This is a genomic window from Rhodococcus koreensis (assembly GCF_900105905.1).
GTDB lineage: Bacteria > Actinomycetota > Actinomycetes > Mycobacteriales > Mycobacteriaceae > Rhodococcus_F > Rhodococcus_F koreensis.
In genome coordinates this window covers 7326047-7383717 of record NZ_FNSV01000005.1, presented here as the reverse complement: position 1 = coordinate 7383717, position 57671 = coordinate 7326047, and the positions used below count along the sequence as shown (strand labels likewise).

General features: G+C 69.0%; 44 protein-coding genes (2 of these 44 running past the window's edge). 21 read left to right on the top strand and 23 right to left on the bottom strand.

From position 1 onward, the window contains the following. The 6 genes from BLV94_RS38170 to BLV94_RS38145 all read right to left on the bottom strand — a co-directional run. A protein-coding gene (locus BLV94_RS38170) for a GMC family oxidoreductase (RefSeq protein WP_072944004.1) crosses the window boundary here: on the bottom strand, positions 1-750 show its 5' portion. It extends 873 nt beyond the left edge of the window; only the first 750 of its 1623 coding nucleotides appear in the window; the start codon lies at positions 748-750; its stop codon lies beyond the left edge, outside the window. Beyond that, complete coding sequence (locus BLV94_RS38165) at positions 747-2315, bottom strand: APC family permease (RefSeq protein ID WP_072944002.1); 1569 nt, start codon at positions 2313-2315, stop codon at positions 747-749. Before BLV94_RS38165 ends, BLV94_RS38170 begins: the two co-directional genes overlap by 4 nt. A 56-nt stretch (positions 2316-2371) precedes the next feature. Next, positions 2372-3892, bottom strand: coding sequence for an aldehyde dehydrogenase family protein (locus BLV94_RS38160; RefSeq protein WP_083395801.1), 1521 nt, complete (start codon positions 3890-3892; stop codon positions 2372-2374). After that, complete coding sequence (locus BLV94_RS38155; protein WP_083395800.1) at positions 3889-5514, bottom strand: BCCT family transporter; 1626 nt, start codon at positions 5512-5514, stop codon at positions 3889-3891. The genes BLV94_RS38160 and BLV94_RS38155 overlap by 4 nt, the downstream gene beginning before the upstream one ends. After that, on the bottom strand, positions 5511-6671 hold the full coding sequence (locus BLV94_RS38150) for an aromatic ring-hydroxylating oxygenase subunit alpha (protein WP_072944001.1): 1161 nt from the start codon (positions 6669-6671) through the stop codon (positions 5511-5513). The genes BLV94_RS38155 and BLV94_RS38150 overlap by 4 nt, the downstream gene beginning before the upstream one ends. Positions 6672-7133: 462 nt before the next feature. After that, positions 7134-7931: an IclR family transcriptional regulator gene (locus BLV94_RS38145; protein ID WP_072943999.1), complete on the bottom strand. Its 798-nt coding sequence runs from the start codon at positions 7929-7931 to the stop codon at positions 7134-7136. Between the two features lie 172 nt (positions 7932-8103). On the opposite strand from BLV94_RS38145, the gene BLV94_RS38140 reads away from it, so the two are divergent. Both BLV94_RS38140 and BLV94_RS38135 read left to right on the top strand, forming a co-directional pair. Further along, positions 8104-8466: a bifunctional 3-phenylpropionate/cinnamic acid dioxygenase ferredoxin subunit gene (locus BLV94_RS38140; protein ID WP_072943997.1), complete on the top strand. Its 363-nt coding sequence runs from the start codon at positions 8104-8106 to the stop codon at positions 8464-8466. Next, positions 8466-9644 (top strand): NAD(P)/FAD-dependent oxidoreductase, encoded by a 1179-nt coding sequence (locus BLV94_RS38135; RefSeq protein ID WP_072943995.1) that lies wholly within the window; start codon positions 8466-8468, stop codon positions 9642-9644. Before BLV94_RS38140 ends, BLV94_RS38135 begins: the two co-directional genes overlap by 1 nt. Positions 9645-9676: 32 nt before the next feature. On the opposite strand, the gene BLV94_RS38130 is transcribed toward BLV94_RS38135, so the two are convergent. Beyond that, entirely contained in the window at positions 9677-10477 is an 801-nt protein-coding gene (locus tag BLV94_RS38130) for an IclR family transcriptional regulator (protein ID WP_072943993.1), read from the bottom strand. A 198-nt stretch (positions 10478-10675) separates the two neighbouring features. On the opposite strand from BLV94_RS38130, the gene BLV94_RS38125 reads away from it, so the two are divergent. Both BLV94_RS38125 and purU read left to right on the top strand, forming a co-directional pair. Then, positions 10676-13138: a GcvT family protein gene (locus BLV94_RS38125; protein WP_074933914.1), complete on the top strand. Its 2463-nt coding sequence runs from the start codon at positions 10676-10678 to the stop codon at positions 13136-13138. 144 nt (positions 13139-13282) lie between these two features. Then, positions 13283-14131 carry a formyltetrahydrofolate deformylase gene (purU, locus tag BLV94_RS38120; RefSeq protein WP_072951716.1) on the top strand — a complete coding sequence of 283 codons (849 nt, stop codon included), beginning with the start codon at positions 13283-13285 and terminating at the stop codon, positions 14129-14131. A gap of 14 nt (positions 14132-14145) precedes the next feature. Here the strand turns inward: purU and BLV94_RS38115 are convergent, their stop codons facing one another. Beyond that, positions 14146-14817: a GntR family transcriptional regulator gene (locus tag BLV94_RS38115; RefSeq protein WP_072951717.1), complete on the bottom strand. Its 672-nt coding sequence runs from the start codon at positions 14815-14817 to the stop codon at positions 14146-14148. A 113-nt stretch (positions 14818-14930) separates the two neighbouring features. On the opposite strand from BLV94_RS38115, the gene glyA reads away from it, so the two are divergent. The 10 genes from glyA to BLV94_RS38065 all read left to right on the top strand — a co-directional run bounded on the left by glyA (position 14931) and on the right by BLV94_RS38065 (position 25580). Continuing rightward, positions 14931-16253, top strand: coding sequence for a serine hydroxymethyltransferase (gene glyA, locus BLV94_RS38110; protein ID WP_072951718.1), 1323 nt, complete (start codon positions 14931-14933; stop codon positions 16251-16253). Continuing rightward, the gene (locus BLV94_RS38105; protein ID WP_074933912.1) at positions 16253-17509 is read left to right on the top strand and encodes a sarcosine oxidase subunit beta family protein; all 1257 of its coding nucleotides are present in this window, start codon (positions 16253-16255) and stop codon (positions 17507-17509) included. Before glyA ends, BLV94_RS38105 begins: the two co-directional genes overlap by 1 nt. Positions 17510-17539: 30 nt before the next feature. Next, positions 17540-17818 (top strand): sarcosine oxidase subunit delta, encoded by a 279-nt coding sequence (locus tag BLV94_RS38100; RefSeq protein ID WP_074933911.1) that lies wholly within the window; start codon positions 17540-17542, stop codon positions 17816-17818. Next, complete coding sequence (locus BLV94_RS38095) at positions 17815-20706, top strand: 2Fe-2S iron-sulfur cluster-binding protein (RefSeq protein WP_074933908.1); 2892 nt, start codon at positions 17815-17817, stop codon at positions 20704-20706. The genes BLV94_RS38100 and BLV94_RS38095 overlap by 4 nt, the downstream gene beginning before the upstream one ends. Next, positions 20699-21292, top strand: coding sequence for a sarcosine oxidase subunit gamma (locus tag BLV94_RS38090; RefSeq protein WP_072940378.1), 594 nt, complete (start codon positions 20699-20701; stop codon positions 21290-21292). Before BLV94_RS38095 ends, BLV94_RS38090 begins: the two co-directional genes overlap by 8 nt. An 89-nt stretch (positions 21293-21381) precedes the next feature. Beyond that, positions 21382-22278: a dihydropteroate synthase gene (gene folP / locus BLV94_RS38085; protein ID WP_083395799.1), complete on the top strand. Its 897-nt coding sequence runs from the start codon at positions 21382-21384 to the stop codon at positions 22276-22278. Continuing rightward, positions 22275-22934: an aminotransferase class IV gene (locus tag BLV94_RS38080; RefSeq protein ID WP_072940375.1), complete on the top strand. Its 660-nt coding sequence runs from the start codon at positions 22275-22277 to the stop codon at positions 22932-22934. The genes folP and BLV94_RS38080 overlap by 4 nt, the downstream gene beginning before the upstream one ends. 153 nt (positions 22935-23087) lie before the next feature. Then, positions 23088-23507, top strand: coding sequence for a glycine cleavage system protein H (locus tag BLV94_RS38075; RefSeq protein ID WP_072940372.1), 420 nt, complete (start codon positions 23088-23090; stop codon positions 23505-23507). Further along, positions 23504-24886, top strand: coding sequence for an L-serine ammonia-lyase (locus BLV94_RS38070; RefSeq protein ID WP_072940369.1), 1383 nt, complete (start codon positions 23504-23506; stop codon positions 24884-24886). Before BLV94_RS38075 ends, BLV94_RS38070 begins: the two co-directional genes overlap by 4 nt. Before the next feature lies 1 nt (position 24887). Next, positions 24888-25580, top strand: a complete 693-nt coding sequence (locus tag BLV94_RS38065) for a hypothetical protein (RefSeq protein ID WP_072940365.1) — start codon at positions 24888-24890, stop codon at positions 25578-25580. On the opposite strand, the gene BLV94_RS38060 is transcribed toward BLV94_RS38065, so the two are convergent. The 5 genes from BLV94_RS38060 to BLV94_RS38040 form a co-directional block, all read right to left on the bottom strand. Beyond that, complete coding sequence (locus BLV94_RS38060) at positions 25549-28974, bottom strand: serine/threonine-protein kinase (RefSeq protein ID WP_072940363.1); 3426 nt, start codon at positions 28972-28974, stop codon at positions 25549-25551. The two genes, BLV94_RS38065 and BLV94_RS38060, sit on opposite strands and share 32 nt — an antisense overlap. Before the next feature lie 66 nt (positions 28975-29040). Continuing rightward, positions 29041-29853: an IclR family transcriptional regulator gene (locus tag BLV94_RS38055; RefSeq protein WP_072940360.1), complete on the bottom strand. Its 813-nt coding sequence runs from the start codon at positions 29851-29853 to the stop codon at positions 29041-29043. A gap of 74 nt (positions 29854-29927) precedes the next feature. Further along, positions 29928-31148 (bottom strand): M24 family metallopeptidase, encoded by a 1221-nt coding sequence (locus BLV94_RS38050; protein WP_072940359.1) that lies wholly within the window; start codon positions 31146-31148, stop codon positions 29928-29930. A 64-nt stretch (positions 31149-31212) separates the two neighbouring features. After that, the gene (locus BLV94_RS38045) at positions 31213-32547 is read right to left on the bottom strand and encodes an MFS transporter (protein ID WP_072940358.1); all 1335 of its coding nucleotides are present in this window, start codon (positions 32545-32547) and stop codon (positions 31213-31215) included. A gap of 296 nt (positions 32548-32843) precedes the next feature. After that, positions 32844-34349, bottom strand: a complete 1506-nt coding sequence (locus BLV94_RS38040) for a PucR family transcriptional regulator (protein WP_072940357.1) — start codon at positions 34347-34349, stop codon at positions 32844-32846. Positions 34350-34457: 108 nt separating this feature from the next. Between BLV94_RS38040 and BLV94_RS38035 the strand changes: the two genes are divergently transcribed. The 5 genes from BLV94_RS38035 (at position 34458) to BLV94_RS38015 (ending at position 38777) form a co-directional block, all read left to right on the top strand. Further along, positions 34458-35951, top strand: a complete 1494-nt coding sequence (locus BLV94_RS38035; protein WP_072940356.1) for a purine-cytosine permease family protein — start codon at positions 34458-34460, stop codon at positions 35949-35951. A 22-nt stretch (positions 35952-35973) separates the two neighbouring features. After that, complete coding sequence (locus BLV94_RS38030; protein WP_072940355.1) at positions 35974-36900, top strand: polysaccharide deacetylase family protein; 927 nt, start codon at positions 35974-35976, stop codon at positions 36898-36900. A 217-nt stretch (positions 36901-37117) separates the two neighbouring features. Next, on the top strand, positions 37118-37606 hold the full coding sequence (locus BLV94_RS38025) for a pentapeptide repeat-containing protein (RefSeq protein ID WP_072940353.1): 489 nt from the start codon (positions 37118-37120) through the stop codon (positions 37604-37606). Between the two features lie 130 nt (positions 37607-37736). Continuing rightward, a complete protein-coding gene (locus BLV94_RS38020; protein ID WP_072940352.1) occupies positions 37737-38228 on the top strand; it encodes a DUF4188 domain-containing protein in 492 nt (163 codons plus the stop codon). Positions 38229-38246: 18 nt separating this feature from the next. Then, positions 38247-38777 (top strand): DoxX family protein, encoded by a 531-nt coding sequence (locus BLV94_RS38015; protein WP_072940351.1) that lies wholly within the window; start codon positions 38247-38249, stop codon positions 38775-38777. On the opposite strand, the gene recD is transcribed toward BLV94_RS38015, so the two are convergent. The 4 genes from recD to BLV94_RS37995 all read right to left on the bottom strand — a co-directional run bounded on the left by recD (position 38695) and on the right by BLV94_RS37995 (position 48340). After that, positions 38695-40563: an exodeoxyribonuclease V subunit alpha gene (gene recD / locus BLV94_RS38010; protein WP_072940349.1), complete on the bottom strand. Its 1869-nt coding sequence runs from the start codon at positions 40561-40563 to the stop codon at positions 38695-38697. The two genes, BLV94_RS38015 and recD, sit on opposite strands and share 83 nt — an antisense overlap. Further along, a complete protein-coding gene (locus BLV94_RS38005; protein ID WP_072940347.1) occupies positions 40560-43901 on the bottom strand; it encodes a UvrD-helicase domain-containing protein in 3342 nt (1113 codons plus the stop codon). The genes recD and BLV94_RS38005 overlap by 4 nt, the downstream gene beginning before the upstream one ends. Next, positions 43859-47125, bottom strand: coding sequence for an exodeoxyribonuclease V subunit gamma (gene recC / locus BLV94_RS38000; protein WP_072940345.1), 3267 nt, complete (start codon positions 47123-47125; stop codon positions 43859-43861). The genes BLV94_RS38005 and recC overlap by 43 nt, the downstream gene beginning before the upstream one ends. Positions 47126-47242: 117 nt before the next feature. Further along, positions 47243-48340: a GIY-YIG nuclease family protein gene (locus BLV94_RS37995; RefSeq protein ID WP_072940342.1), complete on the bottom strand. Its 1098-nt coding sequence runs from the start codon at positions 48338-48340 to the stop codon at positions 47243-47245. A gap of 135 nt (positions 48341-48475) precedes the next feature. Between BLV94_RS37995 and BLV94_RS37990 the strand changes: the two genes are divergently transcribed. Both BLV94_RS37990 and BLV94_RS37985 read left to right on the top strand, forming a co-directional pair. Beyond that, positions 48476-48745 (top strand): ANTAR domain-containing protein, encoded by a 270-nt coding sequence (locus BLV94_RS37990; RefSeq protein WP_072940340.1) that lies wholly within the window; start codon positions 48476-48478, stop codon positions 48743-48745. A gap of 113 nt (positions 48746-48858) precedes the next feature. Continuing rightward, the gene (locus BLV94_RS37985) at positions 48859-49365 is read left to right on the top strand and encodes a WKL family lipoprotein (RefSeq protein ID WP_072940337.1); all 507 of its coding nucleotides are present in this window, start codon (positions 48859-48861) and stop codon (positions 49363-49365) included. Positions 49366-49378: 13 nt separating this feature from the next. On the opposite strand, the gene BLV94_RS37980 is transcribed toward BLV94_RS37985, so the two are convergent. The 6 genes from BLV94_RS37980 to BLV94_RS37955 form a co-directional block, all read right to left on the bottom strand. Next, positions 49379-49651, bottom strand: a complete 273-nt coding sequence (locus BLV94_RS37980; protein ID WP_072940334.1) for a hypothetical protein — start codon at positions 49649-49651, stop codon at positions 49379-49381. Between the two features lie 32 nt (positions 49652-49683). Beyond that, entirely contained in the window at positions 49684-54195 is a 4512-nt protein-coding gene (locus tag BLV94_RS37975) for a cation-translocating P-type ATPase (protein WP_072940331.1), read from the bottom strand. A gap of 5 nt (positions 54196-54200) precedes the next feature. Next, a complete protein-coding gene (locus tag BLV94_RS37970; protein ID WP_072940329.1) occupies positions 54201-54524 on the bottom strand; it encodes a hypothetical protein in 324 nt (107 codons plus the stop codon). 121 nt (positions 54525-54645) lie between these two features. Next, positions 54646-55443 carry a hypothetical protein gene (locus tag BLV94_RS37965; RefSeq protein ID WP_072940327.1) on the bottom strand — a complete coding sequence of 266 codons (798 nt, stop codon included), beginning with the start codon at positions 55441-55443 and terminating at the stop codon, positions 54646-54648. Between the two features lie 125 nt (positions 55444-55568). Next, positions 55569-57302 (bottom strand): dihydroxyacetone kinase subunit DhaL, encoded by a 1734-nt coding sequence (gene dhaL / locus BLV94_RS37960; protein ID WP_072940324.1) that lies wholly within the window; start codon positions 57300-57302, stop codon positions 55569-55571. Between the two features lie 9 nt (positions 57303-57311). Continuing rightward, positions 57312-57671 carry the end of an FAD-dependent monooxygenase gene (locus tag BLV94_RS37955; protein WP_072940322.1) on the bottom strand. 1587 nt of this gene lie beyond the right edge of the window, so 360 of the gene's 1947 nt are visible here — the last part of the coding sequence; its start codon lies off the right edge, out of view — the gene reads right to left on this strand; it ends in the stop codon at positions 57312-57314.

Sequence of the window (57671 nt, the reverse complement as noted above, 5' to 3'; positions counted from 1 at the left end):
GGTGAGGTCGGGGCGCTGGTAACGCACGCCCGTCGCCGTCTGCTGTTCGTCGAACAGGATCTCGCTGACCCAGCAGCCGGTCCGGACCTCGAGGTTGGGGCGGGTGCCGAGGATCGGGTGCAGGTAGGCGTGCGACGACGACATCCGGGTGCCGTCCTCGGACGCGTTGATCTGGAACCAGCCGGCCCCGTTCAGCACCGTTCCGCCGCGGTTGAACGCGACGGTCGGCAGACCGACCGCGGCGGCAGCGTCGAGAACCGCGTGGCCGCACGGATCGTTCGGTGGGACGTCACGCAACCGCACCGGACCGCTGCGGCCGTGGCCATCACCGGGGGCGTCGTTGTTCTCCAGCCGGCCGACGTACGGCAGGATGTCGCGTGCACCCCACCCCGACGCACCCATCGCCTCCCAGTCGTCGAGCACCTCGGCCGGTGGCCAGAACGCGATACACGAATTGTGCGACGAGCACCCGCCGAGGACCTTGGCCCTGGCGTGCCGCATGAAACTGTTGCCCCGCTCCTGCGGCTCGACCGGGTAGTCCCAGTCGTACCCGGAGTCGAGCAGGTGCATCCACTGCGACAGCTCGAGGATGGCCCGGTCCCCGACGTCCGACGGTCCCGCCTCCAGCAGGCACACCGTCACCGACGGGTCCTCGCTCAGGCGGGCCGCGAGGACGCACCCCGCACTGCCGCCACCCGCGATCACGTAGTCGAATTCCAGTGCAGTGCTCCGCAGTTCACTTTCGGTCATCGAGCAAGCTCCTTGTCGATCGGTTCGGATTGCGGTGCGGCCGGTGCGGCGGCCGCGGAGTGTGACGTCAAGGTACCGATGTGGTGCCGGCCGGTGGTGAGGTACCACAGCAGTCCGAGCCCGAGGATGACGCCGATGTAGACGAAGGCGCCCCACGTGTTGTACCAAGGCTCCCCGTAGACGGCTTCACGCGGCCAGGCGAGATTGACGGCCATGCCGATTCCCCACACCACGGCGACGATGTTGACGGGCAGACCCCATCTGCCCATCGTGAAGTAGCCGCCCTCCTTCAGGTCCCGCGGCGGCCACTGGCCGCGCAGCCTCCGCTTCAGCATCGGGCCGGTCACCATCAGGTAGGCGAGGTAGATCATGATGATCGCGATCGAGGTCAACACGGTGAAGATGTGCGGTTGACCGATGTTGACCACCAGGATCAGCGCGGCCACCACTCCGATCGTCACCGCGGGCACGACGGGTGTCCGCGTCTTCGGGTGAACGCGGGCGAGCCGCTCCCCGAACGGAAGTGCGTTGTCGCGGGCCATGGCGAAGGTCAGCCGGATGGCGGCGGTGTGCACCGCCAGCGAGCACACCGTCACGGCGATCACGATGCAGATCAGGAAGATGGTTCCCAGCGGGCCCCACATCACCTGCTCCACGATGTACTGCAGGCTGCCGTCGGACGCGCCGATCTTCGGATCGTCCAGGTCGGGCGCCGCCATCACGGCGAAGACGAGGATCGCGCCGCCGATCACGAACGAGGCGAGGATCGCACGGAGGATCGCCTTGGGGGCGGTGCGGCGGGGTTCCACCGTCTCCTCGCCCAGCGAGCTCGCGGTATCGAAGCCGTACATCACGTATCCCGACGCGAGAGTGGCCACCAGGAACGCACCGAGATAGCCTCCACTTTCACCGGCGCCGTAGCCGTGGGTGGAGAAGAACACCTGCGGGCCGCGGGTCGCGTTGGCGGCGAGGATGATCGCGATCAGCACCGCGGCAATGAGTTCGATGAACACCCCGGCGCTGTTGATCATCGCCATCAGACGGACACCGAGCGCGTTGACGACGGTGGTGAAGCCGATCATCACGGTCCCGAGAATGACGGCGTTGGTGGCGAAGTCGTGTTCCCCCGTACCGTCGCCGACGATCTGGAAGCCGCTCCACAGCCGAGGCAGATTGAGCTGCAGCGCCAGCACAACGGCCGACAGAGTGACGATCGACGCGGTGAGCATCAGCCAGCCGGCCGACCACCCCACCACTCTGCTGCCGAGCGTTTTCGCCCAGTTGTACACGGAACCGGCGATCGGATACTTGGCGGCCAGCTCCATGAAGCACAGTGCCACCGAGAGCTGGCCGAGGAACACCAGCGGCCACGACCACAAATATGCGGGGCCTGCAGTGCCGAAACCGAAGTAGAACAATTGGAAAGTGCCGGTCAGGATGGAAATGTAGCTGACGCCCGCGGCAAAGCTCGCGAACTTGCCGATACTGCGATCCAGGGACTCCTTGTATCCGAAATCTTCGAGTCCACTGTCCTGATCGCCGGTCGTGTTGTCGGGTCTGGTCATTCGATCACTTCCTGAGAAGTCGATGGGGTCTGCTCGCGGGCCCTGCCGAGTGCACGTCAGGTCGCGGTAAACCACCCCGCGTGAGGTGAGGTCGTGTTGTTCCAGATGTGTTTGACTTCCTGGTATTCGGAGAGCCCGGCGGGCCCGAGTTCGCGTCCGTTGCCGGACTTCTTGAATCCGCCCCACTCCGCCGCCGCCGTGTAGTAGCCGAAGTCGTTGAGCCACACCGTTCCGTGGCGCAGACGGCGCACCACCCGCTCGCCGCGGGCGGCGTCCGACGTCCGGACCCCAGCGGCGAGGCCGTACTCGGTGTCGTTGCCGAGTCGGACCGCGTCCTCCTCGGTGGTGAATCGCTCGACGGTGAGGATGGGCCCGAACGTTTCCTCCTGCACGATCCGCATCGTGCGGTCGCAGTGGTCGAAGATGGTGGGCAGGTAATAGCTGCCGCCGTCCAGCGCGGGATCGGCGGGCCGGGAGCCGCCCGTCCGGAGCGTCGCTCCCTCGGCGATACCCAGTGCCACATAGGCTTCGATCTTGTCGCGCTGCGCCGCCGACACGAGCGGTCCGGTCTCGCTGGCCGGGTCGAGTCCCGGGCCGACGCGGATGGCCTCGGCGCGCGAGACGAGCGCGGCGACGAACTCGTCGGCGATCGACTCCTCGACGATCAGGCGCGTCCCGGCCGAGCACACCTGACCCGAATGCAGGAAGACTCCGGTGAGCACCTGGTCTACCGACGACTCCCAGTCGGCGTCCGCGAAGACGAGGTGCGGATTCTTCCCGCCGAGTTCCACGGCGACCTTCGTGACGTGCTTCGCGGCCGTCTCCAGGATGGTGGTACCGGTGGCGAGTCCGCCCGTGAACGAGATGAAGTCCACGTCGCCGGTGTCGGTGAGGGCGGGGCCGAGGTCGGCGCCGCTGCCCTGCACGAGGTTGACCACCCCGGCGGGCACACCGGCCTCCTCGATCAGCCGAGTGAACGCGATCGTGCTCAGCGGCGTGACTTCGCTGGGTTTGAGCACCATCGTGCAGCCGGCCGCCAACGCCGGTGCCACCTTCCAGGAGATCTGCAGCAGCGGGTAGTTCCACGGTGCGATGAGGACGCACACCCCGATCGGTTCGCGGACGACGCGGGAGACGACGGCGGGGTCACCCACGTCGACGACGCGGTCGCTCGAGACGAGGGCCAGCCTGGCGTAGTACCGGAACACGGAGACGACGTCGTCGATGTCGATTCGGCTCTCCACCAACGTCTTACCGGTGTCGACCGTCTCGATGCGCGCCAGTTCCTCCTTGTCGCGCTCGAGGAGATCGGCGATACGCGACAGCAGCGACGATCGCGTGGCGACCGGCGTCTCCGGCCAGTCCCCGGCATCGAAGGCCGCCCGGGCCGCCTGCACTGCTCGCCCGGCGTCTTCGGGCGACGCCTCGTCGACGGTGGCGATCACGTTGCCGGTTGCCGGGTCGATGCAGTCGCGGGTGCGCCCCGATGTCGCAGCCACCCACTCCCCCGCGATGAAATTCACCGTGCCGAACAATTTCTGGACGTCGAGATCAGCAGATAGTGCCGACATCTTCATAGTGTGTCCGAAACCCTTTCGTGTTCAGATTCTTTCGTTGGGCCGACGATGAGCGGATCACGGGAGACGTCCCGGTACAGCGAGACGCACAGTCCGATCATCACCAGCAGGAACGGCGCGGCCGCGATGATCGTCATCGTCTGCAGCCCCTGAAGGGCGTCCGTGCCTCCGGTCCAGAGGATGAGCGCCGCGGTGCCGCCGGTGAGCGTGCCCCAGAACACGACGATCCGTTTGCTCGGGTGCCGGGTCCCCCGCTCCGACAGGGTGCCCATCACGAGCGATGCCGCGTCGGCTCCGGAGACGAAGAACAATGCCACCAGCACCATGACCAGGACGGTGGAGACACCGGCGAGCGGCAGGTGGTCGAGCATTCCGAACAACTGTCCCTCGGTCGACGACTGGGACGCCACATCGGTGCCGTCACGTTGCACCCCGATGGCGGAACCTCCGAACACCGCGAACCACACGAGGCTGACCGAGGTGGGAATGACGATCACACCGACGACGAACTGCCGGATGGTGCGGCCGCGGCTGATCCGGGCCAGGAACATGCCGACGAACGGGGTCCACGACACCCACCACGCCCAGTAGAAGATCGTCCACGACGACAGCCACGACGCGGTGTCGTCGCCGGCACTCGCGGCGGTGCGACCCGACATCGTCGCGAGTTGCGCGCTGTAGTCGGCGATGGTGGTGGGCAGCAGATTGAGGATCAGCACCGTGGGGCCGAGGACGAACACGAAGACGGCCAGCACGATGGCCAGCACCATGTTGATGTTGGACAACCAGTGGATTCCGCGGGCCACACCGGACACCGCCGAGGCAACGAACGCGAACGTCAGCAACCCGACGAGGGCCACCAGGGCGAATGTGCCGACCTCGCCCATCCAGCCGATGATCTCGAGCCCGGACCCGATCTGGAGGGCACCGAGGCCGAGCGACGCGGCGGTGCCGAACATCGTCGCGATGATCGCGAGCACGTCGATCACCTTGCCCGCCGCCCCCTCGGCGCGACGGCCGAGGAGCGGGACGAACGCAGAGCTGATGAGTTGCTTGCGGCCCCGCCGATAGGAGCCGTAGGCGATCGACAATCCGACGACCGCGTAGATCGCCCACGGGTGCAGTCCCCAGTGATACATCGTCGTGGCCATCGCCGACCCGGCGCTGCCGTCGGTCCCGGGAGGCGGGCTCACCATGTGCGCGAGGGGTTCGGCGACGCCGTAGAACATCAGCCCGATCCCCATGCCGGCGCTGAACATCATCGCGATCCAGCTGACCGTCCGGAACTCCGGCTTCTCGCCGTCCTTGCCGAGCGGAATCCGGCCGTACCGGGAAAACGCCAGGAACAGCGAGAAGAGGACGAACCCGGTGGCCGCGGTGATGAACAACCACCCCATGTCGGCGACGAGCCACCCGAGGGCCGCGTTCGAGACGAGCGCGAGATTCTCCGGCGCCAGCAGGCCCCACAGGATGATGCCCACCCCGACTCCCGCCGCGGCGCCGAACACCACCTTGTCGACACCGCCCCGCGGCGCGGCGTGGGCGGGTGTCGCGCGCTCCGGTTCCGGCGCCTGCACTTCGGGAGGGTCGATCACCCTCGGTTGCTCGCCGGCGTACGTCATTTCGCGTCCCCACCCAGCCGGGTCAGTAACCAGTCGTGGAATTCGCCGATGTGATGCTCCGCGGGCACCAGCACACCCCCGTCGCGGTAAGCCTTCGACGACATCGTCGGCTGCGTCCGCTCGCACGCATCGAAGTCCTGCTGGTTGACCCGGTGGAACAATTCGACCGAGCGGGAGACGTCGCGTCCCGACGCCGTGACGTCCGGCGCGTACAGCCAGTCGCATTCCACGATGGTGCGGTCCGCGGACATGGGGTACATGCGGTGGAAGATGACGTGGTCGGGCACGAGGTTCACGAAGACCTGCGGCCGCACGGTGATGGCGTAGTACTTGCGGTCCTGGTCGTCGCTGATGCCGGACAACGCCTCGAATCCGCCGCTTCCGTCGATGGTGAAGCCCTCGACTTCATCGCCGAAGGCGGCACCGTGCCCCACGAAGTACTGTGCGGCAAGGCCGTCCGCGAACTCCGGAAGCACCTCGGTGAGTTCCGGGTGAATGGTGGCGCAGTGGTAGCACTCCATGAAGTTCTCGATGATCAGCTTCCAGTTGGCCGCGACGTCGTAGGTGATCCGTCGGCCGAGTTCCAGGGTTCCGATCTCGTACCGGTCGATGGCGGCCGGATCGCCGAGCCGTTCGGTGACGGAACCGATGACCTCGTCCTCGAACGACGGCGGTTCGTCCGCGAGGCACACCCAGGCGTAACCGAGCCACTCGCGCAGCGCGACCGGCACCAGCCCGTACCGCACCCGGTCGATGTCGGCTCCGGTCTCGTCGCGCAGCGCGGCCATGTTCGGCGCGGCGACCAGTTTGCCGTCGAGTCCGTACGTCCACGCGTGGTACGGGCACTGCAGGTTCCGCCGAACCTGGCCTTCGTCCTCCGTGCAGAGCATGGCGCCGCGGTGCCGGCAGATGTTGAGGAACGCCCGGAGGGCGCCGTCCCGGCCGCGGACGACGAGGACGCTCTCCCGGCCGACGGTGACCTTCTTGAAGGCGCCGGCATCGGCGAGATCAGCGGTGCGGGCGGCGCAGAACCACATCGCCTCGAAGACGTTCTCCTGCTCGCTCACGAAAATGTCGGGGTCGGTGTAGTAGCGACCCCCCAGAGTGGGGATCAGTGCCGGGGCGGGCGCGGGGGCTTGGACGTCCGGAGCGGACATAGATGTCACCGTTCTTTCGTTACGGGAAAGATGCGTTCGGTCGGGGCTGTGACCTGGAATCTGTGGGCGTGTGGGGGCGCGGATCCGCCCGGCGAAACGACGCGCATGGATCCGGTCGGCTGCGGAGACTGCTCTCCGCAGGGCCGTCGCGATCCCGGGCTTGTTGCGTCATCGGCAACGCTAAGCGATTTACACAACTTAGACTGTCGCAGATGGGAGTGTCAAACATCACATTCGGGAGTTCTTTCGTGGGCGTGACGCCCCCGAAACACGGCATTAACGAAATGCCCGAATTACCGACGGGTAGAACGTTCCGCGTTGGGAGAGAAGGCCTTCCGGAGACGGAAGGATGAGGCCGGTGCCGCGGCGCCCGAATTGTCCGATCGATTTCCGGCCGTCGACGGGCCACGAAGGCGTCCGCGACCGCCCTCGGGCACCGCCCCACAGATGGCGTCTACGCTGCTACGATGCCTCGCCGTCCGACTGCTGGGCCTCGATGCGCGCGACGGCGCCCGCGAGCTCGAGGGCGACAGCCTCGAAGCGGTCCCTGGCGAGCCGGTACTCGGGGCCCGACACGCAGATGGACGCCACGATCCGCTTCGTCACCTGACTGCGCACGGGCACCGCCACCGAGTGCAGCCCCGCTTCCAGTTCCTCCGCCGTGGACGCCCACCCGCGCGACCGCACCCGCGCGAGTTCGACGCCGAGCGCGTGGAGGTCCGTGATGGTGTTGGGGGTGAGTGCGGGAAGATCCGGTCCCAGCCGGCTCTGCAGCTGGCCGCGCGTCAGCTCGGAGACCAGCACTTTTCCGGTTGCGGTGGCGTGCGCGGGACTCACCTGACCCACCCACGATCGCAGGGCGACGCGCCGGTCGCTGCGCGATTCGAGCACGTTGATCGTGCCGGCCCCGTCGAGGACGGCCAGGTTGACGGTCTCCCCGAAGGCGTCGGCCAGCCGATCGCATTCCGGCTGCGCGATCTCGACGAGCCCGCTCTGCGCCACGGTCGCCTCGGCGAGCCGGACGACGGCGAATCCCAGCTGGTACTTGCCGCGCACGCCGGCTTCCTCCACGAAACCCCGCTGCTGCAGGGATGTGATCAGCCGGGAGACCGTCGACTTGTGCACGCCGAGGCGCAGGGCGATCTCCGAGACACCGATGCGCCTCTCGGACGCGACGATCTCGAGCACGTCGATGGCGCGTTCGACCGCGTGCACCGTCTTTCCTCGCGCTTCGGTCCCCTGGGCCTCCGAATCGGTCATGCCCCGAGGTTATGCCTCCACCGATCCGGTACGCAGTTTTTACACGCGAACGCTTGACACCACGGGGAGGCAGCCTGGAGCATTGTGTTGCACGCCTCGCAAGTCGTCGCGTATAGCGCAACAACTGCACTTCCACTCTTGTCCTTCCTCCCCAACACTTCGGAGGTATCGAGTGATTCTCGATAGCGATTCCCCAGCTGCAGTCGACACCGGCATCACGGTTCCGGTGTGCGAGTTCATCGCGCTCCCGGTCGGCGAAGTCGCCACCGTCACCCCGCCCGGCATGACCCCGATCTCCGTCTTCCACACCGAAGACGGCCTGTACGCCATCGACGACACCTGCACCCACCAGGACGCGTCGCTCGCCGACGGCTGGGTCGAGGGCTGCACCGTCGAGTGCCCGCTCCACGAGGCCTGCTTCGACCTGCGCACCGGTGTGCCGTCCGGTCCGCCCGCCAAGATCCCGGTGCGCACCCACGCAGTCTCGGTCGTCGACGGCACCGTCGTACTCCACGTGGCGAACGGAGAGCACTGATGAACACGATCCCCGAATCCGTCATCGTCCTCGGCGCGTCGCTCGCCGGTCTCTCCGTCGTGCGCGCCCTGCGTGAGAAGGGCTACGCAGGTGCCCTCACGGTGGCGGGCAGCGAGTCGAGCCTGCCCTACGACCGGCCACCGCTGTCGAAGGAGTACCTGACCGGCGCACTCTCGGACGCCGACCTGTCACTGATGACCACCGACGACGACGGCCTCGACGTCGCATGGCACCGCAACCGGACGGCGACCGGGCTCCTGCGTGCCCCCGACGGACGTCACCGGGTGATCTTCGGCGACGATTCCTACCTCGACGCCGACGCTGTCGTCGTCGCAACGGGCGCCCGTGCCCGCACCCTGCCCGGCCACACCGGCCTCGCGGGCGTCCACACGCTACGCTCCGTCGAAGACGCCCTGTCGTTACGTGAATCACTTTGTCGCACCGAGAATCTCGTAGTCGTCGGCGCCGGTTTCATCGGTGCGGAGGTCGCCTCCAGCGCTGTCGGGATGGGACTCGACGTGACCGTCGTCGAGGCGTCGCCAACACCTCTTGCCGGACCACTCGGCATCGAACTCGGCGCGATCTGCGCCGGACAGCATGCGGTGAACGGGGTGCGGCTCCTGACCGGCGCGGTCGTCGAGCGGCTTCTCGGAGACGACACCGTCACCGGCGTCCAACTCCGCGACGGCACGATCCTGCCCGCCGACACCGTGGTGGTCGGGATCGGCGCGGTGCCGAATGTCGAGTGGGCGGGCGACTCCGAACTGCTCGTCGACGACGGGTTCGTCACGGACGCCCAGTGCCGGACCAACGTTCCCGGTGTCTACGCGATCGGCGACTGCGCACAGTCGTTCGACGAGACCCACCAGTCGCATCACCGCAGCGAGCACTGGAGCAACGCCGTCGCGCAGGCGGGCGCGGTCGCCGACACGATCCTCGCGTCGACACCCGGCCCCGCGGCGATCCCCTACTTCTGGTCGCACCAGTACGGCAAGATGCTGCAGTTCGCGGGCACCCGGAACGCGACCGACGAAGTCCGGTTCGTGGACGGCGATCCCGGGACGGGCTCGTTCGTGGCCACGTACGACCGGAACGGCGACACCGTCGGGGTCTTCGCGATGAACAATCCCCGGTTGTTCACGCGGTACAAGAAGCAACTCGCGAAGTCGCGAGCCTGAGGCGGGATCCGACGGTGACGACTCGAGCGACGCTACGGCGCGGCGTAGCCCAGCCGGCTGCTGATCCGCTGGGCGGTATCGAGCGCCGCCCGGGCGACCTCGTCGAAACGCTCCGGCAACAGCCGGTATGCGGGACCGGAAACACTCAGCGCAGCAATCACTCTCGCCGTGTAGTCACGGATCGGCACGGACACGGCGTTCATGCCGACCTCGAGCTCCTCCTCGGACTGAGCCCAGCCGCGGTCGAGGATGGTGGCGATCGACTCGGACAGCGTCGCCAGGTGGGTGATCGTGCGCGGGGTCAGGGCGATGAGACTGCCCCCGACACTGTCGGCGATCTCGGCGTCGGACAGTTCGCTCAGCAACAGCTTCCCGCTCGACGTCGCGTGGGCGGGGCTGCTCTGCCCCACCCACGTGTTGGTTCCGACTCCGGACGGCCCGTCCGCTTTGACGACGCTCACGGAACGGTCACCGTCGAGAATCGAGATATTGACACTCTCACCGACCGTTTCCGCGAGTTCGGCGCACAATTCCTGACTTTGTCGCACCAGGTCACCGTCCGGGGATGCGGTGCGGGCGAGGCGGACCAGAGAATTCCCGAGCCGGAATTTTCCCCGATTCTTCAATTGCGACACATATCCGCGCGAATCGAGAACGGCGACAAGTCGCGACGCCGTCGACTTGTGAACTCCCAATTCGTCGGCGATCTCCGTGACGCCCGCGGTGCCGAGCCTGGCGAGGATTTCGAGCACTGCCAGCGCACGGTCCACCGACTGCACGGCGCCGGCAGGACGGTTCCGATCCCCATTCGAGTTATCGTCCAATTCATTCATCGCAATTCTCAGGATAGGCGACTTCGTCCCATGGCGTGGCAGGCCTCCGCGCCGGAAATTCACGTCACGTGATCGACTCTCCGACATTCCCGAGCCCAATATGTTGATATATCAATTACCGACCCCGTCGCGATATTGCGCGCCCGCAGCGTCAACCCGTCGACTTCCCGCAGCACCCACCCAATCAGGAGAACCGTCATGACTTCACCGCGCGTCGTGATCATCGGAGCCGGCATCGTCGGTGCGAACCTGGCCGACGAGCTCACCGCTCGTGGCTGGGACAAGATCACCGTCCTCGACCAGGGGCCGCTGCCACTGACCGGCGGCTCCACCTCCCACGCGCCGGGGCTGGTGTTCCAGACGAACGCCTCGAAGACGATGACCGAACTCGCCCGCTACACCGTCGAGAAGTTCCTCAGCCTCGACGTCGACGGCCAGTGGTGCTTCAACCAGCTCGGCGGCCTCGAGATCGCCACCACCGAGGAACGGTTGGCGGACCTGCACCGCAAGCAGGGCTGGGCCACCTCCTGGGGCATCGACGGCAGCGTCCTCGACCCGGCCGAGTGCGCGAAGCTGCACCCCCTCCTCGACCAGAAGCGGGTCCTCGGCGGCCTCTACGTGGAAACCGACGGCCTCGCCAAGGCCGCCCGCGTCGTCGTCGCCCTGGCCCGCCGCGCCGAGGCCCGCGGTGCCGTGTTCCAGGGTTCGACGAAGGTGATCGGCATCGAGCACGCCGGCGGCAAGGTCACCGGCGTCACCACCAACCACGGCGTGATCCCCGCCGACATCGTCGTCTCCTGCGCCGGATTCTGGGGCCCCGAACTCGGCGAACTCGTCGGCATGGACGTCCCCCTCCTGCCGCTGGCGCACCAGTACGCCACCACCGACCAGATCCCCGAACTCGTCGGCCGCAACACCACCCTCGCCGAGGCCGGCTTCCCGATCCTGCGGCACCAGGACCAGGACCTCTACTTCCGCGAGCACGTCGACCGCCTCGGCATCGGCAGCTACGCGCACCGCCCGATGCCGGTGAACACCCGCGAGTTGACCGACAGCGCCGACATCTCCGACTCCGCCATGCCCTCGATGCTGGCGTTCACCGAAGAGGACTTCGCACCGTCGTGGGAGCAGTCCAAGCTGCTGCTGCCCTGCCTCGAGACCGCGAAGATCGAGCACGGCTTCAACGGGGTGTTCTCCTTCACCCCCGACGGCGGCCCGCTGATCGGCGAATCCCCCGACATCACCGGATTCTGGATCGCCGAGGCCGTGTGGGTCACCCACTCCGCCGGCGTCGCCCGCGCCGTCGCGCAACTGCTCGTCGACGGCCGCTCCGAGGTCGAACTGCACGGCTGCGACGTGCACCGGTTCGAGGACATCCAACTCGACCCCGACTACGTCAGCGAAACCTCCCAGCAGAACTTCGTCGAAATCTACGACGTCATGCACCCCCTGCAACCGAAGCAATCCCCCCGTGGCATCCGGGTCAGCCCGTTCCACGCCCGCCAGAGCGAACTCGGCGCCGTCTTCCTCGAGGGCGCCGGCTGGGAACGCCCGCACTGGTACGAGGCCAACGCGCACCTGCTCGACCAGCTTCCTGCCCAGTGGCAGCCGCCGGCCCGCGAACCGTGGGCCGCGATGTTCCACTCCCCCATCGCCGCCGCCGAGGCCTGGAAGACCCGCACGTCGGTGGCGATGTACGACATGACCCCCCTCAAACGGCTCGAGGTCTCCGGGCCCGGCGCCCTGGCCCTGCTCGAACCGCTGACCACCGGCAAGATGGACAAAACCGTCGGCGCGGTCACCTACACCCTCGCCCTCGACACCGCCGGCGGCATCCGCAGCGACCTCACCGTCGCCCGCCTGGCCGACACCGTCTTCCAGATCGGCGCCAACAGCAACCTCGACCTCGACTACCTGCGCCGCCACGCCCCCACCGACGGCACCGTCCAGATCCGCGACATCACCGGTGGCACCTGCTGCATCGGCCTGTGGGGGCCCCGCGCCCGCGACCTGGTCCAGGCCATCAGCCGCGACGACTTCTCCAACGAGAACTTCAAATACTTCCGCTCCAAGCAGGTCCGGATCGGCGGCATCCCGGTCACCGCGATGCGCCTGTCCTACGTCGGCGAACTCGGCTGGGAGCTCTACACCACCGCCGACAACGGCCAACGCCTCTGGGACGTGCTCTGGGCGGAGGGACAGCAGTACGAGATCATCGCCGCCGGCCGGGCCGCGTTCAACAGCCTCCGGATGGAGAAGGGCTACCGCTCCTGGGGCACCGACATGACCACCGAACACAACCCCTACGAGGCCGGACTCGGGTTCGCCGTCCGCCCCCAGAAGGGCGACTTCGTCGGCCGCGACGCACTCGACGGTGTGTCCGACGACACCGTCACGCGGCGCCTCGCCTGCCTGATGATCGACGACCGCACCTCGGTGGTGCTGGGCCACGAACCCGTCTACCTCGACGGCCAACCCGCCGGCTACGTCACCAGCGCCGCCTACGGCCACACCGTCGGCGCCCCCATCGCCTACGCCTGGCTACCCGCCACCGCCGGCACCGGCAGCACCGTCGAGATCGACTACTTCGGCACCCGCATCCCCGCCACCATCGTCGCCGAACCCCTCGTCGACCCCGAAATGAAAAAAATCCGAGCATAAACCACACCGGCGCCGGGTCCGCCGCCTCGCTCAGCCAGGTGGTGGCCCCGGCCCCTTGACCCGCTTCTCCACTCTGCAATAGCATTCTTGATATATCAGTTCTATAGAACTGACACCTCAACGGTTCCGCTTCGAGGAGACCCCATGCCCCAGACCTTCACCCTGACGCTCAGCTGCGCCCAGCGTCCCGGGATCGTGCACGCCATCAGCTCCTTCCTCTTCGAGCAGAACTGCGACATCGCCGAACATCAGCAGTTCGACGACACCCGCAGCGACGCCTTCTTCCTCCGCACGTCGTTCGTGTCGGCGGGCGACGTCGACATCGAGCACCTGACCGCCCAATTCGCCGACGTGGCCGCGAAGTTCGGCATGACGTTCACATTCAACGGCAGCGATCTGCCCCGCGTCATCGTGATGGTGTCGAAGATGGGCCACTGCCTCAACGACCTCATCTTCCGTTGGCGGGCAGGCAATCTCGGCGCCGAACTCGTCGCCGTCGTCTCCAACCACGAGGTGCTGCGGCCGATGGCCGAGGCCGCCGGCCTGCCGTTCGTTCACGTTCCCGTCACCCCCACGACCAAGCCGGAGGCGGAAGCCGAACTGCTGTCGCTCGTCGACCGGTACGACGCCGACCTCGTGGTGCTGGCCCGCTACATGCAGGTGCTGTCGGACGACGCATGCCGGGCGCTCCGCGGGCGCGCGATCAACATCCACCACTCGTTCCTGCCCGGTTTCAAGGGCGCCAAGCCCTACCACCAGGCGTTCGATCGCGGCGTCAAGCAGGTGGGCGCGACGGCCCACTACGTGACACCCGACCTCGACGAAGGGCCCATCATCGAGCAGGAAGTCATCCGCATCGACCACACCTTCGACCCGGTGCGACTCGCCACCGTCGGGCAGGACGCCGAAGCCCTCGCACTCTCCCGGGCCGTGCGCTGGCACTGCGAGAACCGCGTCCTGCTTCACGGACACCGGACGGTCGTCTTCAGTTGAGGCGGCTTCGCCGCCTACAGCAGTTTGCGGATGGCCTGCTCGAAACCGGCGACATGCGCGAGGGTGAGCGCGGACGCGGTGTCCTCGTCGCCGTCGACGATGGCTTGCAGCAAGGCAGCATGCTCGCGGACGTGGCTGGCGACGTCGGGGAGTCGGTCGAGGAACAGGCACCAGATGCGGGTGGCGTGGGCGTCGAGGCTGACGAGGATGTCCTCGAGGTGCGGGTTGCCCGAGGCTCGGTAGATCTCGCGGTGCACGTGCACGTCCTTGCGCAGCACCTCGCGGGGGTCCTCGGTGTCGGAGATCTCGGCGATGTCGGCGGCGAGCGCGGCGAGTCGGGCCCGGGCGTCCTGGGTCGCGGAGCGCGCGGCGCGGGCGGCGGCGGTCGGTTCGAGTCGTTTGCGGATCTCGGAGATGTCGGCGAGGTCGGTCATGTCGACGGCGGTGGCGAAGGTGCCGCGGCGGGGGTAGGCGACGACGAGGCGTTCGCGTTCGAGGCGCTTGAGGGCCTCGCGCACCGGGGTGCGGCCGAAACCGAGTTCCTCGGCGAGGCGGTCGTCGTTGATCGGCTCACCCGGCCGGATATCGAGCATGACCAGGCGTTCGCGGATGATCTCGTACGCGCGTTCAGCGTTGGTGCCGCCGTTCGATGCCGTGTCCGCGACCGAGGAATGCGCCAGGCTCATGTTTCGTCTCCCTGATTTTCCGGAGCTATTGACCTTTATCCGATCCTGACCTTACTCTACTTTCCAGTTGATATATTAGTTCGAAGTCAACTGACCTTCTAGAAAGGCGAACCATGACTGTGGACACCGCAAACCTCACCGAGGCGGCAGCAAACCCGACGTTGACTCGGCGGTTGGTGGATCTCGATCCGGCCGTGCATGCGGCGATCGGGGCCGAGTTGGCGCGGCAGCAGGGCACCCTGGAGATGATCGCCAGTGAGAATTTCGCGCCGCTCGCGGTGATGCAGGCGCAGGGGTCGGTGCTGACCAACAAGTACGCCGAGGGCTACCCGGGCCGCCGCTATTACGGGGGGTGCGAGCACGTCGACGTCATCGAGCAGTTGGCGATCGACCGGTTGAAGTCGCTGTTCGGTGCGGGGTTCGCGAACGTGCAACCGCATTCGGGGGCGCAGGCCAACGCCGCGGCGATGGCGGCGCTGCTGACCCCCGGTGATTCCATCCTCGGGTTGGATCTCGCGCACGGCGGTCACCTCACGCACGGGATGAAGCTGAACTTCTCCGGCAAGCTCTACGACGTCGCCGCGTACCACGTCCGCGAGGACGACCACCTCGTCGACATGGACGAGGTCGAACGCCTGGCCCGCGAGCACCGCCCGAAACTGATCATGGCCGGCTGGTCCGCGTACCCCCGCCAACTCGACTTCCCCCGGTTCCGGGCCATCGCCGACGAGGTCGGCGCCTACCTGATGGTCGACATGGCGCACTTCGCCGGCCTGGTCGCCGCCGGACTGCACCCCTCCCCCGTCCCGCACGCGCACGTGGTCACCTCCACCACCCACAAGACGTTGGGCGGGCCCCGCGGCGGCGTCATCCTCACCAACGACGCGGCGCTGGCGAAGAAGTTCAACTCCTCGGTCTTCCCCGGACAGCAGGGCGGCCCGCTCGAGCACGTGATCGCCGGCAAGGCCGTCGCGTTCAAGCTCGCCGCCGAACCCGAATTCGCCGAACGCCAGCAGCGCACCCTGACCGGCGCGAAGATCCTCGCCGACCGCCTCCTGCAAACCGATTCGCGGGCCGCCGGCATCAACGTCGTCTCCGGCGGCACCGACGTGCACCTGGTGCTGGTGGACCTGCGCGAATCCGAACTCGACGGCAAGCAGGCCGAGGACCGGCTGCACCGGGTGGGGATCACCGTCAACCGCAACGCCGTCCCGTTCGACCCCCGCCCGCCGATGATCTCCTCCGGGGTGCGGATCGGCACCCCCGCCCTGGCCACCCGCGGTTTCGACGAGGCCGCGTTCACCGAGGTCGCCGACATCATCAGCCACGCCCTGCGCCCGGCCACCGACGACACCGGCCTCGACGACCTGCGCACCCGGGTCGACGCCCTCGCCGCCGCGTTCCCGCTCTACCCCGACCTCACGGAGACGAACTGATGACGACCCTGAGCTCCGGCACTGCAGCGACCCCGCCGCCCGGTGCGCACCTGCCCGACCACCCGGACTTTCTGTGGCGTAACCCGGAACCGAAGAAGTCCTACGACATCGTGATCGTCGGCGGCGGCGGCCACGGCCTCGCGACCGCCCACTACCTCGCCAAGAACCACGGCATCACCAACGTCGCCGTGCTGGAGAAGGGGTGGCTCGCGGGCGGCAACATGGCCCGCAACACCACCCTGATCCGGTCGAACTATTTGTGGGACGAGAGCACCCGCATCTACGAACACGCCCTGAAACTGTGGGAGGGCCTCGAGGAGGACCTGGACTACCCGATCCTGTTCAGCCAGCGCGGCGTCCTCAACCTCGCCCACAGCCTCCAGGATGTCCGCGACAGCGTCCGCCGGGTCGAGGCCAACAAACTCAACGGCATCGACGCCGAATGGGTCGGACCCGACGAGGTCAAAAAACTCTGCCCGCTGGTCAACATCTCCGCCGACATCCGCTACCCCGTCCTCGGCGCCACCTACCAACCCCGCGCCGGGATCGCCAAGCACGACTACGTGGCCTGGGGGTTCGCCCGCCGCGCCGACCAGGCCGGCATCGACATCATCCAGAACTGTGAGGTCACCGGCTTCGTCACCGACGGCAACAAGGTGACCGGGGTCCGCACCACCCGCGGCGACATCGCCACCGGGCAGGTCGCGCTCTGTGCGGCCGGGCACACCTCCACCCTCACCGACATGCTCGGCATCGCCACCCCCCTGCAATCGCACCCGCTGCAGGCTTTGGTGTCCGAACTCCTCGAGCCGGTGCACCCGACGATCGTGATGTCCAACGCCATCCACGTCTACGTCTCCCAGGCCCACAAGGGCGAACTGGTGATGGGCGCCGGCGTCGACTCCTACAACGGCTACGGCCAACGCGGCGCCTTCCACATCATCGAACGCCAGATGGCCGCCGCCGTCGAATTGTTCCCCGTCTTCGCCCGCGCGCATCTGCTGCGCACCTGGGGCGGCATCGTCGACACCTGCCCCGACGCCTCCCCGATCGTCGGCCGCACCCCCTACGACAACGTCTACCTCAACGGCGGGTGGGGCACCGGCGGCTTCAAGGCCACCCCCGGGCTCGGCTGGTGCCTGGCCGACACCCTCGCGAACGACGAACCGCACGACTACATCGCCCCGTTCAGCCTCGACCGGTTCGTCACCGGCGCCCTCGTCGACGAGCACGGCGCCGCCGCCGTCGCCCACTAACCCACCCCCGCACACCAACCAGGAGTCAGCATGCAGTTGATCGAATGCCCGTGGTGCGGGCCGCGTGAGGAAACCGAGTTCCACTACGGCGGCCAGGCCCACGTCGACTACCCCGAAGACCCGGCCGCGTTGACCGACGAGCAGTGGGCGCAGTTCGTGTTCTTCCGCGCCAACCCGAAAGGCCTGTTCGCCGAACGGTGGTCCCATGCCGCCGGTTGCCGGCGCTGGTTCAACGCCGTCCGCGACACCGCCACCTACCGATTCCACAGCGTCTACCGCGTGGCCGAGCAGAAGCCGACGATATCGTGAACGCACCCTTCCGCACCCGCCAGGGCGGTCGCCTCGACCGCACCACCACCCACACCTTCACCTTCGACGGCCAAGAGTTGACCGGCCACCCCGGTGACACCCTCGGCTCCGCGCTGCTCGCGAACGGCGTCCACCAGGTCACCACCAGCATCAAACTCGGCCGCCCCCGCGGCATCACCGCCGCCTGGGCCGAGGACACCGGCGGCCTCGTGCAGATCGAGGAACCCTTCCCCGAGCCGATGCTGCTCGCCACCACCATCGAGTTGTTCGACGGCCTCGTCGCCCGCGGCATCCCCGGCCAGGGCCGGCTCGCGACCATCCCGGACTCGGCGAAATACGACGCCACCCACCACCACACCGACCTGCTGATCGCCGGCGCCGGCCCGGCCGGGCTCGCCGCCGCCCTCACCGCCGCCCGCGCCGGCGCCCGGGTGGTGCTGCTCGACGAGCAGAGCGAAGCCGGCGGCGACCTCCTCGGCTCCACGGATCTGATCGACGGCGCCCCCGCCCTGGACTGGGCCACCGCCGCCGTCGCCGAACTCGCCACCTACCCGGACGTGCTGCACCTGCAGCGCACCACCGCGTTCGGCCACTACGACGACGGCTTCGTCCTCGCCCTGCAGCGCCGCACCGACCACCTCGGTGGCCAGGCCCCGGCCGCGGTCAGCCGGCAGCGGGTGTGGCGGATCCGGGCCCGGCACATCCTCGTCGCCGCCGGCGCCCACGAGCGCCCCGTCGTGTTCACCGACAACGACCGCCCCGGCATCATGCTCGCCCACGGCGCCCGCACCTTCCTGCACCGCTACGGCGTCACCGTCGGCGCCCAGGCCGTCGTGTTCACCACCAACGACAGCGCCTACCAGGCGGCGATCGACCTGCACGACGCCGGGGTCCGCATCAACGCGGTCGTCGAGGCCCGCGACACCGCCCCCACCCGCTGGCAGCATGAATGCGACACGCGGGGCATCCCGGTCCGCACCGGATCCGTCGTGTCCGGCACCCGCGGCAACGGCCGGGTCAGCCACGCCCTCGTCACCTCCCGCGACGACACCACCGGCACCCCGATCCCGCTCGCGTGTGACGCCCTGCTCGTCAGCGGCGGCTGGAACCCGGCCGTGCACCTGTTCTCCCAGGCCCGCGGCACACTGAAGTACGACGACACCCTGGGTGCGTTCGTGCCCGGCGAGACCCTCGACGGCGTCACCGTCGCCGGCTCCGCCAACGGCATTCTCGACCTCCCCGGCTGCCTGCACGACGGCGAGAACGCGGGTCAGTCGATCATGCGCGACCTCGGCTTCACCGTTCCGGATCGGACAATCGACCCCGCCCCCGGCGCGGACACCGACACCGACACCGCTGATGCCGACCATGCGGGTGGCCTGCCGCCGCTGGTCCTGTGGCGGGTCCCCGACCCCGCGGGGCAGGACACCCAGTTCGTCGACGTCCAACGCGACGCCACGGTCGCCGACCTCGCCCGCGCCGTCGGCGCCGGCATGACGTCGATGGAACACATCAAGCGCTACACCACCATCGGCACCGCCCACGACCAGGGCAAAACGTCCGGGGTGATCTCCTCCGGCATCACCGCCGAACTCCTGCACCGCCCGATCGAAACCCTCGGCACCACCACCTTCCGGCCCCCCTACACCCCGGTCCCGTTCGCCGCCCTCGCCGGCCGCGCCCGCGGCACCCTCTTCGACCCCGAACGGGTCACCGCCCTACACGACTGGCACCTCGGCCGCGGCGCGGTATTCGAGGACGTCGGCCAATGGAAACGCCCCCGCTACTACCCGCACCCCGGCGAGGACATGGACACCGCGGTGCTCCGCGAATGCGCCGCCGTCCGCGCCGGCGTCGGCATCCTCGACGGCTCCACCCTCGGCAAGATCGACGTCCAGGGACCCGACGCCGGGGTGCTGCTCGACATGCTCTACACCAACATGATGAGCACCCTCAAGGTCGGCATGGTCCGCTACGGACTCATGTGCGGCGTCGACGGCATGGTCATCGACGACGGCACCATCATGCGCCTGGCCGAGGACCGCTACCAGGTGTTCACCACCACCGGCGGCGCCGCGAAAATCCTCGACTGGATGGAGGAATGGCTCCAAACCGAATGGCCGCACCTGCAGGTCCGGCTCACCTCCGTCACCGAACACTGGGCCACCTTCCCCGTCGTCGGACCGCGCTCCCGCGACGTGATCGGGGAGGTCTTCGGCGACCTCGACGTCACCAACGACGCGTTCCCGTTCATGGCCTGGCGGGACACCACCCTCGCCGGCGTGCACGTGCGCATCGCCCGGGTCAGCTTCTCCGGCGAGCTCGCCTACGAGGTCAACGTCGGCGGCTGGCACGCCCCCGCCATCTGGGCCCGCCTCATCGCCGCCGGCGACAAACACCACATCACCCCCTACGGCACCGAAACCATGCACGTCCTGCGCGCCGAAAAGGGCTACCCGATCATCGGGCAGGACACCGACGGCACCGTCACCCCCCAGGACCTCGGCATGAGCTGGGCGGTGTCGAAGAAGAAGGCCGACTTCATCGGCAAACGCTCCTTCACCCGGCAGGAAAACCAGAACCCGCTGCGCAAACAGTTCGTCGGCCTGCTACCCCTCGACCAACACACCGTCCTCCCCGAGGGCGCGCAGATCATCGAACACCGCCCCGACGGCACCCTGCCACCGCCGCCCGTCCCGATGCTCGGGCACGTCACCTCCAGCTATATGAGCGCCGAACTCGGCCGCCCGTTCGGCCTCGCCCTCGTCAAGGGCGGCCACACCCGAATCGGCGACACCCTGCACGTCCCCGTCGACGGAAACCTCGTCGCCGTGCAGGTCACCGGCACCGTCCTCGTCGACCCCGAAGGAGCACGCCGCGATGGCTGACACCCTCACCCCGCTGAGCCCCCTGCACAGCTGGAACCACACCTTCGCGCACCTGCCCGACACGGTGCGCATCACCGAGGAACCGTTCGTCACCATGATCGACCTGTGGGTGGACCCCACCGGACCCGGTGCCGCCGCCGCCGCCGCCGTCCTCGGCGTCGACCTGCCCACCAACCCCTCGACCCGGATCGAGGGCGATGCGGCGACCGCGATCTGGCTCGGCCCGGACGAATTCCTCATCACCACCCACACCCAGTCCCCCGAAGACCTCGAAACCCAACTCCGCACCGCCGTCACCCCACACGGCGGCGCCGCCATCGACGTCTCCGCCCAACGCACCACCCTCCGGCTCACCGGAGCGCACGCCCGCGACATCCTCGCCACCGGCTGCTCGATCGACCTGCACCCCACCGTGTTCCGACCCGGAACCGCCGTGCAGACCATGCTCGGACTCGCCGGCGTCGTCCTCACCGCACTCGACGACACCGGCACCGACTACCGCATCCTGGTACGGGCCTCGTTCGCCCGCTACCTCGCGGCGTGGCTGATCGACGCCGCCGAAGAATACGGAACCCGCCCCGAATAAACGCGGCAACGAAGGCAATCCTCGGCCCCGGGGGACGACATGGCGCCGTCCCCCGGGGCCGATTTCCACCCACAAGGAGGTGCACCCCGATGCCGTCCCCCACTCTCACCGCCACCGGCCCCCACCGGCTGCTCGCCGCCCTCACCCGCCACACCCCCCTGGTCTGCGGCATCGTCAACGTCACCCCCGACTCCTTCTCCGACGGCGGCCGTTACACCGACCACCACCACGCCATCGACCACGCACTGTCACTCGTCGCCGAGGGCGCCGACCTCCTCGACATCGGAGGCGAATCCACCCGCCCCGGATCCACCCCACCACCGGTCGCCGACGAAATCGCCCGCGTCATCCCCGTCATCGAGGCACTCGCCCGGCACACCACGGTCCCCATCTCCGTCGACACCTCCCGCCCCGAGGTGATGCGCGCCGCCGTCGCCGCCGGCGCCACCCTCATCAACGACGTCCGCGCCCTCCAGCTCCCCGGCGCCCTGCACACCGCCGCCGACCTGCAGGTCCCGGTCTGCCTCATGCACATGCTCGGCGACCCCACCACCATGCAGCACGCACCCCGATACCGGAACGTCGTACACGAGGTCCGACGCTTCCTCCTCACCCGGATCGAGGCGTGTCTGACCGCCGGCATCCCGTCCGAGCACATCCTGCTCGACCCGGGCTTCGGATTCGGCAAAACCCTCACCCACAACCTTCAACTACTCAGCGAACTCCGGCAGATCACCGAGATCGGCCTCCCCGTCATGGCCGGACTCTCCCGCAAAGGCATGCTCGGCGCCATCACCGGCCGCGACGTCGACCACCGCCAGGCCGCATCCGTCGCCGCAGCCCTCATCGCCGCCCAGAACGGCGCCGCCATCCTCCGCGTCCACGACGTCGCGGAGACGGTCGACGCCGTCGCGGTGCTCCGCGCACTCGTATATCGTGGTCCCGCCACCTCCAGTCACGCGCCGAATCGAGACTCCGCCCTGTGAACACTTCCGTGTCCGCCGCAGTGGGGCTCACGACGATCGACACAGCTGAGGTTCAGCTGATGGAGACGATGTATCACGATCCCCGCACGGGCTTGCGGCATCTCGACCGTCACCTGTCGCGTCTGGCCCGTTCCGCGGCGGTCCTCGGGTACGAGTTCGAGGAACGAGAGGTCCGGCGCCACCTCGCGCACCAGCTGTCGTGCGCCGGAGCGGCCCGGGTCCGGGTGCGCCTGCACCGCGACGGCGGCGTGGACGTCGACGTCTTCGCTCCCCCGGTCGCGCCTGCCTGTGTATCCCTCGTCCTCGACGACGAGCCCGTCGATTCCCTCGACATCCTCCTCGGGCACAAGACGACGTTGCGGGAGCGGTACGACCGCAGGCGTCACCGCAATCCCGATGCCGACGACGTCGTGCTGGTCAACGAACTCGGGCATGTCACCGAGACCACGATCGCGAACCTCGCCGCCCGGATCGACGGCGTCTGGTGGACGCCGCCGTTGTCGTCGGGATGTCTGCCGGGTGTCGAGCGGTCGTGGCAGCTGGACCGCGGGTTGATGCACGAGCACATGCTGACGCCGAGCGACCTCCGGGGTGCCGATGCCCTCGTCGTGATGAGTTCTCTCAAAGGTGTGCTGCCCGCGACGCTCCGGCCGTAGCCGCCACATTTCCCAACGTTTTCCCGATCCCCTCTTGACCCATGTCGCATACTGACCTACCGTTATTGCACTGACTGATATATCAATTTCGAATCTGTTGGATCGCAGGCGAGTGGTCCGCGACCGCAAGGCCCGACTGTCAAAGGAAAAGGCATGAGAGCTCGTAAGATTCCCTCGGACCGACGGTATACGGCCACACACAGCTGGGTGGCGCTGACGCCGGGTGCGAACTTTTCCGATTTCCCCTTGCGCGCAGGCGTCACCGACCGCGCACTCGACGACATCGACGTGGTCGGAGTGGACCTGCCTGCCGTGCGAAGCACTGTCGACGCGGGTTCCCCCTGCGCTGTGATCTGGTCGTCGGCGCGGACGGCCATCACCGTGTACGCCCCGATCGGCGGTCTGATCACGATGACGAACCGCGACGCCACCGCTGATCCGGCGCTCGTCGCCGAAGATCCGTTCCACGCCGGATGGTTGTTCGCCATCCTGCCGGTGCCGTCGTCGTCCACGTACGGCCTCCTGACCCCCGCGCAGTACGCGACCGAACTCAACGAGACGGTGACCCTGTGACCATCAGCGTGTTCGACCTGTTCTCCGTCGGTGTCGGCCCCTCGAGTTCCCATACCGTCGGACCCATGCGCGCGGCCGCGCGTTTCGTGTCCGACCTTCACACGCTCGGCGCGTTCGAGGACGTCACCGGCGTCCGCGTCGACCTGTACGGCTCGCTCGCCGCGACCGGCGCCGGCCACGGGACGATGTCCGCAGTCCTGCTCGGCCTCGAGGGGTATCGGCCCGAGACGATCGAAACCGAGGAGATGGAGCAGCGACTCGAGGCGATGCGGACCACGCGGCGCATCGCGCTCGGCGGTTCGCACCACATCGCGCTGGCCGAGGACGAGATCGTGCTTCATCCGCTGACGATCCTGCCGTTCCACCCGAACGGGATGACGGTGACGGCCTATGCGGCCGGGAACGTGGAAATCCATCGGGAGACGTACTTCTCGATCGGTGGCGGGTTCGTGGTCACCGAAGCCGAGAGCACGGAACACCGGCCGACGCCGGCGAGCGGGTCGTCGTTCGGGTCCGCGAAGGAACTCCTCGACATCTGCGCGCGGCACGGATGCCGCGTCAGCCAGGTCATGCTCGAGTTCGAAAGCGAAACCCGCGCGGCCGCGGAGATCCGCGACCGGCTGCTCCACATCCGCGACGTCATGGTCGAGTGCGAGCGACGCGGCATCTCCCGCGACGGACTCCTTCCCGGTGCGCTGCGCGTCCGGCGGCGCGCCCGTGACTGGTATCTCCGGCTCGATCAGGAAGACCCCCATCGTGATCCCGCGTTCGCGGAGGACTGGGTCAACCTCGTCGCGCTCGCGGTCAACGAGGAGAACGCCTCGGGTGGGCGCATCGTCACCGCCCCCACCAACGGCGCCGCGGGCATCATCCCCGCCGTCCTGCACTACGCCGTCCACTACACGCCCGCCGGCCGGGCCGACCCCGACGAGACCGCGGTCCGGTTCCTCCTCGCGGCCGGCGCGGTCGGATCCCTGTACAAGGAGCGGGCGTCGATCTCGGGCGCCGAAGTCGGCTGCCAGGGCGAGGTGGGCTCGGCGGCGTCGATGGCCGCCGCAGGACTGGCCGAGATCCTCGGCGGCACACCGGAACAGGTGGAGAACGCCGCGGAGATCGCCATGGAACACAGCCTCGGCCTCACCTGCGACCCCATCGAAGGCCTCGTCCAGATTCCGTGCATCGAACGGAACGCGATCTCGGCAGGCAAGGCCATCAACGCCGCCCGGATGGCCCTGCGCGGCGACGGGACCCACCGCGTAAGCCTGGACCAGGTGATCGAGACGATGCGCTCGACCGGCGCTGACATGCTGTCGAAGTACAAGGAGACGTCCACCGGCGGTCTCGCCGTCAACGTCCCCGTCAGCTACGTCGAGTGCTGACATGATCACAGACGAACTTCGACTTCTCCCGGCCCGCGCCGCTCATTTCATCCGGCAGCACCCGGTTCCGGCGCGCGGCGCGTACGCGCCGGAAACCCGACTGTCGGTGCTCGACATTCTCGTGCATTGCGCGCCGGTGCGCGGCGACGCGTTCGTGGCATTCCAGTTACTGAGCCGAAGCGCCCTGCCGGACTCGTACCTTCTCCGCCTCGATGTGCTGGACGACGCGCTGTCCGCCCTCGACTCGTTAACCGTGACCGAGGACGAATGCGAACAGGCCTTCGGTCCGAACTGGGAGGACGTCGTGCGGCACGCCGTCGATGCGGCAGCACTCGTCGACGAACAGTTCGGAGCACTGACGCGGACGAGCAGCGCCGTCGACGGCCGCCGGCGGCTCGGCGCCTGGATCTGCGCACGAGACGCGGCGTCGGAAGCCGGCCGGATCAGGTCCTGGTACCGCGCCCAGGACGCCGCGTGGGAACGCCACTACATGGACGGGGTGACCCTGCGCGAGGACGAGCGGATGCGTGCCGATCTCGCGACCGCCGTGCGCGACGCGGCGGCTGCGCACGCGGTGTCGGATCTCGTCGGAACACACGATTTCACCAGGGCACACTACGAAACCCTGCTGGAACCGTGGCGCCTCTGTTCGCCGGAGGGCGCTAGTGGACTGCCGCGAGCACTGCATCGGTGAACGTCCGCGGCAGGCCCTGATGACCGCTCTCCCGCAGCGCCGACAGCGCTGCGACGACGTTCGGGCCGCCGTCGGGTAGGAATCGGATCAGTTCGTGCCGAGCGCACTCCACTGCCGCGGGAAGAAGCGTCGCCTGCGCTTCGTCACGACGTCCGGCCGCCCACAGGCACGACACCAGCAACCGGATCGCCTGCAGCCCGGCCCGGCGCCGCCCGGTGCCGTCGAGTTGCCGCACCCAGTCGTTCGCCCACTCGCACGCCCGATCCGCGGCCGCCGAATCGCCCTGCGCCTCGAGCAACATGATGGCCGCCTCTTCCTCGAGCTGCGCCGTCGCCAGGTCGAGCCCGTCCGTCGGGGTACGCCGGGTCTCGCGCGTGACGGGCACGAACCCGGGCGCCAGGGGCAGCCCGATCCGCACCCGCTCGTTGTCGACGGCGGCCCGCAGACGAGGCAGGGAGAACGTCTCGGCGGTCCGAACCCCCTCGTCGAGCTGTCGTGCCGCGGCGCCGGGATCGCCACGCAACGCCAAGATCCGCGCCCTGAGGCAGTAGTGCCGGATCATGAAATCCGCTGCGCCACCGAGCGCGGCGGGGTCGAACGTCTCATTGAGCAACTGGTCCGCTTCGTCGATCCGGCCCTGCTCGTAGTGGACTTCGGCGAGAAGCGTGCGCGTGAGCCGCGCATGCTGCGACTGCGTGTTCTCCGCCTCCCGGACCAGCCGGCACGCCTTGCGATACAGCTCCATGGCACCGCCGACGTCGAGCTGTTCGAACTTCGCGAGCCCGGCAAAACAGTACCCGTACGCGACGGAGTACGGCCCCGTGTTCTGCCGGTGGTACGGGGCCGCCCAGCTCTGCCTGCGGTACGCGTCCTCGAACCGGAATTCACACGTGTCCACGAACGTCTCGATGAGAGCGGCCATCGACACCACGAAGGGGTGATACTCCGTGGGACGGGCGAGGCACTCGGCGACGAGCTCGCGCACACCCTCGATGCGGTCGGCGGTCGCCTCGATGTCGGCCTGCAGGACATCCGCTTCCACCCGGAGCTGGGCGGCGCTCTCGGACATCTCCCCGGCGTCGATCTGCTCGAGTGCGCGGGTTCGGGCGGCCTGCGCGAGTTCGAGTCGCTGGAGTTCGCAGTTCGCCCATCCGATGGTGAGCTGCAGCCGCGGGCTGGCGGCCACCAGGTCGGCGGGCAGTTTCCCGATCAGGCCGAGCAGCGTCGACATCTGCGACCGATCGAGGAGGTAGAGGTCGTCCTCCTCGAGCAGTTCCACCGCTCGCTGCGGTTCACCGGCCGCGAGGATGTGGTCGACGGCCTCGCCCAGCAGGTGCCGCTCCCGGAACCAGTCGTACGCCCGGCGGTGCAGATCGGTGATGCGCCCGGGGTGATCCCGCTCGAGGCGCTGATGAAGGATCTGGGCGAACAGGTGATGGTAGCGATACCACTGACGGTCGTCCCCCGTCCTGCCGAGGAACAGATCGCGTGCGGCGACCTGCTCGAGTCTCGCCTGCCCGTCCCGCACACCGCCCAGCGCCGACGCCAGGTCGCCGCACACCTTGTCGGGGACCGAGGTGGTGAGCATGAAGTCGAGCATGTCCGGCTCGAGGGCGTCGAGCACGTTCTCGGCGAGATACTCACCGATGGCGTCGGTCCCCGTCCGCAGCTGTTCGATCAGGTTCTCCGGACTCCCGGCTTCGCGCAACGACAGTGAGGCCAGCTGCAGTGCCGCGATCCAGCCGTCGGTCGATTCCCGGAGTTGCTCGATCTCGGTGTCCTTCAGCGGAACCTGCACCCGGTCCGCCAGGAAGTTCTGTGATTCACCGAAGTCGAAACACAGGTCTTCGGAGGCTATTTCGTTGAGTTCGTCGAGCACCCGCATCCGGCTCAGGGGCAGCCCCGACCTGTTCCTGCTCGCGACGACGATCTTCAGGTGGTGACAGCCGTTGTCGAGCAGGAACGTCATCGCCTCGATCGGCCCGGAGTCGGAGATGCGATGCCAGTCGTCGATCACGACTACGAGCGCCTCCGCGCTGTCGTGAAGCCGGTTGATCAGCGACGTGAGGACGAACCGTTCGACCGCGTCCCCGTGCTCTTCCAGGGATTGCCCCAGGTCGGTGACGACGTCCGGGCGGACCCGCCGGATCGCCTCGACCAGATGGGAGAGGAACCACACCACGTTGTTGTCGTCCCGGTCCACGGTCAGCCACGCGACCGCGGTCCCGGCCTCGACCAGGTCGTCGCGCCACTGGGCGACGAGACTGCTCTTGCCGAACCCGGCAGGCGCGTGGACGAGTGTCAGCCTGCGGTCCCGTCCCGCGCGCAAAGCGGCGAGCAGCCGGCGGCGAGGCACGAGCTGCCGGGTAGTCGTGGGTGGGCGGAACTTCGTCACCGGCGCGGGCGGGGTCGGCGGCGTCCGCACGTTGTATGGGAGCCCGGGGCGCCGGGACGGGGTGGACTCGCCCGCATGATCGTGCGGCTGCTCGGGCGCCCGCTGAATCGGGATGTACATGTCGTCGACGGCCACACCGTTGCGACGCTCGACGGCGCGGAGCTCGTTGCCGAAGTCGGCGGCACCGCCCGGCCTGTCCTCGACCGCGCGGGCCATGGCATGTTCGACTGCGCTGCACACGTCGTCGGGGATTCCGGCGTCCCGCAGGTCGGGGACCGCCTGCGTGGAGATCCGCAGGAACTGACCGACGACCTGTTCACCGCTGCGGCGCTCGTACGCGGCATGACCGGTCAGCGCGCAGAACAGCGTGGACCCGAGGCTGTAGACGTCCGACTCGACCGTCGGCGGCCTGCCTTCGAGTACCTCGGGCGCAGTGAACGCCGGGGAGCCGGTGATGGACCCTGCCGTCGTCTCGAATCCACCCGAGACGCGGGCGATACCGAAGTCGGTCAACTGCGGTTCGTCGTATTCGGTGAGCAGGATGTTCGCCGGTTTGACGTCGCGGTGCAGCATCCCACCGCGGTGCGCGGTCTCGAGGGCGCCGGAGATCTTGATCCCGAGCCGCAGCACCTCCTGCCACCCGAGAGGGCCCGAACGACGGATCTGCGCGTCGAGGGAACCGAACGAGTGGTACGGCATGACGAGAAACGGGCGACCGCTCCGGGTGACCCCGACCTGGTAGACCGCGACGATGTTCGGGTGCCCGGACGTCCGGCCCATCGCCCGTTGCTCCCGCACGAACCTCGTCACGTTGTCGGGATCGAGGTTCGACGTCAGGACTTTGACGGCGACCGTGCGCTCGAGATCTTCCTGCAGGCAGCGATACACGACCCCGAACCCGCCGCGGCCGATTTCCACGGCATCGTCGAACCCTGCCGCTGCCAGCTCGGACGTGATCTCCGGCTGACGCTGGGTTGCCCACGGATCGTCGTTCGCCATCGGCCTGCACCACCTCCGACACGCTCCACCCAGGATAGTCCGCGGGGACACCCGGAGATCGGGTCGTCAGTCGCGCGTCGCGGCAGGTGCACCGAGCCGCGCGGACACCGTGCGGGCCGACTCGGCGACGGTGCGGCCGAGCGAGTCGAGCATGGTGTGGGGAACCCGGAACCGGGGTGCGGACAGCATCACCGCGCCGACGAGGACGCCGCGGTGGTCGTGAACCGGCGCCGAGATGCCGACCTCCTCGATCGACGTCCGGCCGTCGTTGACGGCGTACCCGCGATCACGGATCTCGCCCAGTTCGTCGAGGTACTCGCTCACCGAGTCGGCGTCGTCCGGCCCCAGCAGCAGCCGCCGTTCGAACAGCCGCTCCACCTCGGCGCGCGGCATGTCGGACAGGAAGACCTGGATCGACGAACTCGCATACGTGTCGTATCGCGTGCCGACCGCGGCCGTGTGCTTGACCTGCTTGGGACTCGGAACCTGTTCGACGACGACGGATTCGTGGCCGTTCCACACCATCAGGGCACTCGTCTCCTCGGTCCGCCGCGTCAGGCCTTCGAGTTCGGGCAGCGCCACCCGCCGAACGTCGAGGTTCGCCAGCAACGGCCCGGCCAGGCCGATCACGCCGAGACCGAGCCGGTACCGCCCGGTCCCCTCCTCCCGTTCGACGTATCCCGCTTTCTCGAGGGTCGCGAGCATCCGGGACACACTGCTCTTGTGCAGATCGACCTTCCGCGCGATCTCGGTGACGCCGAGCACCGGTTCGGTGATCGAGAACGCCTCCAGAACGCGCAGCCCGTTGAGCAGAACCGACGGCGACGGCTTCGTGTCACCGTTCTGATCGCCGAGCTGATCGACGTCGTCCACACTCATGTCCGCTGCGCTCCTTCGACTCGGCTGGTACTTCTGCCGACCCTGCCACACCTGCGGCAGGGTCGGCGTACCGGTCAGACGCCGAGGATGTTGTGTTCGGGTCCGAACGGGAACCGGGTGATGTTCTCCGCGTCGTCCTCGCCGACGACCAGGATGTCGTGTTCGCGGTAGCCACCGGCACCAGGCATTCCCTCGGGAACCATGATCATCGGTTCCATCGACACGACCATGCCAGGTTCGAGGACGGTGTCGATGTCCTCGCGCAGCTCGAGGCCCGCCTCGCGCCCGTAGTAGTGCGAGAGCACGCCGAAGGAGTGCCCGTATCCGAACGTGCGGTTCGGCAGCAGACCCTCGGCCTCGTAGATCTCGTTCAGCTCGGCCGCGATGTCCTTGCAGACCGCGCCCGGCTTGATGAGCTCGAGGCCGCGGCGATGGACCTTGACGTTGACCTCCCACAGTCGCAGATGTTCCGCCGACGGCTCACCGTAGAACAGCGTGCGCTCGAGCGCCGTGTAGTAGCCGGCGATCATCGGAAAACAGTTCAGCGACAGGATGTCTCCGCGCTCGACGCGACGGCTGGTGGCCCAGTTGTGGGCACCGTCGGTGTTGACACCCGACTGGAACCACACCCACGTGTCGCGCAGTTCGGCGTGCGGGAAGGTGGCCGCGATCTCCCGGATCATCGCGTTCGACCCGGCAATCGCCACCTCGTACTCCGGGACGCCCTCCGTGACGGCGTCGCGGATCGCCTCGCCGCCGAGGTCGCCGATCCGGGCGCCGTGTTTGATCAGTTCGATCTCCTCGGGCGACTTCACCATGCGGTGCCGCATCGTGGCCTTGGCGACATCGGTGAACGTCATTCCCGGCAGGACCGCGGCGACGCGGGACCGCAGGTCTGGGGTGAGGTGGTCGTCCTCGACACCGAGCGTGCCGCGCGAGATACCCTGGTTCGCCAGCACCTGCTGCACTGCGTACTCGAAGTTGTCGCGTCGCCAGTCGGTGTAGACGACGTTCTCGCCGAACGTGCGCCGCCACGGCATGCCGGCGTCGATGTTGGCGGACACGGTGGTCGAGCTGTCCTGGGTGACGACGAGGGCGTAGGGGCGGCCGAACGCGGTGTAGAGGAAGTCGGAGTAGTAGTTGATGTTGTGGTAGCTGGTGAACAGCACGGCGCCGACCCCGTTGTCCGCCATGTGCTTACGCAGCGCGACGAGCCTGCGGTCCATTTCCACCGGGGAGAACGTGGGAACGACCTTCTCGCCGTTCGGGATGCTCTTGATGCGCTCCAAGTTCATGATGTTCCTTTCGAATTGCCGGCGGCATCGCGTGATGCCGCATTTCTGTGGGAGGTACGGGTGGTCAGACGTCGGCCAGGGGTCTACGGGAGGTTTCGCGGGCCATAAGCATCGAGCCCATGGCGACGAGGGCTGCGGCGACGAGGTACCAGGCGGGCGCCAGTGGGCTGCCGGTGATCTCGATCAGTAGGGTGGCGACGAACGGCGCGGTGCCGCCGAACAGGGCATTGGCGGTGTTGAAGCTGAAGGCGAACCCGCTGTAGCGGACCTGGGTGGGGAAGATCTCGGACAGGAAGGTCGGGAGGGTGCCGTCGTTCATGGTGAGGAACGCGCACAGCACGATCTGGATGACGACGACACCCACGATCCCGACGGCCCCGAGCACGCTGAACAACGGGACGGTGAACACGGCGAAGCAGATCGACGCGCCTATGAGAACTCGCTTGCGGCCGAATCGATCCGAGAGCGCACCCATCCCGAAGATGAAGACGATGTAGCAGGCGAGGGCGATCGACGCGGCGACGAACGAGGCCGTGTGCCCGACGTTCAACACCTCCGACAGGTAGGTCGGCATGTAGCTGAGAATCAGGTAGAAGCCGACCGCGTTGAGGCACGTGACCCCGAACGCGATGACGATCGCACGTCGATGATGGGTGAACAGGATCGACAGCGGCGCGTTGGCCTCCACTTTCTGTTCCATTTCCTGGAACTTCGGGGTGTCCTCGAGCTTCAACCGGATGTAACGGCCGATCAGACCCATCGGTGCCGCGAGCAGGAACGGCAGCCGCCAGCCCCACCCGTTGATCTGTTCCGTCGAGAGCACCGCGGTGAGCAGTGCCGCGATCAGCGATCCGAACAGCAGTCCGGCGGCCGTGGACGCGGGCACGACACTGGTGAAGAGGCCGCGCTTGCGGTCCGGGGCGTATTCGGCGAGGAACGCCGAGGCGCCCGCGTACTCGCCGGCGGCCGAGAATCCCTGCACCATGCGGACGAGTAGCAGCAGGACCGGCGCGACGTACCCGATCTGATCGAAGCCGGGGATCAGGCCGATGCAGAACGTCGACGCCGACATGATGAGGATCGACAGCGACAGCGCGGTGCGGCGGCCGATCTTGTCCCCGAAGTGACCCCAGACCAGGCCGCCGATCGGGCGGATGACGAACGAGATAGCGAAGACGGCGAACGTGGCCAGCAGGCCCGTCGTGGGCGCGGCCTCGGGGAAGAAGACCACCGCGATAACCGTTGCGAGGTAACCGTATACGGCGTAGTCGAACCATTCGACGAAGTTGCCGACGAAGCTCGCAGCGACGACGCGCCGGAGCACTCGGGGCGAGGGGTTCACCGCGCCGGCCTCGTCCGTTTGCTGCGCAGCTGAGGGGGAATTGAGGTTTTGGGCCATGCCCACTCCTTCTCGGGGCGTCGGCGCCTGCCGACTGCGACGAATGGCATTGTTGCTGTCAGTGCAACTGCAATTCGATTAGTGACGATATTGTGCGCACCATCACATGTCAACGGATCACGTCGCCATTGCAATCGAATCGGGGTTGCCGAGGATGAATCGGACCTGAAACCGCAGTAAACACGTCAAATCGGAGATCGAGCCACCTCCGTGCGCGATTCCCGGTGAAGTTCACGAGAATGCAACCCTGTTGCAACAGGCGATCCGCTGCGTGGGTTCCGCAACCCCGCAGACTGTCAGTTCGAGTCGACCACACCACCGAGGTAGAGGCGCGTCGCGAGGTGCAGGGCAGCGAGCCGCGGCGAACCCGTCGGATCCTCGCCGAGCAGCGCGAAGATCTGCTCGAGCCGCTGGTACAGCGTCTGGCGCTGCACGTGCAGCCGGGCCGCCGCCTCGGTCTTGTTGCACCCGCACTGCAGGTAGACGTCCAACGTGTCGATCAGGCGGCGACCACGTTCCACACCCACCACGAGCAGCGGCCCGAGAACTTCCCGGACGAACGCGGCCAGCAACGCAGGATCGTCGATCCGCCGGACCAGGCGTTCGAGAACGAGGTCCGCGGCGACCACCGCGGTGTCGGCGATGCCCAGATCGCCCGCGAGGTCGAGCACGAACCGCGCCTCCGCCAGCGTCCCGGGCAATCCGGTCAGACCGGTGACCACCGGCCCCACCGCCACCCGGGCCTGCTCCGCCCGGGACGTCGTGCGCAACGACGCGACCAGCGCAGCGCACGACCCGGACCGGTCGTCGGCCCGGACAACGACGATCGCGTGCAACTCGTCGCCGGCCACGGACGACACCGTTCCGGCCGAGTACCGATGCAGCGTCGCATCGACAGCGGCGAGAGCCACCGGACCGTCGACCGAACGGCCGACGACCCCGACGTACGACACCCCGTCGGCCAGCCCCGCCGCGCGGGCCGCCGCAACGAGACGCTCGGGCGCAGGATTCGGCTGGCCGGCGATCCGCAGCAACGCCTGCGCGGCACGGACCGCGGCCGACGGCGGAAAGGATCGCAGGAGCGAGATCGCCAGCGCTGCCGGCGCTCGCTCGACGATCGCCTCCGCGGTGACGTGATCGGCCGGGTCGTCCGGAGACACCACGAGCGTCGCGACGCCGACACCTTGAACCGCCACCGGTACCGAGAACAGCCCCGAATCTGCAGCGGGAGCGGCGATCTCGTTCCCGAGGGCCGCGATCACGTCGCCGGCCGCGTCGAGCAGGGTCACGTCGCCGGGCAGGAGTCGCGCGAGCACCGCAAGCAACTCGTCGGGACCGCCACCGCGCGCCAGTTCCTCCGACAACGCGTGCGCGACGGCGTCACCACGACGCAGTCGCTGCACCGATTCGTTGACCAGCAGGCCGTTGATCGCCTCGGCCACCTCGACGAACGGCACGACCCCCCGCAACTCCACCACCGGCAACCCCGCCGCCGACGCCTCCTCGATCAGTTCTGCGGGGATCCGCGGCAGTTGCGTCCCGGTCTCGATGGCCACTCCGGCGACGCGGCGAGCCGACAATTCACGCACGTACCGCCGCAATCGGTCCGGATCGGCGGACGCGAGCGCGAACCCTGCGGTCAGCAGCAGTTCGCCGCCGCGAAGAAGGTGCGCGATGTCGATGACTTCGCTCGAATGCACCCAGCGCACCGGTTGCGTCAGCAGCTGGGCGCCGACGCGAACGACGGGGCGTCCGGCAGCCAGGCTCGGGTGTGCGAGGACGTCGGCTAACGACAGCGGCATGACATTCCGTTCGTTGACAACCCGATTTTATTGGCAAAGTGTAAATGGTGTGATGTGGGTCACGCACCGGAAGATGGGAAGCCCACATGGCCTCACAAAGGGAGTCCGATGGTCAAGAACATTCCCACCGACAGTCCTCACATCCACGACTTCGAAGAAGTACTGCAACCCATCCCCGAGGAAGCACGCACGACGCGTGTCTCCGGCCAGTTCTGGATCTGGGCGGGGGCGAATATCGCGCCCATCAACTGGGTTCTCGGCGCTCTCGGCATCGGTCTCGGACTCGGTCTCCGCGACACGCTCATCGTTCTTGTCGCCGGAAACATCGTCGGCATGGCACTTTTCGGCGTTTTCGTTCTCATCGGCCAGCGTACCGGCGTCACCGGCATGGTGTTGTCGCGGGCGGCGTTCGGCCGGCGCGGCGCGTATCTGCCGGCCGCAATCCAGGCCTGCCTGGCCGTCGGGTGGTGCGCCGTGAACACCTGGATCGTCCTCGACCTGGTCATGGCACTGCTCGGCAAGTTGGATCTCGTCGACCCGCACGAGCGGAACCTGGCAGCGAAGGTCCTCGTCGGAGCGGTCATCATGACGATCCAGGTGACCATCGCATGGTTCGGGTACCGCGTCATCGCCGCATTCGAGCGCTGGACCGTTCCCCCGACGCTGGCGGTACTGGTTCTGATGTCCGTCGTCGCCTGGTTCCACCTCGACATCGACTGGTCGTATGCCGGGCCCACCGGTGAAGTCCTGCACGGCGGCACCCGGATCGCGGCCATGTCGACGGTGATGACCGTGATCGGAATCGGCTGGGGAATCACATGGTTCACCTACGCCTGCGACTACTCACGGTTCGTGAGCCGGACGGTGTCGCGGCGCAAGCTGTACCTGACCAGCACCCTCGGTCAGTTCGTTCCCGTAGTGTGGCTCGGAGTGCTCGGCGCGAGCCTCGCCACGACCAACGGTTCCGTGGATCCGGGTGACCTGATCGTGTCGAACTTCGGCGCGCTGGCGCTGCCGGTGCTGTTCCTCGTCATTCACGGGCCGATCGCCACCAACATCCTCAACATCTACACGTTCTCGGTCGCCGCGCAGGCCCTCGACATCAAGGTGCACCGCCGGAAGCTGAACCTGCTGGTCGGCATGTTCGCCCTGGTCGTGGTCGTCTTCTTCATCTTCCAATCGAGCCTGGCCACCGTGCTGGAGACGTGGCTGGCGGCGATCGTGGCCTGGATCGCGAGCTGGGCAGGCATCATGCTCGTCCACTACTTCCGGGTCGAGAAACGACAGATCGACGCACGCCGGCTCTTCGACCCGATCGGATCTCGCCGACTGCCCGACGTCAACTGGACCACGATGGGATGCTTCGTCGCCGGAATCGCCGCGACGTGGCTGTTCATGTACGGCGCCACGAGCCTCACACAGGGCTTCGTGGCACGCGCCCTCGGCGGGCTCGACCTGTCCTGGCTGGCAGGTGGCGGAGTCGCCGCCGCCCTCTACGCAGTCCTCGGCCCCCGCGCGCACCGCCCTTACCGCATCACCGGTCAATCCCCGACACGATCGGCCGCGACCACCGACTCCCTCGACGTCCTCACCGGCAACTGACCCCCTAACACCAGGAGCACTCGTGAACAACGACTTCACATGGCCGCAGGGCCACACCGCAGCCGCCGCCTTCACTTTCGACGTCGATGCCGAATCCTGCGTCCTCGCCCACGATCCCACCTCGGCGAACCGAATGTCGCTGATGAGCCACCAGTCCTACGGGCCCCGCGTCGGCGTCCCCCGCATTCTGCGACTGCTCGAGCGCCAGGGCGTGCATGCGACGTTCTTCGTGCCGGGATTCACCGCCGAGTGTTATCCCGACACGGTTCGCGCCATCATCGACGGCGGCCACGAGGTCGGACACCACGGGTATCTGCACGAACCCATGAAGGGCCTCGACGCGGCCACCGAGGCACGCTACCTCGACCGGGGACTCGACGCGCTCGAAGAGGTCGCGGGCATCCGCCCCGTCGGCTATCGCGCACCCTGGTGGGAAATGAACTGGCACACACCCGAACTCCTCGCCGAACGAGGTTTCGTCTACGACTCCAGCCTGCTCGACGGCGACGAACCCTACCTGATGGCGACCAGCCCGGAATCGGGACGGACCCTGATCGAAATTCCCGTCGACTGGGCACTCGACGACTGGGAACAATACGCGTTCTACCCGGGTGTCACCGGCAGCGGCGTCATCGAAAGTCCCGCCAAGGTCCTCGAGATGTGGACCCTGGAAGCGGAGGCCCAGCACGCCGAAGGCGGGTGCTTCGTCCTCACGAACCACCCGTTCATCTCCGGACGGCCCTCCAAAGCAGCAGCACTGGAACGGCTCGTCGAGAACGTCAAGGCAATGGACGGAATGTGGGTGACCACCCTCGGCGAGATCGCGGCACACGCCCAGCGCGTCTGCACCGAACCCTTCACCCACACCCGATTCGAGATCCCCACCTTCCCCGACGTGCAAATCCGACGGACGCCCCCGGCCCGCGCCACACTCCGGTCCAAATCGTGAGGGATCCTCAATCGTCGACTTCTGCACCCGCAGGCGCACCCCTTCTGCGCAGACGCACCCCTTTTCGAGCCCCAGAACGGGTGCGGCTACCGAGAATGGGTGCGTCTGCGTCGCACGAGGCACGACGTGCAGGTGTCACCGTTCCCAAGCGGCGCAGGGCGGACGGCACTAAGTTCGGCGATGACGGTTGAGGTTCTACGCGAGGGGGCGGTCCGGCATGGGCAGGACATATTTCAGGGCACTGGGCGCGGTCGCGCTGGCCGGAGGTGCCACACTTTCTGCGGGCGCAGGCACGGCCGGGGCGGACGTTCTCACCGAGATCAACGGCTGCAGGATCGTGGCGAATCCGAGCCCCGAGGACCGCACGACCTGCCCGGGCGCCGATCTGAGTTCCGCGAACCTGGCGGGCCTGAACCTGAGCTTCGCCGACCTGGCGGGCGCGAACTTGAAGCGGGCGAATCTCACCGGCACCAACTTCGCGGCCGCGGATCTGTCGCACGCCGACCTGAGTGACGCGAACATCACCGGCACGAACTTCACGGACTCGCAGCGCAACGCGGTGATCCTGTACAGCACGGACATCGACCTCTTCGGCACGATCGTCGGGGACCTGAACATCACGACCGAACCCGAATGGTCCACCGACGCCCACGAGCGCGCGCTCGCCGCGGTCGTGCCGGTGACACCGCAGGTCCCGTTGCCGTAATCCACTCCGCACCATCCACCCGGGTCGCGCTCTGCGCGGTCCGGGTTTTCGTGTGCCCGCACCCTTGACATTGGATACTGACACTATCCATTATTAGATAGTTCCAATATCCAACCTTGGGAGGCGCCAGATGACGACGATCGAACCCACCCGTTCGACGCACCACTACGACGGCGAACTGGTGGTCTTCCTGATCGGGATGACCATCAACCGGCCGTGGCGGCCCGACCTGTGGTTGCCCACTCTCGTCGCGATGCCGAAGATGCTGCGCGAACTCTCGGAGGACCCCGATTCGGGTCTGCTGGGTTACCGTCTGACATTCGAGGGGCGCGGACCGACGGTGATTCAGTACTGGAACTCCGTCGACAAGTTGTACGCCTACGCCAGTGACAGTGAGGCGAAGCACCGCCCGGCCTGGGCCGCGTTCAACCGGCGGGCCCGCAAGGCGCCCGGTGCCGTCGGCGTCTGGCACGAGACCTATCCGGTGGACCGCGCCGAGTCGATCTACGTCGGCACACCGGTGATGGGCCTGGCCCGGGCCACCACCCGTGTGCCCGTCGCACGGAAGTTCAGCGCCGCCCGCGACCGCCTGTTGCGCAGCGGTCACACCCACGAACACTGATCGACTCAGGAGACTGGCATGGAACCCTTGATCGCCCTCGTCGCCGTCACTCTGGCACTGCTCGCCGCGGGCGCGGCCGGTGTGCGCCGGTTCCGGCCGTGGCCTGTCGCCCTGCGGGGTGGGCTCGCGGCCATGTTCACACTGACCGGGATGGCCCACTTCTTCGGACTGCGTGCGGAACTCGTCGCCATGGTTCCGCCGTCCCTGCCGAACCCGGGCCTGCTGGTGACCCTGACCGGTCTGCTCGAACTGGCCGGCGCCGCGGGACTGCTGATCCGGCGCACCGCGCCGTGGGCAGCCGGGTGCCTCACCGCCCTGCTGATCCTGATGTTCCCGGCGAACGTGTACGCCGCCGCGGAAGGACTGTCGACGGGACCGTTGGAAGCGCTGATCCCCCGCACACTTCTGCAGGTCGTGTTCCTGTCGGCGACCGTCGCCGTCGTGATCCCGTCCGTGCGGGGCCGGGCTACGGAATCGCCCTCCGCAGCCCACTCGCTCGCAGCACCCGGCGCTGCACTCCCGCCCGCACCGCATCCTCGGTCCCGATGATCCGCACGTGCTTTCGCGCACGGGTGATCGCGGTGTACAGCAATTCGCGGGTCAGCAGCGACGACGCCGCGCCGGGCAGCACCACGGTCACGGTGTCGTACTGGCTGCCCTGGCTGCGGTGAATCGTCATCGCGTACACCGTCAGCACCGCGGACAGATGCGTCGGATGCAACAGGAACGGTTCGCTGCCCCGAACGAATGCGGCGAACAGCTCATCGTCGTCCCGACGCACGATCACCCCGGTGTCGCCGTTGTAGATCTTCGTTTCGTGATCATTGGCGGTCACCATCAGCGGCTGGCCCGGATACCAGCGATCCGGGTCCAGTCGCTGCCCCGTCGACTCCCCGATCCACTCCATCGCCTGCCGCGCCCACCGCTGCACGCCGTACGGACCTTCCCGGTGTGCGCACAACAGCCGGTGTTTCTCCGAATGCTGCAGTGCAGCAATGACATCGCCGGATTCCGCGGACCCCGTGACCGCGGCAGCCGTCGCCACCACGTCCGTCCGCAGTGCGTCCAGATCTTCGGGACCATGGAACGACACCTCCGGGGCACCGCGCGACAGGATCTCCACGACCTCGTCCGGCTCGCCATCCCGCACCGCGACGGCAAGCTGGGCAATAGCGCCGCCGAAGCGCCGCCCGCGGCTGAGCCGGACCACTCCGCCCCGCAACCTGTCCCGTTCGCCCGCACTCAGGGCGGCTTCGAGTGGATCGTCGGCGGCGTCGAGGTCGTCGCCGACGATCCTGGCGAGCACCGGATTCTCGGTGCCCGACACCGGCCGGGCGACGAGATCGGCCAGGACCGCGCCCGCGTCGACGGACGTCAGCTGATCCGGGTCCCCGACGAGCACCAACTGTGTGTCCGGGCGGACGGCCTCGAGGAGCCGGCACATCATCGTCAGCGACACCATCGACGTCTCGTCGACCACGATCACGTCGTAGGGCAGGTGGTTGTTCGCGTTGTAACGGAAGCGGCTGCCGCGTCCACGCTGCCAGCCCAGCAGCCGATGCAGCGTCATCGCTTTCAGTTCGCGCGGCAATCCGAGTGCGTCGGCCTGCTCGCGCACCGATTCCTGCAACCGCGCCGCGGCCTTCCCGGTGGGTGCGGCGAGCGCGATACGCCGTCCCGGCCCGGGCTGCCTGGTCAGCAACGCCAGCACCCGGGCGACGGTGTGGGTCTTGCCCGTTCCGGGTCCGCCGACCACCACCGACGTCCACTGCGTGGCCGCGACCGCGGCCGCGATCCGTTGCCGATCCGGCGACGGAGCCGGCGCCGTGTCGTCGTGCTGGTCGCGGAACAACGCGTCCAGCCCGTCCCGCAGCGACTGCTCGTCGACGACGGGATACCCAACGGCGCGCTGGTCGAGAACCCGCCGGATGGTCGCCTCCTGCCGGAAGTACCGGTCGAGGTAGAGCAGCCCGCCCTCGGCCGTGTCGACGAGCCGCAGCGGTCGGAGCGGTCCCGCGGGACCACCCGTGACCAGCGGGCTCCGGCGCAGTGCCGCGACGACGGTGTCGTCGTCCGGCCAGGGCAGGGCGTCGAGATCGACCTCGGATACCTCGTCGACGGTGACTTCCCGGAACCGCGTCAGGTCCAGGCACACCGAACCGGACCGGACCGCACGCACCGCCAGCGCCGTCGCCAGCACGACGTCTTCCGAGGATTCGCCGCCGAGCGCCGACAACCGCAGCGCGACGTGCACGTCCGCGGCGGCCAGGACCCCGGCCTCGTTGAAGATCCGCAGCATGCCCTTGCCGCGCTGCGCCACCTGCACGTCGGTCATCGCGCCGCCTCCGGCGTGGAGGCCGACCCGGACAGCAGGTCGGACAGCTCGGTGATCAGCGCGGCGGGCGGTGCCCAGTCGAAGACTCCGCAGCCCGGTGGCGTGCCGGGCCCGACCATCCCGCGGACGAACAGGTACTGCACACCGCCGAGGTGCACCGCCGGATCGTAGTTCGGCTGCCGCCAGCGCAGGTAGCGATGCAGCGCAACGGAATACAGCAGGGCCTGCAGTGGATAGTGCGCCCGCAGCATTTCCGCGGCCATCCTCTCGCGGGTGTAGTGCGCGGTGGTCAGGTCGCCCTGCGCGAGACGGTTGGTCTTGTAGTCGACCACGACGTACCGCGGTCCGGGCAGTCGCAGCACCGCGTCGATGCTGCCGGTGAGGTATCCGCGCAGCGGGGTCGATTCGAGTGTCTGCACGGCGTCGGCGTACGACCGGAGTGGGTCGTCGTCGGGAAGGTGGGTGCGCAGCAATCTGCCGACGCCGTCGAGCATCACGGTGAGCGACGGCGTGTCGCCGCCGGCGAGGGGCAGTTCGAAGTCGAGTTCCGCCAGCAGGTCTGCGGGTGCCAGGTCGGCGAGTGCCCCCGCGCCGAGCGGAGTGCGCAGCACCGGTACCAGCGCCGCGCCGAGCTGGGCCGGATCGACCTCCGACAGGGTCGACGCGATCACATCGCGGCAGCACCGCAGGACTTCGTCCTCCAGATCGGGTGCCGCGGTGTCGACGATCTCGAAGACGGCGTGGACGAGCGTGCCGAATGTCGCGCCACCCGGCAGTTCGTTCATCGTCGACGGCAATCCCGCGGTGACGTCGTCCGGCGCGAGCAGTGGCGGTTCGTCCGGCTCGTCCGTCTTCTCCTCGACCTCCGCTTCACTGCCGACGGCAGGCGCGTCGTGTGCGGACGCCGTCAGCGCCGAATACGACGTGCGACGCCACCGCGTGTCCAGCAGCCGACGGAACCTCGCGGCCTCCAGGTCGCCGCTGGGCTCACGCTGCGGTGTCCAGCCGACCCGCGGGATGGGTTCGGAACCCACCGCCTCGACGGTCACCGTCTCCGGCGCCGCCGTGCCCCAGGCGGACAACCGTTCCGCGACAATGGGATCCTCGGGGACGGTGACCTTCTGCGGGACGTCCCGCTGCCCGGGCTGCCGACCCAGGATCATCCGGTGCAGCGGCGCGCCCGCCGTCGTGAACGCCGGCGCCCACCACATCACGAGCCCGCACATCGCCCGGGTGACCGCGACGTACAGCAGCCGCAACTCCTCCCCCGCCTCTTCGGCGTCGTGCCGGTTCCTGCGGTCGGCGTAGCCGGGGCTGCCGGGGCCGCCGACATCGAGGACGCGTCGGCCGTTGTCGTCGTGCAGCAGCAGTTTGCTCGGTTTCGAGATCGTGGCGGCGTCCCACGCGTACGGCAGGTAGACGAGCGGGAATTCGAGGCCCTTGCTGGCGTGGACGGTCGCGATCTGCACCGCCGCGGCGTCGCTGTCGAGCCGCCGGCTGCGGTCCACCCCGCCCGAGGTCGGATCCTTCATGCGTTCGGTGAGCCAGCGGGTGACCGCCGTCAGGCCGAGCGACTGCTCGACGGCGGCACCGTTGAGCAACTGCGCCACGTGCCGCAGATCGGTCAGCGCCCGCTCGCCCGCCGCCAGCCGGAGCAGTCTCGCCTCCAGCGCGCCGACCGCGGACAATCGTTCGAACAGGGCCGCGAAACCGGACTGCGCGAACACCGAGCCGAGTTCCCTCAGCTGACCGCCGACCTCCGCGACGATGTCGTCGCCGCGGGCGTCGAGTTCCTCGGCCGTGTGGCCGAGCAGTGGGGTGAGCGCGGCCAGCCGCACCCGGTCGGCGCGGTGCGGCTGCTCGATGGCCTGCAGGATCCAGAGCCAGTGCTGCGCAGCGGGAGTGGTAAAGACGCTGGCCCCGCCGGCGAGCACGGACGGCACCCCGGCGCGGTCGAGGGCGTCGTGGACCAGGGTGATCTGGGCGTTGGTGCGCACCAGGACCGCGATGTCGCCGGGCTCGACGCGTCGGACGCTCCCCCCGGCGTCGAGTGTCGCGCCGCCGTCGAGGAGGGCCACGATGTCGGCGGCGAGGTCTGCGGCGATCTTCTTCCGGAGCGGCCCCACCGCCGGGTATCCCGACTTGTTGATCGGCCCGGCGCCGGTCCGCGGCAGGTAGCGCAGTCGCAGTGGCACAGAGCCCGTGAGGCGCGACTTCGGCCTCGCACCGTCGACGCGGTGCACCACGATCTCGGGATGCCCGAGTGCGGCGCCGCTGTGCAGATACTCGAGGCCGTCGAGGAGTTCCTGATCGCTTCGCCAGTTGGTGGTCAATTCCTGGTGCCGGTCGGCGGAGCGCACCGCATCCAGGTAGCTGAGCACCTCGGCGCCGCGGAACGCGTAGATCGCCTGCTTCGGGTCGCCGACGAGCACCAGCGTTCCGCTGTCGTGGAACGTTCGGCGCAGGATGTCCCATTGCAGGGGGTCGGTGTCCTGGAACTCGTCGACGAGCACGACGCTATAGCGTTCGCGGACCCGCCTGCAGGCCGCCGCACCGTGCTCGGGATCGCTGAGGACGCGGTGGAGGAGCATCGGGAGATCGTCGAAGTCACGCAACCCCACCGCGCGTTTGCGTCGCTCGACTTCGGCGCGGACCGCCTCGGCGAACGCGACCCGATCTCCGGCTGGGGTACCCCGCGCATCTTCCGGGGCGAGCACGGCCTGCGGGTCGAAGATGGCGGCGCGGGCGGCGGCGGTGGCCTCGGCGGGTGTGAACGGGGCGGAGTCGGCGCGGCCGTACGCCCGGAGGTACAGGTCGGCGATCACCTCCGTCGTGAGGTCGTCGGCGGCCTCGACGAGCACCGTGTCGGGGTCGCGTTCGCCCGCGATCCCGAGGCCGTCGAGCATGCGCTGGCAGAAGCTGTGGGTGGTGACGATGGTGGCGGCGTCGAAATCCGACAGTGCCTGCAGCAGGCGCCTGCGCCGCAGCGTCACCTCGTCGGCTTCGGCCTCGGCGAGGTGCCGGATCACGTGGTCCGCGCTCAGCCGCGCGGTCGCGGGGTCGGCCAATGCGGCTGCGGCGGAACCGAATCGCTCACGGGTGCGTTGCCGCAATTCCTGCGTCGCCGCGCGGCTGAACGTCACCAGCAACAACTGCGACAGGTCGACACCGCCCTCGGCGACGAAGCGGGCGGCCAGCCCGACAATCGCGTACGTCTTGCCGGTCCCGGCGCTCGCCTCGAGCACCGTCGTGCCCTCCGGCAGCGGACCGAGCAGGTCGAAGCCTCGCGCGCCGGTCACGGCTGCGCCACCGTCTCGGCAGCGAGCAGCGGCGCCCACAGTTGCCGGGCGTAGTTCTCGATCGTCACCGCGTCGCCGAGGACGTCGATGCCGGGCGAAGCCCCGTACACGTACGTGATGTGGCGGTCGCGTGCGTCACCGAAATCACTGCTCCATTCCTTCCGGGCCGCCTCGATCGCGTCCTCCATGCTGCTGCCGCCGTGCCGTCGCTCGGCGTAGGCAGCCGACGCGCCCGTGGCGATCGGCAACGGCGCGTGCAACCCGAGATCGCGCAGTTCGACCAGTCGCACGAGTTCCTCCAGCGCGTTCTCCGGCGCCGTCAGGGTCGAGCGCCACGCCGGGCGGCTGTACGAGCCGCGGCCGGTCGTCACGGCCGTCCAGCCGGTGTCGCCGTCGCGGTCGGAGGCCGCGACCGCCAGCAACTGGGCCCACGCGGTGAGGCGGTGTTTCGGACCCAGTCTCGAATACGTGGTGCTCGCGATCACCGATCCGTGCACACCACCCACGGTGCCGGTGAGGCGCCGTCCGTTGCCGAGATCGACGTCGACGTCGACGGTCTCCGCGCGTCCGACGTGTACGGACCCGCTGACCGCGACGAGCGATTCGACCGCGTGCTCGATGTCGCCGAGCACCGCCTCCCCCAACTTGAACGGCGGCAACGTGCCCCGGCGCCACTCGGCGGCGCGGAAGTCGGCCGGTTCGGTTCCCGACAGTCGCGCGACGAGCATCCTCTGGCCGAGGTCCCAGCGGGCGAGCGGATCGGGCGCCACGTCCAATGCGTCGGCGAGGTCCTCGTCCACGTCGGGGACCCGCAACCCGAGCCGTTGCCGCAGGAACGCCTGCGTCGGGTGCACCAGGAACGCGACGAGTTCCGCGAGATCGACGTCCCCCGGCGTCGGCGGCACCAGCGGCGACCGCAGGAACGCGGGTTCCGGTTCGGGTGGGTGCTGCGCGGCGCGGGCACCGGCCAGCGCCGCCCGGTCGAAACTGAACGGACGCTCGGGCCGGAAGTTGCGGGCGTCGAACGGCTGCAACGGATGCCGGGTCACGATGCCGGGGAGGGCATCGCTCCCGACGGTGGCCGCGACCGCGTCGAGCAGTTCGGACAGCGGGATCGCAGGAGGCCGGGACATGCCGGTGACGGGGTCGGCGCCCGTGTAGAACAGCAGGAGCTTCTCACTGGCGGACATGACGGCGTCGAGCAGCAACTGCCTGTCCTCGCTGCGCGGATCACGTTCGCCGAGAAGAGGATTTCGGGCCAGCACGTCGTCTCCGTCCACACTCACGCCCCGCGGGAACACCTCGTCGTCGAGCCCCAGGAGGACGACGACGCGGTGCGGCACCGAGCGCATCGGCACCATCGTGCACACCGTCAGCTCCCCGGTGCGGAAATTCGCGCGGGTGGGTCGTCCCGCGAGCCGGGTGGCGAGCATGGCGCGCACGTCCGACAGTCGCAGGACCGTGTCGCCGCCGTGCTCCGTCGCCGCCCCCAGTTCCCTTCCGGCCTGCGCCAGTTGCCACGTGTCGGCGGCGCCGACGTCGACGAGCAGGTCCAGCGCCCGGGTGAGCGCGCTCGACCAGTCCGCGACCGACTGCGGCCCGGCGAGCCCGCGCAGCGCGACGTCGAGGCGGTCGACGAACTCGGCCAGCCTCCCGGTGAGGTCGATGTCGTTGCTGTCGACGTCGTCGAGCGGAAGAGCCAGAGCGAGCCATTCGCCCGCGGACTCGTCTGCCGCGGCGCCGAGCAGGATGCGGTCGAGTGCGGTGGTGAACGTGTTCTGAGGGAAGTCACCGAGACCGAACGCCGCACGCTGTCGCGGCCCGATTCCCCAGCGAGCACCCGTCGCGGACGCCCACTCCCGGATCCGTTCGAGGTCGTCGTCGCCGAACCGGAACCGCCTGCGCACCGGGGCGGCCGCCGACAGGTCCAGAATCTGACTCGCCGTCACCCTCGCGTCGGCGAGTTCGAGGAGGCCGGACACCACGGCGAGCACCGGGTTGGTCTGGTGCAGGGCCCGATCAGCGAGGCGGACCCGCAGACGGTGACCGGGGTGCCCGAGCACGTCCTGCCCGAACGCGGCCCGGATCAGCGGCGCATACGACTCGACGTCGGGGCACATGACGAGCACGTCACGCGGTTCGAGAGTCGGATCGTCCTCGAAGAGATGCAGGAGGCATTCACGCAGGACCTCCACCTGACGGGCAGGCCCGTGGCACGCGTGGACCTGCACGGACGCGTCGGCGGTGCACTCGGCGAGCGCCGGCGCCCGGTCGTCCCGGACATCCGCCTGCAGGCACCCCAGCAGAGAGTCGGGCTGCGGGGGTCCCGCGTGGTGGAGGTCCTCGACGTCGAGGCGGGTCAGTCTCGACTCGAGTTCGCGGACGTCCCGCGCCAGGCTCGACAGCAGCGGGTGGGCGACGGACAGGGCGGTATGGTCGTCGGCGCGCGCGAGGACGCCGTCCGCCGTCGACAACGACGACCACAACGCGGGACTCGGATGCGGAAGCCACAGGTGCACATCACGATTGACGGAAAGGGCGGCGAGAACGGCGATCTGCTCGGTCGCGAGGCGGGTCGGGCCGAACAGCGACAGCCTGCCGGGCAGTTCGACGCGGCCCGGTTCCTCACGCAACCGGGCGCACGCGGAGTCGAGGCGCTCGGCGGGCGCGGGGCCGCCGATCCTCGCACGCAGCCGCCGCCACAATTCGGCTTGCCAGAGCAGGTCGTCGTCGAGTGGGCCGCCCGCACCGTCGGTGTCCCGGCCTGCCGCCCAGTCGACCAGCATAGCCGGCCGCTGCGCGGCGTAACTGCGGAACAGTTCGGTCAGGTGCGAGGCGGTGGCGTATCGCCTGCCGGGCCGGTGATCGTCCGGGTCGCCGTCGGGGCGGCCGTGCCCGAGGTGTTTCGCGAGGACGGCGCACCAGGGCTCGCCGAGGCAGTCGTCGACGACACGAAGCAGCGCCCACAGCACCCGGGACGAATGCCACGGGTCTTCGTCGGCGGACACTCCGGTGGCGGCGGCGAGGCACTCGTCCACGAGCCGGGCGGGTGACGGGAAGTCGATGTTCGCGGCGACCCCGTCGCCGACGCCGGGCCGGGCACCGAGCGCGGTCGAGAGTCGCTGGGTGAGCCAGCGCTCGACACCCTTCGCCGGGACGGCGACGACCTCACGGGCGAACGGATCGGACAGCGGGGTCGCGAGCACGTCGCCGAGAGCCGACGCGAGAGTGGTGGAACGCTCGGCGCGATGCAGTACGAGCACGTGGCCTCCCTTCGCTCCCCAACTCCGGTCGGCTCAGACTTACCACACCCCACCGACTCGGGAGGCCACTCCGTACGTGAGCGGCAAAGTGTGCCGGGGCACGCTTTGCCGCTCACGTCAGCGGCCGGGGCGGGCCTGGGTGAGGTGCGGGACCCAGCCGTGGGTGGGCCACTTCTTCAGGCCGACCTTGGCGGGGACGATCCGCTTGTTCACGAATTGGCTCTCCAGTTCGGTGTCGGACTCGCCCGTGAACCGCCACAGCGCCGCGTCACCGGGTCGTGCCACCGTCGACCACGACTTGACACGGTATGCGGCACGAACGATGTTGTCCGCGAACACGATCACCGGGATGTCGTCGGTGTTGCGCACGGCAGCGCCTGCCGCCCACGCGCCGCGGGACAGTTCGTACACCTCCTCCGGCGTCACGCCGCGCCGGGACGCAGCGGGCACCTCGAGGACGACGCACGGGGTCGGCAGGTTCGGGACGGGTTCTGCTGCGTACTGCAACACGAGGTCGTCGACGGGCACCGCGCGATGCTCGCCCGCGCCGCCGGCGAGATTGCCGAGCTCGGCGCCCTCGACGAGCCCCAGCGCTCCCACGACTCCGCCCCGCACCGCGTCGGCAACGTCGGCGGTGTCGGCGATCCGATGCGCCACGATGTAGTGCTCGACCTCGTGGCCGGAGTCGTAGATCTCGCGGATGCGGGCGATCGTCGCGGCCTTCACCTCGGCGCTGTCGGTCTCCGGATCCTCGAGCGTCTGCCGGTGCTCGTTCTCGGCCAACGCCTCCCACACGTAGCCGTACACCCGGGTGCCGCGCCCGGAGCCGACGTAGAACACCGACCTGTTGCGCGGATCGAGGAGCGCGTAGACGTAGGTGCCGAGTTCCTCACCCACCCGCTTCGGAAACGGCTTCGGCGCGTGGCGGGTCTGATACACCTCTCTCAGAATCAGTCGCAGCGCCGCCAGTTTCAACGCGACGGGAGTACCGCCGTCGATGCCGTCGAACAGTGCGGTGGCGGCGCCCTGCACGGAGGAGAAGGTGTGCCCGATGTGCCGTTCGAGGGACTTCGTGACGTCCGCGAACTGCGCGAACCGCACCCGCGGGTCGGGGGACGCGTTGTCCAGGTCGTTGGACGCGAGGAAGGTCTGGACCTCGGCATTGTCGAGCCAGCGAGAAGTGATGTCGATCGGGATCGTCCAGACGGTAGCCATGCCCCTACCGTAAGGGAAAACCTCGGTGAAGAACTCGGACGACTAATACACCGGGCGATTCGAACTCTTTCGACGTCGTACCCGGTGCGGGAAGATGGAGTGGTACCCGTTCCGACGCAGGTTGGGAGAACATTCATGACGACGCCCAGCTACTCCACCCGCACGGCGGTCGACATCGCTGTCGGCATCCTCATCGCCTTCCGCGGCTGCTCCGAGAACGACGCGTTCACCGAACTCGCGGAGACGTCCCGGCAGCACAAGGTTGCCCTCGCCCGCACCGCCCGCGCGTTGATCGCGTTCATCCAGACCCATCACGACGACCTTCCCGCGTCCGACGTCACCGTTGCGGCCCTGCAGTGGAGCCACGCCACGCCGTACCGCGGCGCGTTCGGCACGGCGGCATGAATTCGGGCGAAGTCTGAGAATTCTCTGGCTTCGACGGCGCGACGCTCCGCAAACCTTCAGACTCGATGTGAGACCGAACGACCTGCGCACCGAGATACGAAGAGGTAACTGAGTTGACGATCCGCAAGATCACGGTTGCCGCGGTAGCGATCGCCGCAGCCCTCACGATGTCCTCCTGTGGTTCCGACGAGTCGTCCGGCTCGAGCGGGACCACCACGTCCACCACCACGTCGGCGACCGAAACGACGGCCGACCTCGTTCTGCCGACAGCCGCCGACCTCAACGCCCTGCTGGCGAAGGGCCTCGACCCGGCCACTCCGCTCGACCAGAAGATCGCCATGGTGGAGGGTTCGGAGCAGGATCCGAACCTGTTCAACCAGGTCGCGGCCGCCGCTCAGCAGGCGGGTGCGCAGGTTCAGGTGCTGGACCCGGTCATCGACAACGGCGACGGCAGCGCCAGCGCGCAGCTGCAGTTGACGATCAACGGCCAGGTGCAGCAGAACACCCTGCCCGCCATCTTCGTGCCCGGCGAGAACGGGACGTGGAAACTGTCGAAGGCGACGGCCTGCTCGATCGTGGCGATCGCGCAGTTGACGTCGCCGGCCTGCCCGCCCGCCTGAGCCGGATTCCGCGTCACACGCCTTCCAGCGCCTCCCCGATCTCCTGGACGGCCCGGTTGTGCTGATCGGTGATCAGCACGTGTCCTGCTGCGATGGTCAGCGCAACCGGCCATTCGATGATTTCGACGGCGGCGAGCAGGCCGATCGCCGCGAAGAATGCCAGCTGCTCGGGACGTGGCAGCGGCACCCTGCCGAGGATCGGTAACTGCACGGCGAAGCTGTGGGCCGCCTGCACCCGCTGGACGGCATCGCTGTGCGACTGCGCCTCCGACGTTCGTTGGGCCATAGTTCGTCTCCCTTGTGCGTGCCGTTTTCCGGTCAGCCACCTTGACCGTGAACCGTGTCGGGTGTGCTGAGTGCCGTCGCCCAGACCGCTGCCGGTGTTTTCTCCGGCGCCGCGGACCCGTTGACCGGGGTGGTCACCCGGGTACTCACCCCACCGCTCCGGGAGGTGTACGCCGTGCTGCTGCGGGCGGGCGTGATCGAGATCGTCGACTGATCGCCCGCAAGCTTCTCCACCAGTCCCGGTGCGAACGCGGCTGCCGCGGTCGCCGCACCCGCGCACCCCAGCGCCTGGGCCCACCCGATCGGTCCGAGCGGGGTGCATCCCAGGAGCTGACTGACCCCGGGCGTACTGACCATCACGGTGAGCGCGGCGAGTGACCCACCCGCGGTGAGGACGACGAGCGGGCTGCGCGAATCGATGAGCGTCTGCCCCAGCTGCGTTCCGACCAGCGCGACCAGCCCGACCGTCGACGCCCGGCGTTGCCTGCCGGTCACGCTCGCCAGCGCCCACGCCGTCGTCGCGCCTGCCGCGGTGGCGGCGCCGCGGATCGCGACGGTCCGCCACAGCGCCGCACTGTCCGGTCCGCGGCCCTCTCCCCGGGTCTGTTCGTTGGGCGGGCTCACCGCGAGTGCGGCTGCCGGCAAAGCGTCGGTGAGCACGTTCACCAGCAGAAGCTGACGCGCGGTGAGCGGTGACCGTCCGGCGATCGCGCTGCCGATCAGGGCGAACGCCACCTCCCCGGCGTTCCCGCCGAGCAGCACCGCCACCCCGGCCTGGACCCGCCGCCACAGCTGGCGGCCTTCATCGAGGGCGTCGCGCAACGCGTCGACGCGGCCGTCGAGGAGCACCACGTCCGCGGCGCTGCGGGCGGGGTCGCTACCGCGCGAGCTGACGCCGATCCCCACACTGGCGGCCCGGATCGCGGCGGCGTCGTTGGCACCGTCGCCGACCATCGCGCAGACGTGACCGACACGTTCGAGGGTCTGCACGATCTGCACCTTGTGCTCGGGCGTCATCCGGGCGAAGACGACGCACTTCTCGACGGCGTTCTCCTGCCCCCGGTGCGACAGGGTGTCCCATTCGGTGCCGCTGATCACCTGCTCGGACGACACGGGCAGTCCCAGCTCTCGCGTGATGGCGGTGGCCGTGACGGGATGGTCGCCCGTGATCAGCCGGACCCCGACCTGGAGGCGTTCGAGGTCGGGAAGCAGTCCGGCCGCCTCGGGGCGCGGGGTGTCGGCCAGCCCGAGTAGTCCGACGAGCTGCAGCCCGCCGCCGCACAGTTCGTCGAGTACGTCGGCGTCGTCGGCCGCGCGTCGCGACTGGAATGTCGTGACGGTCCGGCGGGCGACGGCGATGACGCGCAACCCGTCGGCGGCCATGCCGAGCACGGTGTCGTGGACGTCGTCGGCGTCGATTCCGGCGCAGGCGGCGACCACGACCTCCGGTGCACCCTTCAACGACAGGTGCGTCCCCGACAGCGAGGCGGAGTAGGGCCGTCCGGATCGGAACGGAAGATAGCTGCGGTGCTCGCCCTCCGGTGGCAGCAGGTCCGTTGCGGCGTCGGCGATCGCGACGTCGGTGGCGTGCGCGGCCGGACTGCCGTCGCGGGTGACGGCGCTGCGGCCCGCGCACGCGAGCACGTCGTCGCGGTCGAAACCCGGCTGCGGAACGGCGGAGACCACCCGTAGGCGGTTCTCGCTGAGGGTGCCCGTCTTGTCGAAGCACACCACGTCGACGCGGCCGAGCGCCTCCACGGACCGCGGCGCCCGCACCAGCGCGCCCGACCGCGTCAGTCTGCGTGCCGCGGCCTGCTGCGCCAGGGTCGCGACGAGCGGCAGCCCCTCCGGAACCGCGGCCACCGCGACCGCAACACCACTGGTGACGGCCTGCCGCAGTCCGGTGCCGCGCAGGAATCCGACGGCGGTCACCAGCGCCCCGCCCCCGACGCTGACGGGCAGCACCCGGTCGGTGAGGCTTCTGAGCTGCGCCTGCAGACCGACATGCGCCGCACTCGCCGGGGTGATCGCACCGGCACGTCCCGCTTCCGTGGCGTCGCCGACGGCGGTGACGATCGCCGTCGCCGTGCCGGTGAGGATCGTGGTGCCCGCGAACACCATGCAGGCACGTTCGCCGATCGGTGCGCCCGGGGTCGGCGATGTCTGCTTGCTCACCGGCAGCGATTCCCCGGTGAGCGAGGATTCGTCGACCTCGACCCCCGAAGCCTCGACGAGCCTGCCGTCGGCGGGCACCACCTCGCCGGGGCAGATCTCGATCACGTCGCCCGGCCGCAACCGCGACGCCTCCACCCGCTCCGTCGCCCAACTGTTCGGGGATCCGGCGACGCGGTGGGCGGGCGGATCCCCCGCCGCCAGCAACCTGTTCAGCAGTCGTTCCGCGTGCAGGCGTTGCACGGCCGACAGCGCGGCGTTCCCCGCGAGCACCGATCCCACGAGCACCGCGTCGATCGGCGAACCCAGTAGCGCGCTCGCCGCCGATCCGGTGGCGAGGACGGGGGTCAGCGGATCCGACAGCTCCGTGCGCATCGCCCGCCCGAAGTCCCAGGCCAGGCCGACCGGCCACGCGGTGAGCCGCCCGATCGCCTCCACCGGGGTCAGCACCAGACGCACCGAGCGGCGGCGGGACGTCGCGGCGTCCACGTCGTTTTGCACGGGCAGTAGCCGGCGCACCTCCGTCGCCGGCATCTCGTGCCAGGCGTGAACCGGGGCGGCCGGGGGAATTTCGGCCCGCAGCACACTGCGCGCGAGAGAATGTCCCGTCCACAATCCTGCCGCCGCACCGACCGTGACGGGCCCGGGTCCGCGGCCGCGCACTCCCGGCAGCATCACGAGCGCACCGAGCATCGACGCCGCCGTGGCGATCTCGACGCCGCGCCGGCTCGCCGTCCGGGCGTCGGGCAGGGACCGCAGCACCCGCCACACCCCGGCGAGGTCGTCGACCAGCAGGTCCGCACACCACGGCGGCGGGGCGCCGCCGGCGAGAACACCGATGCCGACGTCGGCCGCCGACAGGGCGTGCGGCGCGTGGCCGGCCACCACCGCGACCGTCGCGCCGTTCGCCTGCAACTGCGCGACGGCGTCACGGAGGTCCGCATCCGGCGATCCGCTCGACGGGAGCAGGTCGTCGAAAGCCGAGCGGAGTCCGCCGAGTCCGTCCACGTTCACCGACATCACCTGGGCGCCCGACGTGCGGGCCTGCGCGAGCACGGCCGCCGCGTTCGCGTGGTGGGCGGGCGTCACGAGGACGGCGGAATCCTCGTCCACGGCGGCCGAGGCGACATCGCCCGGCAGGTCGGAGAGCGCGTGCCAGCCCACCCCGAGCGCGCCGGCCTCGACGGCGGACCTCGCGGACTCCCACACCCGCGTCCGGTCGGCGTCCCGAACGGCACGGAGTCCGCTCACCCGCAGTTCCGCCGTGTGCAGCACCGACGGGTCCACGACCACCGCGTCGACCCGGTCCAGGCGGCGCAGCGCGGCGGGTCGCAGCACCAGCACGGAGTGCCGGTCGGCGAGTCCGCGCCCGAGCGTCGCGGCGAAGGTCTCCCGTGCGGTGCGGGCCGCCTTCGGCGCGGCGACCAGGGCCGCGTCCGCGGCGCCCGCGACACTGCGGGTCGCGACCCCCACCGCCGTCGCCCCTGCGAACTGCGCGATCGCCGCCCTGTCGACGTCCCGCTCCACCGGTCCGGACGTGCCGCGCACGCGGGGGCGGCTGGCCGAGTCATCCGCGGGGTCCCGGGCCAGTTCGGGTTCGCGGCGGTGCCACACCCGCCGGCCGGACCACGCCTCCGCCGTGATCGCCGACCGCAACGCCACGTCGACGGCGAGAGACGCCGGCGCGCGCCGCAGCACGTCGCCGACGGCCTGAGCGGTGGCGAGCAGCAGTTCGGCGGCGTCCGGCCCGAGCCGGTTCTCGACCATGCCGCGCAGTCGCGGCTGATAGTTGACGAACGTGACCGCGGCGGCGGGCACCGCCGCCGGCAGGCTGGGCATCGGAAGCAGCCGGACACCGACCGCTGCGACCAGGCCCGTCGTCGCGGCGGCCAGTGCGAGAGCCCGTTCGGCGAGTGCGACGTCGTCGCCGGGCAGTTCCCTGGGCCGGTCCCGAACGCCGCCGCGAGCGAGGGGGCGGGCGGCGTCCTCCGCGCGCGTGACTACCTGGCACAGCACGGCGACCGACGGTCCGTGGTCGCCGACCGTCACCACCAGGCGGGACAGCGCGCAGTTGAGTTCGGCTCCGTCCACACCGGCGGTCGCCCGGACCGCGCCGAGGACGGACGCGGCCACGTCGGCGCCGCGCGGTCCGTCGAGTCCGCGGATCTCGATCCAGGCACGGCCGTGTCCGGAACTCGTGCGACGGGCCGGGGTTCCGCCCAGCACCTCGGTGGTGATTTGAGTCGCGGTCCGCGCGGTGGTGGCCACCAGATCGGCGGCGACGGCGCCGCCGTAGGACGCCACCCCGAGTCCGATTCCGGCGCCGCGCACCGGCAGGGACGCGGCAGCGGAGACGTATCGACCGAGTCCCACGGCAGCTACTGTGCGGCCGACGTCGGGGCTTCGGTGTCGCGTGAGGTCCGGGACCCCGCGCCGAACTGTCGCAGCACGAGCGCCGCCCCGCCCGCGGTGACCAGCACCGGCCACTCGACCAGTCCCGCGGCGCCGACGGCGGCCAGGGTCAGCGCTGCGGCCGGTGTGGAATGACTTCCGCTCTCCATGCCGGCCCGGGCCCCGCTCGCCGCCCCGCGGACTCCGCCGACCACACCGCCGAGTGCCGCTCCTCCGACCGCGCCGACCGCACTCGTCGTCGCGTTCGCAGCACCTGTCACGGCGTTCACTGCGCCGTCGACGATTCGCATGATGAGCTCCCATCGGCCGTGGCCACTCCCGCCGGGGCACGGCGGATCATGTCTGCGATACCCACCTCAGGGTATTCTCAACCGCCGCGCACCGGAACAGATTTCAGGGAACTCTCAGATATTACCGAATAACGTTCTGCTCCAGAGGAATTCGTTCACCCTGTTCGGTGCGCCAGAATTCCCACCCGTCGCGGGTCTCGACGTCGCCGCTGATGTGACTGGCAACGGCGGTCGCCGCGGTCGTGGGGTCGGGGAACCGGCGGCCCTGCATCGGACCGCGGGTGATCTCCAACGTCCCGGTGCCGGAATCGAACCGTCCGACCAACCGATATCCCTCGAAGTCGGCGACCACCTCGAGCCGGGCATCGACCAGTTCCTCCAAGGCTGCGGTCGCCTTGGCCGGCTTCTTCCTGGCGGAGGCGCGGGCGGCGGCGTCGGCACGCAACGTGGCCGCCGTGGTGGCGCGCTGCGCGTCGCTGTAGCGGCTGGGGTCCTTCTCACCGGCGAGCCCGAGCAGGTCCCAGCGCCCGCGGCCGTGCGCGACCCGGCTCAGCGGAATCGCGTGATGCCCGGTCCGCGTGCGCCCCGGGGTGTCCATCATCCACAGGTCCACCTCGGCGCGGATGTCGTCGGCGACCTCGGACGAGGGCACGACGAAGAACTCCTCCGGGGAACTCGCGAGATCCACGAACACCCAGAATTGCGATCCGGTGTCGTCGTCGTCGAGCGACTCGTCCTGTTTGCGGGCCTGCCAGTCGCCGCTGAGTTTGGAACGCACCCGCACGATGCAACTCGTGCCGTCGTCGCCCCACACCTGGACGGGGTTGCGCCGCGAGTGGGTGAGCCGGACCGCTTTGCCACCCCGCTCCACGACATCGGCGATGAAGGCCTGGATTCCCCGGCTGGCGGTGTCTTCCACTGTCTACTTGTCCGTCCGTGATTCTGCGTCCCGTACGCAGGTCGGGAGAGGTGTGGCGACGGGATTGCGCAGCACGACTCGGCGTTCTCCTCCTCACCCTACGTGCCGTGCCCGGTGCGCGGTGACTACCCGGCGCTGCGGGCCGCTTGCGCGCCCTCGGCGAAGAACCACGACAGCACGAGGGCGCCGGGGTCCACGACGCCTCGCGCCGCCTCGCCGATGTAGCTGGCCCGGCCGCGTCGCGCGGTGATGCCTACGGTCGCCTCGGCGCCGTGGCCGGCGGCGTCCGCGGCCTCGGCCAGGGCGTCGGCCGGATTCTTGCCCTGCTCGACGGCCGACTCGAGGGCGGTGACGGCGGGGTCGACGGCGTCGATCATCGTCTTGTCACCGGGTTGCGCCCCGCCGAGTTCCTGAATCGTGTCGAGGCCCGCCCGTGCCGCGGCGGCGATCGCTTTCGTGTCCAGACCCTGCGGTGCGTCGACGGCCGCCCGGTAGAACTGCCGGAACCAGACCCCGAACAGCGCGCCCGACGTGCCGCCCGCGTGACCGAGATAGGCGTCGGACAGCGACTCGAACACCGTCGCCGGGGAGTACCGGTCGCGGATCCCGGCGACGTCGACGTGGTCGAGTGCGGCCACCATGTTGGTGCCGAAGTCCCCGTCGCCGGCGCGGCGGTCGAGGTCGGTGAGGTTCGGCTCCTCGGCGAGCACCTTCTCCACGAACGCGCCGAACCACGCCCCCACCGCCGCCCGGCCCAACGTGTCGGCGGTGCCGGACACCTCCGGTTCGTCCTCACGGGAGGCGACATCCGACCGAAACTGCACCGCGGATCGGTCTGCGATGCCGCGGAATTCACCGGCCGGGGCGTTCGGCCATCCCGGTGCGGCGGTCGGTGCGTCCCACAGGTCGAGGAGTTCGTCGTCGCAGCGCACCAGCGTGACGGACGCGCCGTCCATGTCGAGGGCGGTGACGAAACTGCCGACCAGCGACCGCCGGATCGCCACGCCCCGCTCCGCGAGATGGTCGGCGAGTTCACCGAACAGCAGTTGCAACTCCAGCGGATGGGCCGCGCCGAGGCCGTTGACGATCGCGATCACCGACTCGCCCCGCTGCACGCCGAGCGAGTCGAGCACGGGGTCGGTGAGCCGGCGGACCAGTTCGGCGGCGGGCAGTGCGTCGACCCGTTCGGTTCCGCGTTCGCCGTGGATGCCGATCCCGAGTTCGATCTGCCCCTCCGGCAGGTCGAACGACGGCGAGTCCGACCCCGGCACGGTGCACGCTCGCAGTGCCACCGCCATGCTGCGCGAATTCCGGGCCGTGCGTCGCCCGAACTCCGCGACGGCGGCGAGGTCGTCTCCGCGTTCGGCCGAAGCGCCGCAGATCTTCTCGACCGCGATCGTGGCCGCGGTGCCCCGACGTCCGGGTCCGTCGTCCCGTTCGGATGCGACGTCGTCGTCGACGAGCACGTGCTCGACCGTGATGCCGTCCTCTGCCGCCAGGTCACCGGCGATGCGGAAGTTGAGGACGTCGCCGGTGTAGTTCTTCACGATGTGCACGACTCCGCCGCCGGCGTCGACGGCCCGGGTGGCGGCCCGCACCTGCAGCGCGTTGGGCGAGCTGAAGATCAGGCCGGGGCAGGCTCCGGTGAGCATGCCCCGGCCGACGAACCCGGCGTGCAGCGGTTCGTGCCCGGACCCACCGCCCGACAGCAACGCGACCTGCCCGGACGGCAACGGTTCCCGGCGGGTGAGATAGCCCGGTTCCGGATGCCATTCGAGGTCGTCGGTGGTGGCGACGGCCCCGCGGAGTGCGTCGACGACGAAGGTCTTGGGTGAGTTCAGGAACTGTGCGTGCGCCATGCCCCCAGGCTAAGCGCCCACATGTGAGTGCCGTGGCGTGCCGGAGCACACTTTGCCGCTCACGTGGGTGGCGGCGGCGAGCGCTTCCTCGAACTCCCGCCTGCCCGACTGCGATCCGAGCAGCAGCGCGAGCCGGGTCAGGAATCCCTCACGGTCCGACTCCTCCGCCTGGTCCATCGCCTCCGACAGTCCCGTCCACACGTTCTCGCGCAGCAGTTCGTCCGGCGTCGCAGTCGTCTCCGTGTGCGCGGGGACGACACCGTGCGCGGGGGCGGTCGCCACCCGCAGGTGCGCGGGCACGTCGCCGAGCATCGACAGGTCCCGGACCCGGCACAGGACGAGCCCGTCCGGACGGATCACGAAGCATTC

Coding starts and splice junctions, on each gene's coding strand:
- BLV94_RS38165 (WP_072944002.1), bottom strand. CDS start 2,315: ATGACCAGACCCGACAACACGACCGGCGATCAGGACAGTGGACTCGAA.
- BLV94_RS38160 (WP_083395801.1), bottom strand. CDS start 3,892: ATGAAGATGTCGGCACTATCTGCTGATCTCGACGTCCAGAAATTGTTC.
- BLV94_RS38155 (WP_083395800.1), bottom strand. CDS start 5,514: ATGACGTACGCCGGCGAGCAACCGAGGGTGATCGACCCTCCCGAAGTG.
- BLV94_RS38150 (WP_072944001.1), bottom strand. CDS start 6,671: ATGTCCGCTCCGGACGTCCAAGCCCCCGCGCCCGCCCCGGCACTGATC.
- BLV94_RS38145 (WP_072943999.1), bottom strand. CDS start 7,931: ATGACCGATTCGGAGGCCCAGGGGACCGAAGCGCGAGGAAAGACGGTG.
- BLV94_RS38135 (WP_072943995.1), top strand. CDS start 8,466: ATGAACACGATCCCCGAATCCGTCATCGTCCTCGGCGCGTCGCTCGCC.
- BLV94_RS38130 (WP_072943993.1), bottom strand. CDS start 10,477: ATGAATGAATTGGACGATAACTCGAATGGGGATCGGAACCGTCCTGCC.
- BLV94_RS38125 (WP_074933914.1), top strand. CDS start 10,676: ATGACTTCACCGCGCGTCGTGATCATCGGAGCCGGCATCGTCGGTGCG.
- purU (WP_072951716.1), top strand. CDS start 13,283: ATGCCCCAGACCTTCACCCTGACGCTCAGCTGCGCCCAGCGTCCCGGG.
- BLV94_RS38115 (WP_072951717.1), bottom strand. CDS start 14,817: ATGAGCCTGGCGCATTCCTCGGTCGCGGACACGGCATCGAACGGCGGC.
- glyA (WP_072951718.1), top strand. CDS start 14,931: ATGACTGTGGACACCGCAAACCTCACCGAGGCGGCAGCAAACCCGACG.
- BLV94_RS38105 (WP_074933912.1), top strand. CDS start 16,253: ATGACGACCCTGAGCTCCGGCACTGCAGCGACCCCGCCGCCCGGTGCG.
- BLV94_RS38100 (WP_074933911.1), top strand. CDS start 17,540: ATGCAGTTGATCGAATGCCCGTGGTGCGGGCCGCGTGAGGAAACCGAG.
- BLV94_RS38090 (WP_072940378.1), top strand. CDS start 20,699: ATGGCTGACACCCTCACCCCGCTGAGCCCCCTGCACAGCTGGAACCAC.
- folP (WP_083395799.1), top strand. CDS start 21,382: ATGCCGTCCCCCACTCTCACCGCCACCGGCCCCCACCGGCTGCTCGCC.
- BLV94_RS38075 (WP_072940372.1), top strand. CDS start 23,088: ATGAGAGCTCGTAAGATTCCCTCGGACCGACGGTATACGGCCACACAC.
- BLV94_RS38065 (WP_072940365.1), top strand. CDS start 24,888: ATGATCACAGACGAACTTCGACTTCTCCCGGCCCGCGCCGCTCATTTC.
- BLV94_RS38060 (WP_072940363.1), bottom strand. CDS start 28,974: ATGGCGAACGACGATCCGTGGGCAACCCAGCGTCAGCCGGAGATCACG.
- BLV94_RS38055 (WP_072940360.1), bottom strand. CDS start 29,853: ATGAGTGTGGACGACGTCGATCAGCTCGGCGATCAGAACGGTGACACG.
- BLV94_RS38050 (WP_072940359.1), bottom strand. CDS start 31,148: ATGAACTTGGAGCGCATCAAGAGCATCCCGAACGGCGAGAAGGTCGTT.
- BLV94_RS38045 (WP_072940358.1), bottom strand. CDS start 32,547: ATGGCCCAAAACCTCAATTCCCCCTCAGCTGCGCAGCAAACGGACGAG.
- BLV94_RS38040 (WP_072940357.1), bottom strand. CDS start 34,349: ATGCCGCTGTCGTTAGCCGACGTCCTCGCACACCCGAGCCTGGCTGCC.
- BLV94_RS38035 (WP_072940356.1), top strand. CDS start 34,458: ATGGTCAAGAACATTCCCACCGACAGTCCTCACATCCACGACTTCGAA.
- BLV94_RS38025 (WP_072940353.1), top strand. CDS start 37,118: ATGGGCAGGACATATTTCAGGGCACTGGGCGCGGTCGCGCTGGCCGGA.
- BLV94_RS38020 (WP_072940352.1), top strand. CDS start 37,737: ATGACGACGATCGAACCCACCCGTTCGACGCACCACTACGACGGCGAA.
- BLV94_RS38015 (WP_072940351.1), top strand. CDS start 38,247: ATGGAACCCTTGATCGCCCTCGTCGCCGTCACTCTGGCACTGCTCGCC.
- recD (WP_072940349.1), bottom strand. CDS start 40,563: ATGACCGACGTGCAGGTGGCGCAGCGCGGCAAGGGCATGCTGCGGATC.
- BLV94_RS37995 (WP_072940342.1), bottom strand. CDS start 48,340: ATGGCTACCGTCTGGACGATCCCGATCGACATCACTTCTCGCTGGCTC.
- BLV94_RS37990 (WP_072940340.1), top strand. CDS start 48,476: ATGACGACGCCCAGCTACTCCACCCGCACGGCGGTCGACATCGCTGTC.
- BLV94_RS37980 (WP_072940334.1), bottom strand. CDS start 49,651: ATGGCCCAACGAACGTCGGAGGCGCAGTCGCACAGCGATGCCGTCCAG.
- BLV94_RS37970 (WP_072940329.1), bottom strand. CDS start 54,524: ATGCGAATCGTCGACGGCGCAGTGAACGCCGTGACAGGTGCTGCGAAC.
- dhaL (WP_072940324.1), bottom strand. CDS start 57,302: ATGGCGCACGCACAGTTCCTGAACTCACCCAAGACCTTCGTCGTCGAC.